At 73.9% G+C, this 48,759-nt stretch carries 49 protein-coding genes, 1 pseudogene and 1 riboswitch; of the genes and pseudogenes, 33 read left to right on the forward strand and 17 right to left on the reverse strand.

From position 1 onward, the window contains the following. The coding region (locus H1A17_RS15855; RefSeq protein WP_228543634.1) for an RsmB/NOP family class I SAM-dependent RNA methyltransferase at positions 1-1,387 on the forward strand (1,387 nt) is incomplete at its 5' end. 163 nt (positions 1,388-1,550) lie between these two features. On the opposite strand, the gene H1A17_RS15860 is transcribed toward H1A17_RS15855, so the two are convergent. Beyond that, positions 1,551-2,441, reverse strand: coding sequence for a septum formation family protein (locus H1A17_RS15860; protein ID WP_194822217.1), 891 nt, complete (start codon positions 2,439-2,441; stop codon positions 1,551-1,553). Between the two features lie 257 nt (positions 2,442-2,698). Between H1A17_RS15860 and rpe the strand changes: the two genes are divergently transcribed. From rpe to ribH, 7 genes are all read left to right on the forward strand, one after another. Next, positions 2,699-3,379 carry a ribulose-phosphate 3-epimerase gene (gene rpe, locus H1A17_RS15865; protein ID WP_194822218.1) on the forward strand — a complete coding sequence of 227 codons (681 nt, stop codon included), beginning with the start codon at positions 2,699-2,701 and terminating at the stop codon, positions 3,377-3,379. 1 nt (position 3,380) lies between these two features. Beyond that, positions 3,381-4,340: a response regulator gene (locus H1A17_RS15870; RefSeq protein ID WP_145918941.1), complete on the forward strand. Its 960-nt coding sequence runs from the start codon at positions 3,381-3,383 to the stop codon at positions 4,338-4,340. 62 nt (positions 4,341-4,402) lie between these two features. Continuing rightward, a riboswitch (FMN riboswitch) is annotated at positions 4,403-4,573 on the forward strand. A 139-nt stretch (positions 4,574-4,712) separates the two neighbouring features. Then, a complete protein-coding gene (ribD, locus tag H1A17_RS15875; protein ID WP_088645202.1) occupies positions 4,713-5,774 on the forward strand; it encodes a bifunctional diaminohydroxyphosphoribosylaminopyrimidine deaminase/5-amino-6-(5-phosphoribosylamino)uracil reductase RibD in 1,062 nt (353 codons plus the stop codon). 1 nt (position 5,775) lies between these two features. Further along, positions 5,776-6,441, forward strand: a complete 666-nt coding sequence (locus H1A17_RS15880) for a riboflavin synthase (RefSeq protein WP_145918943.1) — start codon at positions 5,776-5,778, stop codon at positions 6,439-6,441. Continuing rightward, entirely contained in the window at positions 6,438-7,133 is a 696-nt protein-coding gene (gene pnuC, locus H1A17_RS15885) for a nicotinamide riboside transporter PnuC (RefSeq protein ID WP_145918944.1), read from the forward strand. Before H1A17_RS15880 ends, pnuC begins: the two co-directional genes overlap by 4 nt. Next, positions 7,130-8,407, forward strand: coding sequence for a bifunctional 3,4-dihydroxy-2-butanone-4-phosphate synthase/GTP cyclohydrolase II (locus tag H1A17_RS15890; RefSeq protein ID WP_145918945.1), 1,278 nt, complete (start codon positions 7,130-7,132; stop codon positions 8,405-8,407). The genes pnuC and H1A17_RS15890 overlap by 4 nt, the downstream gene beginning before the upstream one ends. Before the next feature lie 2 nt (positions 8,408-8,409). Further along, positions 8,410-8,910, forward strand: a complete 501-nt coding sequence (gene ribH / locus H1A17_RS15895) for a 6,7-dimethyl-8-ribityllumazine synthase (protein ID WP_145922693.1) — start codon at positions 8,410-8,412, stop codon at positions 8,908-8,910. 97 nt (positions 8,911-9,007) lie between these two features. Here the strand turns inward: ribH and H1A17_RS15900 are convergent, their stop codons facing one another. From H1A17_RS15900 to H1A17_RS15910, 3 genes are read right to left on the reverse strand one after another with little or no spacing between them, the layout of a single operon-like run. Further along, the gene (locus tag H1A17_RS15900; RefSeq protein ID WP_228543635.1) at positions 9,008-9,751 is read right to left on the reverse strand and encodes an amino acid ABC transporter ATP-binding protein; all 744 of its coding nucleotides are present in this window, start codon (positions 9,749-9,751) and stop codon (positions 9,008-9,010) included. Between the two features lie 2 nt (positions 9,752-9,753). Next, the gene (locus tag H1A17_RS15905) at positions 9,754-10,623 is read right to left on the reverse strand and encodes an amino acid ABC transporter permease (RefSeq protein WP_375372817.1); all 870 of its coding nucleotides are present in this window, start codon (positions 10,621-10,623) and stop codon (positions 9,754-9,756) included. Positions 10,624-10,628: 5 nt separating this feature from the next. Then, complete coding sequence (locus tag H1A17_RS15910) at positions 10,629-11,498, reverse strand: transporter substrate-binding domain-containing protein (RefSeq protein WP_194822219.1); 870 nt, start codon at positions 11,496-11,498, stop codon at positions 10,629-10,631. Between the two features lie 220 nt (positions 11,499-11,718). Here H1A17_RS15910 and H1A17_RS15915 point away from each other — a divergent pair, with 220 nt between their 5' ends. From H1A17_RS15915 to pheT, 9 genes are all read left to right on the forward strand, one after another. Then, complete coding sequence (locus tag H1A17_RS15915) at positions 11,719-12,000, forward strand: phosphoribosyl-ATP diphosphatase (protein ID WP_204927713.1); 282 nt, start codon at positions 11,719-11,721, stop codon at positions 11,998-12,000. A 46-nt stretch (positions 12,001-12,046) separates the two neighbouring features. Further along, on the forward strand, positions 12,047-12,892 hold the full coding sequence (gene hisG / locus H1A17_RS15920; RefSeq protein ID WP_145918948.1) for an ATP phosphoribosyltransferase: 846 nt from the start codon (positions 12,047-12,049) through the stop codon (positions 12,890-12,892). A 187-nt stretch (positions 12,893-13,079) separates the two neighbouring features. Continuing rightward, positions 13,080-13,550: a PH domain-containing protein gene (locus H1A17_RS15925; protein WP_194822220.1), complete on the forward strand. Its 471-nt coding sequence runs from the start codon at positions 13,080-13,082 to the stop codon at positions 13,548-13,550. 415 nt (positions 13,551-13,965) lie between these two features. Beyond that, positions 13,966-14,616 carry a translation initiation factor IF-3 gene (gene infC / locus H1A17_RS15930; protein ID WP_194822221.1) on the forward strand — a complete coding sequence of 217 codons (651 nt, stop codon included), beginning with the start codon at positions 13,966-13,968 and terminating at the stop codon, positions 14,614-14,616. Positions 14,617-14,634: 18 nt separating this feature from the next. Beyond that, complete coding sequence (rpmI, locus tag H1A17_RS15935; protein ID WP_026267805.1) at positions 14,635-14,829, forward strand: 50S ribosomal protein L35; 195 nt, start codon at positions 14,635-14,637, stop codon at positions 14,827-14,829. Positions 14,830-14,861: 32 nt separating this feature from the next. Beyond that, a complete protein-coding gene (rplT, locus tag H1A17_RS15940) occupies positions 14,862-15,254 on the forward strand; it encodes a 50S ribosomal protein L20 (protein WP_088645192.1) in 393 nt (130 codons plus the stop codon). A 31-nt stretch (positions 15,255-15,285) separates the two neighbouring features. Then, positions 15,286-16,167, forward strand: a complete 882-nt coding sequence (locus H1A17_RS15945; RefSeq protein WP_194822222.1) for an RNA methyltransferase — start codon at positions 15,286-15,288, stop codon at positions 16,165-16,167. A 171-nt stretch (positions 16,168-16,338) separates the two neighbouring features. Further along, positions 16,339-17,418, forward strand: coding sequence for a phenylalanine--tRNA ligase subunit alpha (gene pheS / locus H1A17_RS15950; protein WP_194822223.1), 1,080 nt, complete (start codon positions 16,339-16,341; stop codon positions 17,416-17,418). A gap of 39 nt (positions 17,419-17,457) precedes the next feature. After that, positions 17,458-20,004 (forward strand): phenylalanine--tRNA ligase subunit beta, encoded by a 2,547-nt coding sequence (pheT, locus tag H1A17_RS15955; protein WP_194822224.1) that lies wholly within the window; start codon positions 17,458-17,460, stop codon positions 20,002-20,004. 54 nt (positions 20,005-20,058) lie between these two features. Here the strand turns inward: pheT and H1A17_RS15960 are convergent, their stop codons facing one another. After that, positions 20,059-20,937 (reverse strand): Crp/Fnr family transcriptional regulator, encoded by an 879-nt coding sequence (locus H1A17_RS15960; RefSeq protein ID WP_228543636.1) that lies wholly within the window; start codon positions 20,935-20,937, stop codon positions 20,059-20,061. Positions 20,938-21,108: 171 nt separating this feature from the next. Here H1A17_RS15960 and H1A17_RS15965 point away from each other — a divergent pair, with 171 nt between their 5' ends. The 3 genes from H1A17_RS15965 (at position 21,109) to H1A17_RS15975 (ending at position 25,024) form a co-directional block, all read left to right on the forward strand. Beyond that, on the forward strand, positions 21,109-21,924 hold the full coding sequence (locus H1A17_RS15965) for a hypothetical protein (RefSeq protein ID WP_145918952.1): 816 nt from the start codon (positions 21,109-21,111) through the stop codon (positions 21,922-21,924). 176 nt (positions 21,925-22,100) lie between these two features. After that, positions 22,101-24,203 (forward strand): hypothetical protein, encoded by a 2,103-nt coding sequence (locus tag H1A17_RS15970; RefSeq protein WP_145918953.1) that lies wholly within the window; start codon positions 22,101-22,103, stop codon positions 24,201-24,203. Then, entirely contained in the window at positions 24,200-25,024 is an 825-nt protein-coding gene (locus H1A17_RS15975; protein ID WP_194822225.1) for a hypothetical protein, read from the forward strand. The genes H1A17_RS15970 and H1A17_RS15975 overlap by 4 nt, the downstream gene beginning before the upstream one ends. 49 nt (positions 25,025-25,073) lie before the next feature. Here the strand turns inward: H1A17_RS15975 and H1A17_RS15980 are convergent, their stop codons facing one another. Further along, on the reverse strand, positions 25,074-26,807 hold the full coding sequence (locus H1A17_RS15980) for a beta-1,3-glucanase family protein (protein ID WP_145918955.1): 1,734 nt from the start codon (positions 26,805-26,807) through the stop codon (positions 25,074-25,076). Positions 26,808-27,025: 218 nt separating this feature from the next. Here H1A17_RS15980 and argC point away from each other — a divergent pair, with 218 nt between their 5' ends. The 7 genes from argC (at position 27,026) to argH (ending at position 34,482) form a co-directional block, all read left to right on the forward strand. Next, positions 27,026-28,027, forward strand: coding sequence for an N-acetyl-gamma-glutamyl-phosphate reductase (gene argC, locus H1A17_RS15985; protein ID WP_194822226.1), 1,002 nt, complete (start codon positions 27,026-27,028; stop codon positions 28,025-28,027). Positions 28,028-28,202: 175 nt separating this feature from the next. Continuing rightward, positions 28,203-29,375: a bifunctional glutamate N-acetyltransferase/amino-acid acetyltransferase ArgJ gene (gene argJ, locus H1A17_RS15990; RefSeq protein ID WP_145918957.1), complete on the forward strand. Its 1,173-nt coding sequence runs from the start codon at positions 28,203-28,205 to the stop codon at positions 29,373-29,375. Then, positions 29,372-30,298: an acetylglutamate kinase gene (gene argB, locus H1A17_RS15995; protein ID WP_145918958.1), complete on the forward strand. Its 927-nt coding sequence runs from the start codon at positions 29,372-29,374 to the stop codon at positions 30,296-30,298. Before argJ ends, argB begins: the two co-directional genes overlap by 4 nt. After that, positions 30,295-31,497, forward strand: coding sequence for an acetylornithine transaminase (locus H1A17_RS16000; protein ID WP_194822227.1), 1,203 nt, complete (start codon positions 30,295-30,297; stop codon positions 31,495-31,497). Before argB ends, H1A17_RS16000 begins: the two co-directional genes overlap by 4 nt. Continuing rightward, complete coding sequence (argF, locus tag H1A17_RS16005) at positions 31,494-32,423, forward strand: ornithine carbamoyltransferase (RefSeq protein ID WP_194822228.1); 930 nt, start codon at positions 31,494-31,496, stop codon at positions 32,421-32,423. Before H1A17_RS16000 ends, argF begins: the two co-directional genes overlap by 4 nt. After that, positions 32,420-32,929 (forward strand): arginine repressor, encoded by a 510-nt coding sequence (locus H1A17_RS16010; protein ID WP_088645179.1) that lies wholly within the window; start codon positions 32,420-32,422, stop codon positions 32,927-32,929. Before argF ends, H1A17_RS16010 begins: the two co-directional genes overlap by 4 nt. Before the next feature lie 89 nt (positions 32,930-33,018). After that, positions 33,019-34,482: an argininosuccinate lyase gene (gene argH, locus H1A17_RS16015; protein WP_145922697.1), complete on the forward strand. Its 1,464-nt coding sequence runs from the start codon at positions 33,019-33,021 to the stop codon at positions 34,480-34,482. A 59-nt stretch (positions 34,483-34,541) separates the two neighbouring features. Here the strand turns inward: argH and H1A17_RS16020 are convergent, their stop codons facing one another. Then, on the reverse strand, positions 34,542-34,892 hold the full coding sequence (locus tag H1A17_RS16020) for an MmcQ/YjbR family DNA-binding protein (protein WP_145918961.1): 351 nt from the start codon (positions 34,890-34,892) through the stop codon (positions 34,542-34,544). Positions 34,893-35,288: 396 nt separating this feature from the next. Beyond that, the gene (locus tag H1A17_RS16025) at positions 35,289-35,696 is read right to left on the reverse strand and encodes a DNA-binding protein (RefSeq protein ID WP_194822229.1); all 408 of its coding nucleotides are present in this window, start codon (positions 35,694-35,696) and stop codon (positions 35,289-35,291) included. 96 nt (positions 35,697-35,792) lie between these two features. Here H1A17_RS16025 and H1A17_RS16030 point away from each other — a divergent pair, with 96 nt between their 5' ends. Then, on the forward strand, positions 35,793-36,398 hold the full coding sequence (locus H1A17_RS16030) for a DNA-3-methyladenine glycosylase (protein WP_145918963.1): 606 nt from the start codon (positions 35,793-35,795) through the stop codon (positions 36,396-36,398). Between the two features lie 24 nt (positions 36,399-36,422). Here H1A17_RS16030 and H1A17_RS16035 read toward each other — a convergent pair whose 3' ends face one another. Then, positions 36,423-36,635: a type II toxin-antitoxin system HicB family antitoxin gene (locus H1A17_RS16035; RefSeq protein ID WP_194822230.1), complete on the reverse strand. Its 213-nt coding sequence runs from the start codon at positions 36,633-36,635 to the stop codon at positions 36,423-36,425. A 180-nt stretch (positions 36,636-36,815) separates the two neighbouring features. Here H1A17_RS16035 and H1A17_RS16040 point away from each other — a divergent pair, with 180 nt between their 5' ends. The 3 genes from H1A17_RS16040 (at position 36,816) to H1A17_RS16050 (ending at position 39,090) form a co-directional block, all read left to right on the forward strand. Beyond that, a complete protein-coding gene (locus H1A17_RS16040) occupies positions 36,816-37,196 on the forward strand; it encodes a hypothetical protein (protein ID WP_194822231.1) in 381 nt (126 codons plus the stop codon). Between the two features lie 128 nt (positions 37,197-37,324). Continuing rightward, entirely contained in the window at positions 37,325-38,470 is a 1,146-nt protein-coding gene (locus H1A17_RS16045; RefSeq protein WP_145918965.1) for an LLM class flavin-dependent oxidoreductase, read from the forward strand. Beyond that, a complete protein-coding gene (locus H1A17_RS16050) occupies positions 38,467-39,090 on the forward strand; it encodes an FMN reductase (protein ID WP_145918966.1) in 624 nt (207 codons plus the stop codon). Before H1A17_RS16045 ends, H1A17_RS16050 begins: the two co-directional genes overlap by 4 nt. Before the next feature lie 3 nt (positions 39,091-39,093). On the opposite strand, the gene H1A17_RS16055 is transcribed toward H1A17_RS16050, so the two are convergent. The 3 genes from H1A17_RS16055 to H1A17_RS16065 all read right to left on the reverse strand — a co-directional run bounded on the left by H1A17_RS16055 (position 39,094) and on the right by H1A17_RS16065 (position 43,764). Then, the gene (locus H1A17_RS16055) at positions 39,094-39,966 is read right to left on the reverse strand and encodes a universal stress protein (RefSeq protein ID WP_194822232.1); all 873 of its coding nucleotides are present in this window, start codon (positions 39,964-39,966) and stop codon (positions 39,094-39,096) included. Positions 39,967-40,094: 128 nt separating this feature from the next. After that, on the reverse strand, positions 40,095-40,979 hold the full coding sequence (locus H1A17_RS16060) for a universal stress protein (protein ID WP_145918968.1): 885 nt from the start codon (positions 40,977-40,979) through the stop codon (positions 40,095-40,097). 49 nt (positions 40,980-41,028) lie between these two features. Next, positions 41,029-43,764: a cation-translocating P-type ATPase gene (locus tag H1A17_RS16065; RefSeq protein WP_375372818.1), complete on the reverse strand. Its 2,736-nt coding sequence runs from the start codon at positions 43,762-43,764 to the stop codon at positions 41,029-41,031. Between the two features lie 224 nt (positions 43,765-43,988). Here H1A17_RS16065 and H1A17_RS16070 point away from each other — a divergent pair, with 224 nt between their 5' ends. Then, entirely contained in the window at positions 43,989-44,459 is a 471-nt protein-coding gene (locus H1A17_RS16070; protein ID WP_145918970.1) for a cyclic nucleotide-binding domain-containing protein, read from the forward strand. Here H1A17_RS16070 and H1A17_RS16075 read toward each other — a convergent pair. Both H1A17_RS16075 and H1A17_RS16080 read right to left on the reverse strand, forming a co-directional pair. Then, entirely contained in the window at positions 44,374-44,745 is a 372-nt protein-coding gene (locus tag H1A17_RS16075) for a hypothetical protein (protein ID WP_228543637.1), read from the reverse strand. The two genes, H1A17_RS16070 and H1A17_RS16075, sit on opposite strands and share 86 nt — an antisense overlap. Then, entirely contained in the window at positions 44,742-44,918 is a 177-nt protein-coding gene (locus H1A17_RS16080; RefSeq protein ID WP_194822233.1) for a hypothetical protein, read from the reverse strand. The genes H1A17_RS16075 and H1A17_RS16080 overlap by 4 nt, the downstream gene beginning before the upstream one ends. Positions 44,919-45,137: 219 nt before the next feature. Between H1A17_RS16080 and H1A17_RS16085 the strand changes: the two genes are divergently transcribed. Beyond that, on the forward strand, positions 45,138-45,362 hold the full coding sequence (locus tag H1A17_RS16085) for an AlpA family transcriptional regulator (RefSeq protein WP_145918971.1): 225 nt from the start codon (positions 45,138-45,140) through the stop codon (positions 45,360-45,362). A gap of 20 nt (positions 45,363-45,382) precedes the next feature. Here the strand turns inward: H1A17_RS16085 and pflA are convergent, their stop codons facing one another. The 3 genes and pseudogenes from pflA to H1A17_RS16100 form a co-directional block, all read right to left on the reverse strand. Continuing rightward, a complete protein-coding gene (pflA, locus tag H1A17_RS16090; RefSeq protein WP_309236783.1) occupies positions 45,383-46,168 on the reverse strand; it encodes a pyruvate formate-lyase-activating protein in 786 nt (261 codons plus the stop codon). Beyond that, complete coding sequence (gene pflB, locus H1A17_RS16095) at positions 46,165-48,408, reverse strand: formate C-acetyltransferase (RefSeq protein ID WP_194822234.1); 2,244 nt, start codon at positions 48,406-48,408, stop codon at positions 46,165-46,167. The genes pflA and pflB overlap by 4 nt, the downstream gene beginning before the upstream one ends. A 142-nt stretch (positions 48,409-48,550) precedes the next feature. After that, positions 48,551-48,759: pseudogene (locus H1A17_RS16100) on the reverse strand (hypothetical protein); the annotation flags it as partial.

A 48,759-nucleotide genomic window follows, 5' to 3' on the forward strand; every position in this document is an offset into this window, starting at 1 on the left:
TACCGGGCGACCCGGCCGACCGGTCCGCCCGGCCGTGGACCTGCCCCGCTACGCCGCCTACCAGGCGGTCGCGGCGGTGCACCGCGACGACGCGTACGCCAATCTGGTGCTGCCGGCGATCCTGCGCGAGCAGGGGCTGGCCGGGCGGGACGCAGCCTTCGCCACCGAGCTGACCTACGGCACCCTGCGGCAGCTCGGCACCCTCGACACGATCCTCACCGCCGCGGCCGGCCGGGACGTCGCGCGGATCGACCCGCCGGTACGCGACGCGTTGCGGCTCGGCGCCTACCAGCTGCTGCACACCCGGGTCCCGGCGCACGCCGCCGTCTCCTCCACGGTCGACCTGGTGCGCACGGTGGGGGAGGGGGCCACCGGCTTCGCCAACGCGGTGCTGCGCGAGGTGGCCGGCCAGGACGTCGACGCGTGGACGGCCAAGCTGGCCCCGACCATGGCCGCCGACCCGATCGGCCACCTGTCCGTGACCTACAGCCACCCGCAGTGGATCGTGCGGGCCTTCGCCGACGCCCTCGGTGGTGACCTGGGCGAGGTGACCCGGCTGCTGATCGAGGACAACGAGCGCCCGCCGGTGCACCTGTGCGCCCGTCCGGGCCGGGTCGACCCGGCCGAGCTGGCCGACAAGGTCGGCGGCGCGCCGGGAGCGTTCTCCCCGTACGCGGTCTACCTGGCCGGTGGCGCGCCGGGTGACCTCCCGGCGCTGGCCGACGGCCGGGCGCACGTGCAGGACGAGGGTTCCCAGCTGGTGGCGAACGCGTTGGCCACGGCCCCGCTGGACGGTCACGACGGTCGCTGGCTGGACCTGTGCGCGGGGCCCGGTGGCAAGGCGGGCCTGCTCGGCGCGCTCGCCGCGCAGCGGGGTGCCCGGCTGACCGCGGTGGAGGTCTCGGAGCACCGGGCCCGGCTGGTCGAGCAGGCCACCTGGGGGCTGCCGGTGACCGTGCTGCACACCGACGGTCGCACGGTCGGGGCCGATCCGAAGCTGCCGGAGGGGCACTTCGACCGGGTGCTGGTCGACGCCCCGTGCACCGGGCTGGGGTCGCTGCGCCGCCGGCCCGAGTCGCGCTGGCGGCGGCAGCCGTCGGACCTGCCGCCGTTGACCCGGTTGCAGCGGGAACTGCTCACCGCCGCGCTGCGGGCGACCCGGCCCGGTGGTCTGGTCGCCTACGTCACCTGTTCCCCGCACACGGTGGAGACGCACGTGACGGTCACCGAGGCCGCCCGCCGCGCCCGGGTACCGGCGGACTTCGTCGACGCCCGGACGGTCCTGCCGCCGGGCATGCCCGGCCTGGGCGACGGCCCCACCGTCCAGCTCTGGCCGCACCGCCACGGCACCGACGCCATGTTCCTGGCCCTCCTCCGCCGCACCTGACCCCACCCGCCCCGCCCCGCCTCGTCCGTCCCGACCGTCCCCGGTGATCAAGAGAATTGCGTCAACGATCCGTCGTCGGATGACGCAAACCTCTTGATCACCGAGGGCGGGCGACGGCGACGGGGTGAGGACGGCGATGGGGGTGGGGACGGGCGGGTCGGGGTCAGATGGCGGGGAGGCCCTTGGGGCCGGCGCCGCGCATCGATCGGGTCAGCTTCCGGTCGTCGCTCCACAGGAAGCAGCGGATGCCCCGGTCGCCCTCCTCCCACTCCCGCTGCGACGGCGGATAGAAGATCGACCCGGCCCGGTACGGCAGTTCGCTGTTGTTGGGCACCTCGGCGAAGCCGGCGATCAACGCCATGCACCGCCGGTGCACCCGCTGGTTGGCTTGGCTGAAATCGGCCCAGCTCAGGTCGCTGCGTTCCAGGTAGACGCCGACGAACTCGGCGCGGTGCGGCTCGGAGCAGAGCACCGGGGCCATGTAGTTGAGATTGTTGCCGATCAGCTTGGGATCGAAGCAGCGGTGGCTGAGCGGATTGTCGCCGATCATCGCCCCGCGCAGGCTGCCGACCCGGTTCACCGGCCGGGTGTTGTCGATGCTGTCGGTCTCGCTGAGATCGCACCGGAACCAGCGGGCGCCGCTGTTCCACGCCGAGTTGGCCGGCAGCGCGATGTTCATCGTCAGCCGGGCCGAGTGCCAGTCGCCACCGAGGACGTCCCGGGCCCGCTGGTCGCACTCGGTGCGGGCGGGGCGCAACGCGGCGGAGCCCGGCTCGGGCCGCTCACCCCGGGTCACCGAGCCGGTGAACGTGCCGACGTGGATGGTCTCGGCCAGGTGGCTGCGTGCGCAGTCCACCGTCTCGTAGGTGCCGGCCTGCACGACCGGGGTGATCCGGGGCAGGCAGGCGTCCGTGGCGGGCACGAACGACTGGGCCACCGGCAGCACCGGCCAGTCGTCGAGCAGGTCGCCGTCGGCGCCGTGCTGCGGCACGCAGCCGCTGAGCGCCACCGTCACCGTGCCGGCCAGCGCCAGCGCCACGAGCAACCGTCGCATCGTCCGCCCTTTCCGGGGATTGACGGCCCGTCGCCGTGCCCCGCCCGGCGTGCCCGCCGCCGGGCGAGCATCATACGTGACCGTCCCTGATGGAGTGTTGCCTCTTGCGGGCCGTTCGGCCAGTCGGCACCGGCTCTTCGTCCCCGACTCCCCGCGAAAGGAGCCGATGGTGCACCACGGGTCACGCCTGGGTCACAGGGCGTCGCTCATGGTGCCGTGCCGTCCGCGGCGGATGGCCGCGTTCGTACACTTGCCCTGTGACCGTACCGCCGTCGATCATCGCGCCCAGCATCCTCGCCGCCGATTTCGCCCGCCTCGCCGATGAAGTCCGCGCCGTCGAGGACGCCGCGGACTGGCTGCACGTCGACGTGATGGACAACCACTTCGTGCCCAACCTGACCATCGGCCTGCCGGTGGTGCAGAGCCTGCGGGCGGTGACCCGGCTCCCGTTCGACGTGCACCTCATGATCACCGACCCGCGGCGGTGGGCCCCCGGTTACGCCGACGCCGGCGCGTACAACGTCACCTTCCACGCCGAGGCGTGCGACGACCCGGTCGCCCTCGCCAAGGATCTCCGCTCGGCCGGGGCCAAGGCCGGGTTGGCCATCGACCGGGACACCCCGATCGAGCCGTACCTCGACCTGCTGCCCAGCTTCGACACCCTGCTGATCATGACGATCAAGGCCGGCTTCGGCGGGCAGCGGTTCATCCCGCAACTACTGGACAAGGTGCGGGCGGCCCGGCGGCACGTCGACAGCGGGCACCTGGAACTGCGCATCGAGGTCGACGGCGGGATCGCCGCCGACACCATCGAGCAGGCCGCGGCGGCCGGCGCGGACGCCTTCGTCGCCGGCACCGCCGTGTACGGGGCGGACGACCCGGCCGAGGCGGTCCGCCGCCTGCGCGGGCTGGCGGAGCGCGCCAACGCCGGGGCCTGAGGTGGAGCCCACCGGCGACCGCCCCGACGTGATCCTGGTCGTCGACGACGACGAGGACATCGCCCGTTTCGTCGAGTTCAACCTGCGGCTGCACGGCTTCGAGGTGCTGCACGCCGGTGACGGCCAGGAGGCGCTCGACATGATCGAGCAGCACAAGCCGGACCTGGCCGTGGTCGACCTGATGATGCCGCGCATCGACGGCCTGGAGCTGACCCGCCGGCTGCGCGCCAACCCGATCACCTCGGCCCTGCCGGTGATCATGTTGACCGCCAAGGGCATGACCGTGGACAAGGTGCACGGGCTCAGCGCCGGCGCCGACGACTACCTGGTCAAGCCGTTCGACACCGCCGAGCTGGTGGCCCGGGTCAGCTCCACGCTGCGCCGCAACAAGGAGTTCCGCGAGGTCTCCCCGCTGACCGGCCTGCCCGGCAACAGCCGGATCCGCCGGGAGATCAGCGACCGGGTCCGCAGCGGCGTCGACTACGCCGTCGGCTACATCGACATCGACCGGTTCAAGAGCGTCAACGACCGGTACGGCTTCGTCCGGGGCGACGAGTTCATCTCCGCGCTGGCCCGCAGCCTGCACCGGGCGGTGGTCGCGATCGGGCTGCCGCCGGCCTTCCTCGGCCACGTCGGCGGCGACGACTTCGTGATCGTCTGCGCCCCCGACCAGATCCGCCCGCTGACCTCCCGGGCCGTGGTCGACTTCGAGAAGACCGCCGACACCCTCTACGACCCGACCGACCGGGAACGCGGCTTCGTCGAGCTGAAGGACCGGCGGGGCAACATCCGCCGGGCCGCCCTGGTCACCCTGTCGATCGGCGTCTCGCTCTCCGACTCCCGTAAGCGCTTCACCGACCCGCTGGCCGCGATCGCCGTGGCCAGTGAGATGAAAACGGTCGCCAAGAGCCAACCGGGGTCATACGTCGCGGTCGACCGGCGACGTGCCGACGGGGTGTGAAGTAGCACGCTGGAGGTGGCGAACCTCCCGGGGTGACGTGTAAGACTTCGCATGTACCCACCACGCGCTGGCGGGGCTCGGTGAAATTCCGAACCGGCGGTGATCCACGCTCGACGTGGTAAGCCCGCGACCCGGACGGCTGTGCCGCCCGGTGGACCTGGTGAGAATCCGGGGCCGACGGTGGGGGAGCGGTCCGTCCGCACCCCCGACAGTCCGGATGGGAGACAGCGCGCGGGCGGGGCGGGCCTGCGCGAGCGCCTCTGCGACCGCGTGGGCCTGCCGGGGGCGGCCCTGCCGTTCCCGGTTCCGCCACCGCCTGCCCGCCTGCTCCCGTACCGCCCGCGCGGGGACCGGCGAGCGAGAGGGCAGGGCATGGGCGGCGTCTCCGTGGACGAGGCGATGCGTCGTGCCATCGAACTGGGCGCGCGGGGCCTCGGTACCACCAGCCCCAACCCGGTCGTCGGCTGCGTGCTGCTCGACGCGGACGGCGTCGTCGTCGGGGAGGGCTTCCACGCCTACACCGGCGGGCCGCACGCCGAGATCGTCGCGCTCGCCCAGGCCGGCGAGCGGGCCCGGGGCGGCACCGCCGTGGTCACCCTGGAACCCTGCGACCACACCGGTCGCACCGGCCCGTGCAGTCACGCGCTGATCCGCGCCGGCATCGCCCGGGTGGTCATCGCCGTACCCGATCCCAACCCGGTCGCCTCGGGCGGCGCCGCCACCCTGCGCGCCGCCGGGGTGCGGGTCGAGTCCGGGGTACGCGCCGACGAGGCCGAGGCCGGCAACGTCGCCTGGCTGACCTCGATGCGGCGCGGTTGGCCGTACCTGATCTGGAAGTACGCCGCGACCCTCGACGGCCGGTCCGCGGCGGCCGACGGCAGCAGCATGTGGATCACCTCCGAGGCCGCCCGGATGGACGTGCACGCGTTGCGCGGCACGGTCGACGCGGTCATCGCCGGGGTCGGCACCGTGCTCGCCGACGATCCCCGGCTGACCGCCCGCAACCTGCGTGACGGCACCCTGGCGATCCGCCAGCCGCTGCGGGTGGTGGTGGACAGTGCGGGGCGTACCCCCGCCGACGCCCGGGTCCGCGACGGCGCCGCCCGTACCTGGATCGCCACCGTCGCCGAGGTCGGCGCCGGCCCGGACGGCCGGGTCGACCTGCCGGCCCTGCTGGCCGAACTGCACCACCGGGGGGTACGCGCCGCGCTGCTGGAGGGCGGCCCCCGGCTGGCCGGGGCGTTCCTCGCCGCCGGCCTGGTCGACCGGGTCGTCGGGTACGTCGCGCCGAAGCTGCTCGGGGCCGGCCCGACCGCGCTCGTCGACGCGGGTGTGACGACCATCGCCGACGCCATCGATCTGGAAATCACCGACGTCACCCGGGTCGGGTCCGACCTGAGGATCACCGCGCTGCCCCGGAAGAGGGAGGCCTGAGATGTTCACCGGCATCGTCGAGGAGTTGGGCGAGGTCGTCCGGATCGCCGACACCGGGGGTGACTCGGCGCTGGTCGCGATCCGCGGCCCGCTGGTCACCTCCGACGCCCGGCACGGCGACTCCATCGCGGTCAACGGGGTCTGTCTGACCGTGGTCGACGTCGACGGCGGGGTGTTCACCGCCGACGTGATGGGCGAGACGCTGCGCCGCTCGGCGCTCGGCGGGCTGCGCCCCGGCGACCCGGTCAACCTGGAGCGGGCCGCCGCGCTGAACAGCCGGCTCGGCGGGCACCTGGTGCAGGGCCATGTCGACGGCGTCGGCGAGGTGCTCTCCCGGGAACCGGCCGCGCAGTGGGAGACGCTGCGGTTCCGGCTGCCCACCGCGCTGGCCCGGTACGTGGTGGAGAAGGGCTCGATCACCGTCGACGGGGTGTCGCTGACGGTGGCGGCGGTCGGCGACGACTGGTTCGCCGTCGGGCTGATCCCCACCACCCTCAAGCTCACCACGCTCGGCGGCCGGGGGGTCGGCGCCCCGGTCAACCTGGAGGTGGACGTGCTGGCCAAGTACGTCGAGCGCCTCCTCGACGCCCGCCTGCCCGCCGGCCCGGTCGGACCCGGCGGCACTGCCCCGGCGCTGCCCGGCGACGCCGTCGGAGGGGCGCGGTGACCGGCCCGGTCGGCTGGCTGCTCGACGCGCAGGTGCACGTCGTCGGTTCCCCGGTGCTGGTCCGGGAGATCGTCGGCAACGCCTTCGGGCTGGTCTCGGCGCTGCTCGGGCTGCGCCGGCTGGTCTGGGCCTGGCCGGTCGGCATGATCGGCAACGGGCTGCTGTTCACCGTCTTCCTCGGCGGGGTGTTCGCCACCCCGCAGGCGCACGACCTCTACGGCCAGGCCGGCCGGCAGGTCTTCTTCTTCGCGGTCAGCGTCTACGGCTGGTGGCGCTGGTCGCGCAACCGCCGCCAGGGCGGGGACGCCCCGGCGGTCAGCCCCCGCTGGGCCACCGGCCGGGAACGGCTCGGTCTGCTGCTGGCCGCCGTGCTCGGCACCGCCCTCGGCTACCCGCTGCTCGCCGCGCTCGGCTCGTGGGGCCCGCTGCCGGACGCCTGGATCCTCACCGGCAGCCTGCTGGCCACCTACGGGATGGCCCGGGGCTGGGTGGACTTCTGGCTGGTCTGGATCGCGGTGGACGCGGTCGGCGTACCGCTGCTGCTGCGTGGCGGCTTCTACCCCTCGGCGGCGATGTACCTCGTCTACGGCGCACTGTGCGGCTGGGGTTTCGCCGCCTGGTGGCGCAGCTCGCGGGCCAGCCGTGCGGCGTCGACACCGATCCCGTCCACCTACTCGGAGGTCGTGGCATGAGCACCCAGGCGGTCACCTTCGCCCGGATCGAGGAGGCGGTGGCGGACATCGCCGCCGGCCGGCCCGTCGTGGTGGTCGACGACGAGGACCGGGAGAACGAGGGCGACCTGATCTTCGCCGCCGAGCTGGCCACCCCGGAGCTGCTCGCCTTCATGGTCCGCTGGACCTCCGGCTACGTCTGCGTCCCGCTGACCGAGGCGGAGTGCGACCGGCTGGACCTGCCGCCGATGCACCACACCAACCAGGACCGGCGCGGCACCGCCTACACGGTGACCGTGGACGCCCGGGAGGGGGTCAGCACCGGCATCTCGGCCGCCGACCGGGCGCACACCATCCGGCTGCTCGCCGACCCCGGCACCGACCCGACGGACCTGGCCCGCCCCGGCCACGTGGTGCCGCTGCGGGCCCGCGCCGGCGGGGTGCTGCGTCGTCCCGGCCACACCGAGGCGGCAGTCGACCTGACCCGGCTGGCCGGGCTGCGTCCCGCCGGGGTGCTCTGCGAGCTGGTCAACGACGACGGCACCATGATGCGCCTGCCGGACCTGGAGAAGTTCTGCGCCGAGCACTCGCTCACCCTGGTCACCATCGCCGATCTGGTGGCGTACCGGCGGCGGCACGAGAAGCAGGTGGAGCAGGTCGCGCAGGCGCGGATGCCCACCCCGTACGGGGTGTTCCGGGCGCTGGGCTACCGGGCCGAACACGACCCGGCCGAGCACGTCGCGCTGGTCTTCGGTGAGCTGGGCGACGGCGAGGACGTGCTGGTCCGGGTGCACTCCGAGTGCCTGACCGGGGACGTCTTCGGGTCGCTGCGCTGCGACTGCGGGCCGCAGTTGCAGGCGTCGCTGGCCCGGGTCGCCCGGGAGGGGCGGGGCGTGGTGCTCTACGTGCGCGGGCACGAGGGGCGCGGCATCGGCCTGCTGCACAAGCTCCAGGCGTACCAGCTCCAGGACCAGGGCCGCGACACCGTGGACGCGAACCTCGACCTGGGGCTGCCGGCCGACGCCCGGGACTACGGCACCGGCGCGCAGATCCTCTACGACCTGGGGGTGCGCTCGATGCGGCTGCTCACCAACAACCCGGCCAAGCGGGCCGGGCTGGAGGGGTACGGGCTGACCGTCACCGGCCGGGAGGGGTTGCCGGTCCGGCCGCACCCGGAGAACGTCCGCTACCTGCGGACCAAGCGGGACCGGATGGGCCACCTGTTGGACGAGCTGGATGAGGTGACCGAGGCCCCGATGGGCCGGCCGGTCCCCGGCGACGAGATCGGAGCATGACGATGGCGGGTTTCGGTGAACCCGGAGTGACCCCGGTGGACGCCGCCGGGCTGACCGTCGGGGTGGTGGCGGCGCGCTGGCACGGCGAGCTGACCGACCACATGCTCGACCGGGCGGTGGCCGCCGCGCAGGCGTGCGGGGCGCGGGTCGTGACGGCCCGGGTGGCCGGCTCGGTGGAGCTGCCGGTGGTGGCGCAGGCGCTGGCCCGGCGCTGCGACGTGGTGGTGGCGCTGGGCGTGGTCGTCCGGGGTGCGACCGCCCACTTCGACTACGTCTGCCGGTCGGTGACCGACGGCCTGACCCGGGTCGCCCTGGACGAGGGCAAGCCGGTGGCGCACGGGGTGCTGACCGTGGAGAACCTCGACCAGGCCCGGGACCGGGCCGGGCTGCCCGGCTCGGCCGAGGACAAGGGCTGGTCGGCGACGGTGGCCGCCCTGGACGCCGCGCTGGCGGTCCGGGCCGTCACCACCGCCAACGGCCACCGGGTCGGCTTCGCCGGCTGACGCCCCGCCGGGGCCGTGCGGTTCGGCCTGGTGTGGCGATGTTGCGGGGTCCGACGGACGCGGACCCCGCAACATCACCCCACTTGAGGGCACGACGCTACAGCCGGCCGGCCTCGATGATCCGCCTGAGGAACTGCCGGGTCCGCGGCTGGGTCGGTTCGCCGAACACCTGCGCGGGCGGCCCGGCCTCGACCACCCGGCCGGCGTCGAGGAAGCAGACCTGGTCGGCGACCTCCCGGGCGAACCCCATCTCGTGGGTGGCCAGCACCATCGTCATCCCGTCGGCCTTGAGGTCCCGGATCATCGCCAGCACCTCCCCGACCAGCTCCGGGTCGAGCGCCGAGGTGACCTCGTCCAGCAGCATCAGCCGGGGCGAGTTGGCCAGCGCCCGGACGATCGCCACCCGCTGCTGCTGGCCGCCGGAGAGCCGGTCCGGGTAGGCGTCCGCCCGGTCGGCCAACCCGACCCGGGCGAGCAGTTCCCGGGCCTGCGCCTCGGCGTCGGCCCGTGCCCGCCGGTGCACCCGGCGCGGCGCGAGGGTGACGTTCTCCAGAACGCTCAGGTGCGGAAACAGGTTGTACGACTGGAAGACCATGCCGATGCGCCGACGGACCCGGTCGGGGTCGACCCGGGGGTCGGAGATCTCCTCGCCGTCGAGCGTGATGGTCCCGTCGTCGAGTTCCTCCAGCAGGTTGACGCAGCGCAGCAGCGTCGATTTGCCCGACCCGGACGCCCCGATCAGGGCGACCACCTGATGCTCGTCGACGCTCAGGTCGAGCCCGTCGAGCACCACCCGGCCGCCGAACTCCTTGCGTACCCCCCGGCAGGTCAGCACGGTCATGCTCAGCCTCCGGACTGGCGTCGGGCCGCGCGCAGCGTCACCCAGTCGGTGACCGCGATCAGCGGGATGGCGAGCAGCACGAACAGCACCCCGGCCACGATGTACGGGGTGTAGTTGAAGGTCTGCGCGGTGGCGATCTGTGCCGCCCGGACGGCGTCGATCGGGCCGGCCAGGGAGACCAGGCCGACGTCCTTCTGCAACGCCACCACGTCGTTGAGCAGCGGCGGCGCGACCCGCCGGACGGCCTGCGGCAGCACCACGTGCCGCATGGTCTGCCGGTAGGTCAGCCCCAGCGAGCGGGCCGCCGCGAGCTGGCTGGGGTGGACCGACTCGATGCCGGCCCGGAACACCTCCGCCAGGTAGCCGCCGTAGGTGAGCACCAGCGCCAGCCCGCCGAGCACCAGCACCGGTGGCATCCCCTGCAACCGCAGGCCGGGCACGCCGAGGGTGAGCACGTACAGCACGATGATCAGCGGCAGGCCGCGGAAGGTGTACGTGTAACCGGTGGCGAGCGCGCGGACCGGGAAGAAGACCGGCCCGCGCAGGGTCCGCAGCAGCGCGATCAGCAGGCCGAGCAGCAGCGCCCCGACGGCACAGCAGACCAGCAGCCGGACGTTGAGCCACAGCCCGACGAGCACCTCCGGCAGGGCGTCGCGGGCGATCTGCGGGTCGAGGAACGACCGGCGGACCCGCTCCCAGCCGGGTGCACCGGTGACCGCGACGACCAGCAGCGTGCCGAGCACCGCCGTGGAGGCGGCGGCGACCAGCACGCTGCGGGTCGTCTGCCGGCGTCGGTACGCGGCCCGCCGCCGCTGCGCCGTCGACGGGAGGTGCGGCCGGTCCACCACCGGGCTGTCGTTGCCTGCTGACACCCGGCTCACTGGAGTTCGGTCGCCCCCGCCACCTGGGCGAGCCACTTCTGCTCCAGCTGCTTGAGCGTGCCGGCCTCGGCGAGTTCACCCACCGTCCGGCTGACGCACAGGGTCAGCGGGGAGTCCTTGTCCAGCAGCAGCCCGAACGCCTCCGGCGCGCCCACCTGCGGCAGTTGACCGACGATGGTGGCGTCGGTGAGTTCCGAACCGGTGATGTAGAACGCGGTCGGCAGGTCGACCACCAGCCCGTCGAGCTGACCGTTCTGCAGGGCCTTCTTGGCGTCGTCGTTGCTGTTGTAGACCTGCGGCTTGACCGAGGGCTTGATCAGGGCGGTGATCGCCTGGTAGCTGGTCGTGCCGACCTGCGCGCCGAGCTTGGCGTTCTTCAGGTCCGCCACCGACTTCTTCCCGGCGATCTTCGACGACTTGAGCGCGATGACCGTCTGCCGCACCAGGTAGTACGGGGCGGAGAAGTCGACCGCCTGCTTGCGTTCCTCGGTGATGGAGAACTGGTTGATGTCGAAGTCGAAGGTCTTCGGGCCGGGGGCGATGGCGGTGTCGAACTTGACCCGGGTCCAGGTGACGTCGGTCCGGGCGTAGCCGAGCTTCTCGGCGACCGCGTACGCGACGGCGGACTCGAAACCCTCGCCGGTGTCGGGCTTGTCGCCCTTGAACCACGGCTCGTACGCGGGTTCGTCGGTGGCGACGGTGAGCTTGCCGGGCGTGCGGGTCTTCAGGCTGTCCTTGGCACAGGACGCCGCGGTGGGGACGGCGTCGGGGGTGGGTGTGGGGTCCTGCGGTGCGCATCCGGCCACGGCGACGAGGAGCACGGCGGCGGTGGCGGCGGCGCGGGTACGTGAGCTGCTGCTGACCATGGCCGCCAGGATAGAGAAGACCACCGATCCCTCGAAGGGTGTCCCATCAGGTAGATGAGAGATCGATGTGTAAACGTGTCCGGCCCGTTGCCGGTGGCCGGTGACCCGCGTCCCGGCCGGCCGGAGCGCCCGGCCTCCCCGGGCCCGTCCCAGCCTGCGGGAACGGGGTGTGGGCGGGGTGACCCGGCCGGACCCCGGAGCACACGGCGTCGGTGGGTGGCTGGAAGAATCCGGTTCCGTGAAGACGTTCGAGGAGTTGTTCGCCGAGCTCCAGGCCAAGGCCGCCGCCGGCACGCCGGGTTCCGGCACGGTCGACGCCCTGGCCAAGGGGGTGCACTTCGTCGGCAAGAAGGTCGTCGAGGAGGCGGCCGAGTCGTGGATGGCCGCCGAGCACGAGGGCCCGGAGCGTACCGCCGAGGAGATCTCCCAGCTGCTGTACCAGGTGCAGGTGCTGATGCTGGCCAGCGGTCTGGAGCTGAAGGACGTCTACCGACATCTGTGAGTGCGCCCGCGTCGTTGATCTGATCCGATCGAAGGAGCACTCCGTCATGCTGCGTGTCGCCGTACCCAACAAGGGGGCCCTGGCCGAGAAGGCCGCCCAGATGCTGCGTGAGGCGGGCTACCGCCAGCGCACCGACCCCAAGGACCTGGTCTGCCCGGACGAGGCCAACGACATCGAGTTCTTCTACCTGCGCCCGAAGGACATCGCCACCTACGTCGGCTCGGGTGACCTCGACGTCGGGATCACCGGCCGGGACCTGCTGATCGACTCCGGCGCGCCCGCCGAGGAGGTGGTCGACCTGGCGTTCGGCCGGGCCACCTTCCGCTTCGCCGCCCGTCCCGAGGACGTCGGCGACGTACAGGAGCTGGGCGGGCACCGGATCGCCACCGCGTACCCGGGGCTGGTCGAGCGGTACCTCGCCGAGTTGGGCGTCAAGGCCGACGTGATCCGGCTCGACGGCGCGGTGGAGAACGCCATCCGGCTCGGGGTCGCCGACGTCGTCGCCGACGTGGTGGAGACCGGCGCGACGCTGCGCCAGGCCGGGCTGGTCGTCTTCGGCGACCCGCTGCTGCGCTCCTCGGCGGTGCTGGTCCGCCGGGCCGGCGCGCCGGCCCACCCGCAGGCGGAGCAGTTGCTGCGTCGCCTGCACGGGGTGCTGGTGGCCCGCCGGTACGTGATGCTCGCCTACGACGTGCCGGCCGGCCTGCTCGACCGGGCCAGCGGCCTGACCCCGGGCATCGAGTCGCCGACGGTCTCCCCGCTGCACCGGGAGGGCTGGGTCGCGGTGCAGGCGATGGTGCTCCGCGACGACGTCCACCGGATCATGGACGAGCTGTACGAGTTGGGTGCCCGCGCGATCCTGGTCACCAACATCCACGCCTGCCGGCTCTGACCCCGGCGGCGCGACACGCCGCGCCGTCCGTCGCGTCCGTCGTGCCCTCGTGCTCGACCGCACCGGGGCCGGTACGGCGGCATCGCCTCTCGCGGACACCGCTGTACCGGCCCCATCACCCCGACCCGACCCACCCCCGGCGGGTGGCGGCGCGACGTCTGCCGGGGCCGGGTGGCAGACTGGACCGGTGAGCGACACCGCGTTGATCCGTCTCAGGCCGCGTCGTATCCGGGTCGTCTGCTGGGCCTCGGCGATCGCCCTGCTGGTGGTCTTCAGCCTGGTCGCCACCTCGTTGACCGGGGCGACCGGCGAGGGCTACGGCACCTTCCAGCGCGGCGACCAGTTCGCCATGATCGGCCTCGGCGTGTTCGGCGCGCTCGGCATCCTGCTGTTCACCCGGCCCCGGGTCGAGGCGGACGCCCGGGGGGTCCGGGTGCGCAACATCCTCGGCTCGTACGAGCTGCCCTGGGAGGTGGTCCGGGGGGTGCGCTTCGACCGGGGCGCACCGTGGGCCAGCCTGGAGCTGCACGACGACGACCTGCTGCCGATGGTGGCGCTCCAGGCCGCCGACAAGGAGATCGCGGTCGACGGGGTCCGTGCGCTGCGCCGGCTGCACCAGGCCCACCTGGCCGGTCTCGGCGGCACCCCGGCCCGCTGACCGTCCCGGCCGGGGCACCGCCTCCGCCGGTTCCGCTGACCGCCCCGTCCCCTCCGCCGGCCCGCTGTCGGGGTTCTCGTACCGTGCTGACCTGCGGGCCCGGTTTGGGGGATGGTCGCGCCGGGGTGTAGTGTTGCCACGTCGACCAGACTGCCCCCGCCTGCGGCGTGTGGGTGGTCCCGAAGCGGAGCGCCTGCTCCCACCCGAGTCGCCCCCGAGGTGGCCGGGTCCGGTCACCGGTTCCGGGTCCGTCCCGGTGCCGGATGCGCGATCATGTGATCGTGCCGACCGGTCGAGCGGGCCCTGGCATGCGCCGGGGCCTTCTGCTTTCCGGGTCGCCCCCACCCGGGGGCCACGCGGGGTCGGCCACGCAGCAGACTCGACTCGAGGAGGCCCCATCAGCGTCGAACCACGCGTGAACGAGCAGATCCGGGCACGTGAGGTCCGACTGGTCGGCCCTGAGGGTGAGCAGGTGGGCATCGTCCCGCTGGAGCGCGCCCTGCAGCTGGCCGCGGACGTCGACCTGGACCTGGTCGAGGTTGCGCCGATGGCGCGCCCGCCGGTGTGCAAGCTCATGGACTTCGGCAAGTTCAAGTACGAGAGCGCACTCAAGGCGCGCGAAGCGCGGCGTAACCAGCAGCAGACCGTCATCAAGGAGATGAAGCTCCGGCCGAAGATCGACCCGCACGACTACGAGACCAAGAAGGGTCACGTGGTGCGGTTCCTCAAGGCCGGCGACAAGGTCAAGGTGACGATCATGTTCCGCGGTCGCGAGCAGAGCCGCCCGGAGCTGGGTTACCGGCTCCTGCGCCGGCTCGAGTCCGAGATCACGGACCTGGGATACGTCGAGGCCGCTCCGAAGCAGGACGGCCGTAACATGATCATGGTTCTCGCTCCGCACCGGGCCGTCAAGGCATCCGCGGTCGCCGCCACGGCGTCCCGTGGTGGCCCCCGGGACCGGGCCGCGGAGGAATCGGCCGCCCCGGCAGGTGGCGCGACCCCGGCGGCCGGCGAGACCGCAGCAGCCGGCGAGGCCGGCCCGACCGCTGACCCCAGCGGCCAGTAACAGGGAGAGACGTTCCACATGCCGAAGATGAAGAGCCACACGGGTATGGGCAAGCGGGTCAAGGTGACGGGCAAGGGCAAGATCGTGGCCCAGCAGGCCGGCCTTCGCCACAACCTGGAGAAGAAGCCCTCCACCCAGACCCGGCGGCTGACCGGCACGGTCGAGCTGGCCAAGGCTGACGTCAAGCGAATCAAGAAGCTGCTCGGCCGCTGACGCGCGCCACCTTTACCGAATAAGGAGTTGAGATGGCACGCGTCAAGCGGGCTGTGAACGCCCAGAAGAAGCGTCGTACCCTGCTGGAGACCGCGAGCGGCTACCGCGGTCAGCGCTCCCGGCTGTACCGCAAGGCCAAGGAGCAGGTGCTGCACTCGATGCAGTACGCCTACCGGGACCGTCGCGACCGCAAGGGCGACTTCCGGCAGCTCTGGATCCAGCGCATCAACGCTGGCGCCCGGGCCAACGGCATGACCTACAACCGGCTCATCCAGGGCCTGCGCCTGGCCGGCATCGAGGTCGACCGCAAGATCCTGGCCGACCTGGCCGTCCACGACGCCGCGGCGTTCGCCGCGATCGTCGAGCTGGCCCGCGCCGCCGTGGCGGCCGAGGGCACCGGCGGCGCCGCGGCCCAGGCCGCCTGACCCACCCCGGCAGCAGATCGAGGCGTCTCCCATGCAGTCACCACCGCGCGGGAGACGCCTCGACGCCGTCACCGGGCCGTTCACCCCACGTACGCCCAGGGTGGTCGCCGCCCGCCGGCTGCACCGCCGGCGCGACCGCGACGCCACCGGCCGGTTCCTGGCCGAGGGGCCGCAGGCCGTCCGCGAGGCCCTCGACCGCGCCGGCACGGTGCTGGAGCTGTTCGGCACCCCGGCCGCACTCGACCGGCACGCCGACCTGGCGGCCGGTGCCGCCCGCGCCGACCTGCCCGTCTCCGAGGTCACCGACGAGGCCCTGGCCGCGCTCACCGAAACCGTCACCCCGCAGGGCGTGGTCGCCGTCTGCCGGCACCTCGACGTGCCGCTGGACGCCGCCCTGGCGCGCGCCCCCCGGCTGGTCGCGGTGCTCGCCGGCATCCGTGACCCGGGCAACGCCGGCACCGTGCTGCGCACCGCCGATGCGGCCGGCGCGGGCGCGGTGGTCTTCGCCGGTGACACCGTCGACCCGTACAACGGCAAGTGCGTGCGGGCCTCGGCCGGCAGCCTGTTCCACGTCGACGTGGTCCGCGCCGGCGACCCCGGGGGCGTCGTCGACGCGCTGCGCGCCGCCGGGCTCACCGTCCTCGCCACCACCGGGTACGGCGACAGCGACCTCGACGACCTCGCCGACCAGGGCCGGCTCGCCGCCCCCACCGGCTGGCTGTTCGGTGCCGAGGCGCACGGCCTGCCCGGGGAGCTGACCGCCGCCGCCGACGCCCGGGTCCGGGTGCCGCTGCACGGGCGGGCCGAGAGCCTGAACCTGGCTGCGGCCGCCGCCGTCTGCCTGTACGCTTCAGCCCGAGCACTGCGCCGGCCTCGGTCGGGCGCACACCCAGCAGGGGAGTCGGTCACGTGAGGAACGCGCCACGGCGTTCGTTTAGCCAGCCCGCCGGTGTCGGCGGGCGGTGGGCCTGACCTACCCTCCGCGCGTAACTCCCACCGGCGGGCTGCGGCACCGCCGCGCGTCCGTAGACTCGCCTAGCCGCCCGGAAGGGCCGGCGCCGCCGTGAGGGAGTGCCCGTACGCCATGAGTTACCGCAACGATCCGTACGACCCGAAGCAGGTCGCCCTGCTCGACCCGGCCGCCCTGGCCGGGGCCGTGGCCGACGCCGGGCAGGCGTTCGCCGCCGCCGCCGACCCCGACGCGCTGACCGCGCTGCGCCCCGCGCACCTGGGCGACCGGTCCCCGGTGTCGCTGGCCCGCCGGGAGATCGGCGCGCTGCCGCCGGCCGCGAAGGCCGACGCCGGCAAGCGGGTCAACGAGGCCCGTCGGGCGATCGAGTCCGCGTACGCGGCCCGCGCCGAGGTGCTCGACCGGGAGCAGGCCGCCCGGGTGCTGGTCGAGGAGCGGGTCGACGTGACCCTGCCGTACGACCGGCGGCCCCGGGGGGCGCGGCACCCGCTGTCGACCCTGATGGAGCAGATCAGCGACCTGTTCGTCGGGATGGGCTACGAGGTGGCCGAGGGCCCCGAGGTCGAGCTGGAGTGGACCAACTTCGACGCGTTGAACATCCCCGCCGACCATCCGGCGCGCGGGCTGATGGACACCTTCCACATCGCACCGCCGCCCGGCGCGGACTCCTCCGGCCTGGTGCTGCGCACCCACACCTCGCCGGTGCAGGCGCGCACCATGCTCACCCGCAAGCCCCCCATCTACGTGGTGGTGCCCGGCCGGGTCTACCGCACCGACGAGTTGGACGCCACCCACGCGCCGGTCTTCCACCAGGTCGAGGGCCTGGTGGTGGACCGGGGCATCACCATGGCGCACCTGCGCGGCACCCTCGACCACTTCGCCCGCGCCATGTTCGGCGAGGGGGCGAAGACCCGCTGGCGTCCGCACTACTTCCCGTTCACCGAGCCGTCGGGGGAGTTCGACGTCTGGTTCCCCGAGCACCGCGACGGCCCGCGCTGGGTCGAGTGGGGCGGCTGCGGCATGGTCAACCCGAGGGTGCTGCGCGCCTGCGGTATCGACCCCGAGGTCTACTCCGGGTTCGCGTTCGGCATGGGCATCGACCGGACGGTGATGTTCCGGCACGGGGTCAGCGACATGCGGGACATGGCCGAGGGCGACGTGCGGTTCACCCGCGCGTTCGGGGCCGGGGCGTAGGCGATGCGGGTACGAGTCACGGAGACGGTGGTCTGAGTCATGCGAGTTTCTGTCAGTTGGCTGCGGGAGTACGTCGACCTCCCCGTCGACCTGCCCACCGAGGACCTGGAACAGGCCCTGGTGGACCTCGGTATCGAGGTCGAGTCCGTGGTGGACCTGCGCCGTACGGTCACCGGTCCGCTGGTCGTCGGTGAGGTCCGCGAGATCGAGGAGTTGACCGGCTTCAAGAAGCCGATCCGGCACTGCCTGGTCGACGTCGGCACCGCCAACGGCACCGGCGAACTCCAGCAGATCGTCTGCGGGGCGCGGAACTTCGCCCCCGGCGACCGGGTCGTGGTGATCCTGCCCGGCGGGGTGCTGCCCGGCGACTTCACCATCGGCGCGCGCAAGACGTACGGCCGGATGTCGGCCGGCATGATCTGCTCGGCGATGGAGCTGGGCCTCGGCGACGACCATTCCGGCATCATCGTGCTGCCGCCGGACACCCCGGCCCGGCCCGGCGACGACGCCCGCCCCGTGGTGGGCCTCGACGACGTCGTGGTCGAGCTGGAGATCACCCCCGACCGGGGGTACGCGCTGAGCGTGCGCGGCATCGCCCGCGAGCTGGCGTACGCCCTCGGGGTGGCCTTCCGCGACCCGGGCCGGGTGCCCGCGCCGGCCGGGACGGCGGAGCCGGCATACCCGGTGCAGGTGCGCGACACCGTCGGCTGCGACCGGTTCACCGCCCGGATGGTCCGGGGGGTCGACCCGACGGCGGCCACCCCCGGCTGGATGCGGCAGCGGCTGACCGTGGCCGGCGTCCGCAGCATCTCGCTGGCGGTCGACGTCACCAACTACGTGATGCTCGAACTGGGCCAGCCGATGCACGCCTTCGACGCCGACCGGCTCGCCGGCCCGCTGGTGGTGCGCCGGGCCGAGGCGGGCGAGAAGGTGACCACCCTGGACGGTGTGGTCCGCTCGCTCACCGCCGAGGACATGGTGATCTGCGACGACACCGGCCCGGTCTCGCTGGCCGCGGTGATGGGCGGTGAGACCAGCGAGGTGGTCGGCGGCACCACGAACGTGCTGCTGGAGGCCGCCCACTGGGACCCGGTGATGGTCGGCCGTACGGCCCGCCGGCACAAGCTGTTCAGCGAGGCGGCCAAGCGGTGGGAGCGGGGCGTCGACCCGGCGCTGCCGCTGGTGGCCCTCCAGCGTGCCGTCGAGCTGCTCACCGCCCACGGCGGGGGCGAGGCCGGCGCGGAGATCCTCGACCTCGATTACGTCCGGCCGATGCGGCAGGTCGTCCTCCCGGTCGACCTGCCGTCGCGTCGGGTGGGGGTGGACTACTCCCCGCAGCGGGTGGTCGACCTGCTGGAGCAGGTGGGTTGCACGGTGATCCGGGGCACCGACCGGTTGGCCGAGGACGCGGGCACGGTCGCGACGACGGCCGGCGGCGGCGACGTGCTCACCGTCACCCCGCCGACCTGGCGGCCCGACCTCACCGACCCGGCCGACCTGGTGGAGGAGGTGGTCCGCCTCGACGGGTACGACCGGGTGCCGTCGGTGCTGCCCACCGCGCCCCCCGGCCGGGGCCTGACCTGGCAGCAGCGTCGCCGTCGGGCGGTGGCCCGCTCGCTCGCCGAGCGCGGCTACGTCGAGGTGCTGGCGCTGCCGTTCGTCGCCCCGGAGCTGGCCGACCAGCTCGGGCTGCCCGCCGACGACCCGCGCCGGCCGGCGGTACGGCTGGCCAACCCGCTGTCCGAGGAGGAGCCGCTGCTGCGGACCACCCTGCTCGGCCCGCTGCTGGGCATCCTCAAGCGCAACCTGGGCCGGGGTCACCGTGACCTGGCGCTCTACGAGATCGGCGCGGTGTTCCACCCGCGTCCCGGGGTCGGCGCGCCGCCGGCCATGGGGGTGGACCGCCGTCCCACCGACGCCGAGTTCGCCGCCGCCGACGCGGTGGTGCCCGCCCAGCCCCGGCACGTCGCGGTGGTGCTCACCGGGGACATCGAGCCGGCCGGCTGGTGGGGTGCCGGCCGCGCCGCCGGCTGGGCCGACGCGGTGGAGGCCGGCCGGGCCGTGCTGGCCGCCGCCGACCTGCCGGCCGAGCGGATCGAGGTGCGGGCCGCCGAGCGGGCACCCTGGCACCCGGGACGCTGCGCCGCGCTGCTGGTCGACGGGGAGGTGGTCGGTCACGCCGGTGAGCTGCACCCGGCGGTGCTGGCCGCGTTGGAACTGCCCCGCCGGACCAGCGCCATGGAACTCGACCTGGACGCCCTGCCGGCGGCCCCGGTGGTGTCCGCGCCGACCGTGTCCGGGTTCCCCCCGGCGCTGATCGACGTGGCGCTGGTGCTGGACGACACGGTGCCGGCCGCCGACGTCCGGGCCGCGCTGGTCGAGGGCGCCGGTGAACTGCTGGAGCACGTCCGGCTCTTCGACGTGTACGCGTCGGAGTCGCTCGGCGCGGGCCGGCGGTCGCTGGCGTACAAGCTCACCTTCCGCGCGCCGGACCGGACGTTGACCGTGGAGGAGGCGGTGGCCGCGCGGGACGCCGCCGTGGCCGTCGCCGCCCAGCGGTTCGGGGCGACCCTGCGCGGCGCCTGAGGTGTGACAGCTGGCGACGGCCCCGATCCGGTCACCGGGTCGGGGCCGTCGCCGTCACGCGTCGTCCTCGATCTTTCCGCAGTCGCGCAGGGCGGCCAGGTCGCGCACCGTGATCCGCCGGTAGTCGGTCTCCACCAGCCCGTCGGCGCGCAGTTCCCGCAGCGCCTTCTGGATGGAGGTCTCGGCCGCGCCGCAGATGGTGGCGAGTTCCGGTTGGGTCAACCGGACGTCGATGACGACCGCGTCGCGGTCCTGCCGGCCGTGCGAGCGGCACAGCTCGGCCACCACCCGGGCCACCCGGATCTTCACCGGGTAGGACGAGAAGTCGATCCGGCGACGGTTGGACCAGCGCAGCCGGTCGGAGACCATGGCGGCCAGTTCGAGGGCGGCGTCCGGATGGTCGCGCAGGAAGGTCTTGAACTGCTCGGGCTGGATGACGCTGTACCGGGTGGGGCCGCAGGTGGTCACCGTCGCCGACCGGGGACGGTCGTTGAGCGCCGACATCTCACCCACCAGGTCACCGCCGACCCGCAACGCCAGCAGTGCGGTCCGCCCGTCGGGCAGGGACGCGGTGACCTTCGTCAGGCCGTCCTCCAGCAGCACCAGGTGCGCCTCGTGGTGGCCCTCGTGGATGAGGATCTGCCCGGCGGGCACCTGCCGGCGGACGCCGGTGGCCAGCAACGCGTCCCGTACCGGGCGGTCGAGCCGTTGCAGGAAGGTCCCGTACGGCCAGTCGCCGTCGGTGGGGACGTGGGGTTGCCGCATCAGCACCGGCATCCTCCTCAGCAGACGAGAGGTGCCGAAGCGTATCCGGGTCGACACGGCTCGCACCGCCCCGCTGCGGGCCGCGAGGGTCTCGACGACCACCAGGGCCAGGATCACGGGCGGGGAGAGCCCGAGCGCCAGGAGCAGTTCGGTCAGGTTCGTCCACATGCTTCCAGCAGAACCGACCCGGCTTAGCACGACATCTGTCCACGATGGGATGACCGGATGCCGACAGTCCCGGCGATGCCGTATTTCTAGGGGGTCTGCGCCCGGCGGGGCGGTTTCCATGGGCACGGTGGTGCCCGCTCGCCGAGCGGGCTGACGACGAAGGGTGTACCGATGCGACATCCCGAACGGCGTCTGCTGATCTCTGTGGACATGGAACGGTACAGCCGGCGCAGCAATCTTCAGCAGTACGAGGCACAGCAGAACTTCCACACGCTCCTGCACGCGGCGGCGACCGAGGTGGGTCTGGACCGGGTCACCTGGACCACCCAGCAGGCCGGCGACGGCGAGCTGGCGATCCTGCCCCGCGACGTGCCGGAGTCCCGGGTCGTCGGCCGGTTCGTGCCGGAGCTGAACCGGCGGCTGCGGGCGTTCAACAGCAGCCGGACCGCGCCCGCGCAGATCCGGCTGCGGGTGGCCGTACACCAGGGCCTGGTGCACCTGGACGGCGCGAACGGCTTCCCCGGCCACGCCGTCGTGCACGTCTGCCGGCTCTGCGACGCCAAGCCGGTGCGCCAGGCGCTGGCCGCGTTCCCCGACGCGGGCGTCGCGCTGGTGGTCTCGACGGAGATGTACCGCGACGTGGTCTGCGAGTACCCGGAGGAGATGCGGCCGGAACGGTTCCGCCGGATCGAGGTCGAGCACCCGGAGAAGGAGTTCCGCGAGCCGGCCTGGCTCTACGTGGTCGACGAGGACATGTCGTCGTGGCCGTCGCCGCAGGAGCCGCCGTCGCCCCCCGGGGGACCGCCGGCCGGGCCGGGCACCGGGGCGGGCGCGGCCCGGCCGGACACCGGAGCCGGCACGGCCGGCCCCGGCATCCGCACCGGCGACATCCGGGTACGCGGGCAGAACGCGATCGGCCCCAACGCCACGGCCATCGGGTCGGTCGGACGCGACGTCGTGTTCGGCGGCGAGGGCGGCGGCCGGTGACCGGGGCGTCGGATCCGTGGGAACCGCCGGACCCGGACAGCGTGGGACAGCCACGTCCGGTCGACACCGCGTCGGGCCTTCCCCGCGACGAGGAACGGTGGTCTGACGAGAACGCGGCCGAGTGGTCCGCAGCGGCGGACGCGTCCCCGGCGGGGCCTCACCCCGAGGACGAGCCGGTGGACGAGCCGGAGGAGGCACCGGACCCGGCGGCCGTCCTGGCCCGCCTCACCGCGTTGCTCGGGGTCCCGTCGAGCATCGGGGTCGGAGACGTACGGGTCCGGGGCCAGAACGCGACCGGCCCGGGGGCCACGGCGATCGGCACCGTGAACATCACCACGGCGACCGTGGGCACGGGCGGCCGGACCTGGTCCGAGACGCTCAGCGGCAGCTGGGTACGGCAACTGGCCGACGGCTACGCTCCCGCACCGAGCGACCAGCGGCTCGACCGGCAGCTCAAGTTGCGGCACCTGGTCTGCCTCAGCGGTGCCGACGGCACGGGCCGACACACCGCCGCCTGCCTGGCCTCGGCCCGCCGGTACGGCTACGACCGGGTCGGGGTGCTCGACGCGGAGCACCTGTCGGACCTGTTGGGTGCCGACGCGCCGGTACGGCCCGGCCACGGCTACACGCTGGCACTCGGCGACGAGGCGGTCCGGGAACTGGACGGCATGACCCTGGTGGGCCTGGCGGCCAGGCTGGAGACCACCGGGAGCAGCCTGGTGCTGGTCGGTGACTTCGAGCGCCGGGAACAGGAGTTCGCCGGGCATCTGGTGCCCCACCGCCCGGCGGCCCCGGTGGACGTGTTCCGGGCCCAACTCCGCCGGCTGTTGCGCGGGCAGTGCGTCGGCTGGTGCGTCGACGGCTGCACCGGCGACTGCGTCGACGTGTACGTCGAGGAGGAGTGCGTCCCGCATCCGCTGCTCGCGGCCCACCTGGCCGGTGGTCCGCGCGCCGGTGAGGTCGTCCGGCTGGCGGAACTGATCGCCCAGGCGCCGCCGCGCGGCGGCGACCTGACCGAGCGGCTGGAACGGCTGCTTCCCCGGCAGTTGCGGGAACGCGCCACGCGGGTGCTCGCCGTCGAGGGCGACGGCGTCGAGGGGGCGTCCCGGTGGGACGTCGACCAGCGGCGGGCGTTCCGGTTGTCGTGCGCGGTGCTGGCCGGGCAGTCCGTGGTCGAGGTCCAGGCGGCGGCCGGACGGCTGCTCGTCGGACCGGTGCCGGGCGACGACGGTGCGGCGGCCCCGGCACCTGTGGGGTTCCTGGGCGGGGTGGTGGACCTGCTGCTGGGCCCGGTGCTGCGGCAGGCCGTCGTCCTGGTCGACGACGACCGGCTCCACGGCGGGCGGCGGATCGAGTTCTCGCCCGGCAACGACCAGCTGCGGACCAGCCTGCTGGAGGTCGCATGGTCGGACTGGTGGCTGCCGGAGCATCTGCTCGGGTGGCTCGCCACCCTGGTACGGACGGGCAATCCGGGTGTCCGGGAGGCTGCCGCCGGAGCGGTCGGCTGGTCGGCCCGGCACGGGGTGCGGGTCGCGCTGGAGACGGTCGACCAGCTGGCCCGGGAGCGCCGGGCCGGCGTCCGGCAGGCCGCCGCCATCGCGTTGGTCGCCATGGCGATGCAACCGGAGCTGCGGCAACGCGTACGCACGGAGCTGGACCGGTGGGCGTCGAGCGGACCGGCCCACCTGCGGGACACGGTGGCCCGTGCCTACGCGTTGGGGCTCGCCCGGCTCTGGCCGGACACCGCCCTGCTGCATCTGCGTCAGATCGCCCAGGCGCGGATGCAGCGGTGGCACCACTCGGTGGTGCGGGGCCTGATCGAGGTGCACACCGCGGGTCACCAGGCGACCGTGCTGCCGGCCCTCGCGGAGTGGACCCGGGCGGAGGACCCGGAGGTGTGGCTGCACGCCGGGCGGGCGTTGCGCCAGCTCGCCGACCGGTGGGCACCCGCACCCCGGGAGCACTGGCCGGAACTGCTCGATCTGGCCCGGGTCGGGACCGTGTCGATGACCGATCTGGCGGACTGCTGGGCCAACGCGCTCAGCCTGCCCGCGACCGCCTACCGCTCGTGGCGCACGCTCGGGTTCTGGCTGAACCGGGCCGACGGTCACCCCGAGGTCGCCGCCCACTGCCTGGAGTTGCTCGCTCTGGTGGTGGCGGGCCGGGCACCCCTGCGGCACCGACTGGACCATCAGCTGCGCCACGTCTGGAGACCCCTGATGCCCCGCAACTCCCTGCTCGACGGCGTACGCCGACTCACCGACGAGGACCACGGATGAACGTGTACTCCAGCACCACCGCCGGCACCCAGGTGCCGGTGCCGCAGCGACGCCACTGGTGGCAGAGTCTGTTCGGCACGCCGGCGCCTCCCGTGCCGACGCCGCCGCCACTGCCGGCGCCGGCACCGGTCACGGTGTCGTTTCGGCAGGACGTCCCGCACCCGTTGCTGGTGCCGGCGAAGGGGGACGCCTTCGACTTCCGGGTACACCCCGTCTATATCTGGACCGGCCGGCGGATGACGTTCGAGGAGCTGAAGTACCGCGCCGAGCGGTACCTCGACTGGGCCGGTGGGATCGTCCGGGAGCGGATCGTCGACGTGTCACGGGAGTTCGAGCCGCATCGCTCGCACGAACTGGAGCGGGTGCTCAACGACCGGCTCGCCGGGCAGCGGTGGCCGGCGAACGAGTCGTTGCCGCAGTTCACCGCCCACGTCCGGGTCAGCCCCGACGAGCGGGTACGCGACCGGCTGCGGCCGTACTGGGAGGAACGGATCAGGCTGGAGTGCGAGCACGAGTTGCAGAAGATCCGGGCCCGGCACGTCGATGATCTGACCCGCCGGTGGTGCGCGGTGCTCCAGGCGTTGGAGGCCGATCCGGTGACGATGCACGCGGCCCGGCTGACCGGGGAGCAGTTCGCCGAGGTGTTCCGCCGTTACGTCGACGAGCGCCGGGCGACGGTGCCGGAACTGGTGACCCTGCTCCGGGAGGCGGTCCGGGGCCACCACGACCTCAACCTGGGCCCGTCGGAGTACACCGAGGCATGGGACGTCGCGTTGCGGACGTACGAGCGCGAACACGGGCTCGTTCAGCGGACCGGCTGAGCGGGGGCGTCTTCCGGAGGCGGCCCGGCCTCCGGAAGACGCCGCACGGTCAGCCGGTGAAGGGCAGTACGACGCGGGAGGCGTCGCCGACGCCGAGGGTGGTCGGGGTGCCGCCGATGGCGTTCCAGACCTGCACGGTCACCGTCCCGCCGCGCAGGTTGCCGAGGGTGCCGGTGGCCGAGCGCAGCCCCTGGGTCTGCCGGTAGCGCTCGACGCCGGGCACCGGGTCGGTGGCGAAGTAGGCGTACGTCTCGACCCGGTCGGCGGTGCCGTCGCCGGTGAGGTCGTACGACACCCGGGCCTGGACGCCGTCGCCGACGGCGGTGCCGGCGTCGACGGCCAGGTCGAAGGTGGTGGCTGCGCCGGTCCAGGTGCCGGTGAGCCCACGGGCGGTGAAGACCCGGGCGTTGGTGGGGGTGCCGTCGTGGTTGCCGTTCGCCGCCGCCAGGGTGACCGTGCCGGTGGGTCCGGTGGTGCCGGCCAGGGTGCCGTCGGCCTGGAGGTGGCGGGTCGCGTTCCACGGCTGGCCGGGGGGTGGGGTCGGGCTGGCGGTGGGCGTCGGGGTGGCCGTGGGCGTCGGGGTGGTGCTACCGGTGAACGGGGTGAGGGTGAGGCCGGCGGCGCGCGGGTCGCCGTCGTGCACCAGGGACTCCTGGGCGAGCACGTCGTCGAAGGCGAAGCCGTACGCCCGGCCGTCGACCATGTGCTGGTGGATGATCCGCGAGTAGTGGTTGGTCAGCGTGCCCCGGTAGAAGTCGGCCGGGCCGCCGCCGGGCTGCGTGGTGATGGTGTCGAGGGTGGTGCGGTGCAGGGCGGCGCAGAGCGTCCGGGCGATCGGCCCGACCACCTGGTCGTTGGGGGCGGCGAGGGTCCCGTCGCAGTCCCACACGTCGGAGCTGGTGGGCCTGGTGAAGGTGGCGACCTGCCGGCCGGACGGGTCGGTGAACGTCATCGTGGTGCCGGCGGTACGCCCGAGGTAGCGCATGTCGGGCCGGTCGGTGAACGGGGTCACGGTCAGCGTCCGGGTGGCGTAGGAGCGCCAGGCCGCGTCGATGTACGGGTCGAGGTAGCCGGAGGCGAACCGGCCGGCGTCGACGGCCTTGCCGGGGGAGAGCACCCGCAGCACCGTGCCGTCGGACCGGGTCTGCACGGTGTCCGCCCAGCCGGGCTGGGCGCGGACGGCGTCGATGACGGCCTGCCGGCCGCCGCTGACGAGTTGGCCGGCCCGCCGGGTGGTGCCGCTCGCGCCGGTGACGCTGACCGCGTGCGGGACGGCGAACATGTCGACCTGGGTGCTGTTGAGCCAGAGCCCGGCGTCGTTGTAGGTGAACTCGGACCAGTCGAACAGGATGTCGCGGTTGGGGTCGCCGGCCGCCCAGGGGGCCGGCTGGACCAGGCCGTCCGGGGTCAGTGAGAAGCGCAGCTTCTGGCCGAAGGAGAAGTAGACCCGCCCGGAGAGGCCACGGGGGACCCGCAGGGTGACGGAGCCGCCGTTGGCGGGCCCGGCGATCGAGACGTCGGGGGCGGGGGTGGGCGGCTGACCGCCGGCCGGCCAGGGGGTGAAGACGCCCCCGGCGGTCACGTAGCCGAGCCGGCCGGAGGCGAGGTCGACGCCGAGGAGGTAGAGGTGGACGGCCTCCGCCCGGCCGGTGCTGTTGGTGACCGTCAGCGGGAGGGGGGACGGTCCGACGGCGCGGGTGGGCGCGGTGGTGAGGCCGAGGGTGGTGGCGCCGGCGATCGCGATCGCGGCGAGGGCGGTGGCCCAGCTTCTCGGGGTACGCAAGGACGGCTCCTTCGGCCGGGGCCGCAAGCGGCAGGCGGGTGGTATGTGGCTGATAGGCGGCTAGAGAGCGCTCTCTCAGCATGGCCAATGTCCTCATGGCTGTCAATGCGTGTGAGTGGTCCAGGTCACTTCTTCATGTCCATGCAGTAGGCTGTATTAACTTGCACAGAAGGTCGGTGGGTCGCTAGCCTTCTCTGCATAGTCATGCGGAGGTTGGAATGGGTATCCGAGTTGCGGTCGCCGGAGCGAGCGGCTACGCCGGGGGCGAGCTGCTGCGCCTGATCGCCGGTCACCCCGAGTTCGACCTGGTCGCCGCCACCGCGCACCGCCAGGCCGGTGCGCCGGTCACCGCCGTACACCCGCAGCTCGTGGGGTTGGACCTGACGTTCGCGGCGACCGACCCGACGACGCTCGCCGACGCGGACCTGGTCTTCCTGGCGCTGCCGCACGGCGAGTCGGCGGCGCTCGCCGCCGAGCTGCCGGAGTCGGTGCGGGTGGTCGACCTCGGTGCCGACCACCGGCTGCGCGACGCCGACGCCTGGTCCCGCTACTACGGCGGCCCGCACGCCGGGGCCTGGACGTACGGCCTGCCGGAGCTGCCCGGCCAGCGGGCGGCGATCGCCGGGGCGACCCGGGTCGCCAACACCGGCTGTTACGCCGTCGCCATCACCCTGGCCCTCGCGCCGCTGATCGCCGCCGGTGCGGTCGCGCCGGCCGACGTGGTCGTGGTGGCCGCCTCCGGCACCTCCGGGGCCGGCCGGGCCGCCAAGGCGCACCTGCTCGGCAGTGAGGTGATGGGGGACCTGTCGCCCTACAAGGTCGGTGCCCACCAGCACGTTCCGGAGATCAAGCAGGCGACCGGCGCGACCGGGCTGTCGCTGACCCCGGTGCTGGCCCCGATGCCGCGCGGCATCCTCGCCACCGTCACCGCCGTGCCCACCGGCGACGTCGACCCGCGGGCGGTGCTGGCCGACGCGTACGCCGACGCGCCGTTCGTGCACCTGCTGCCCGAGGGGGCGTGGCCGCACACCGCCGCGACCGCCGGGGCGAACTCGTGCCACCTCCAGGCCACCGTCGACGTCGACTCCGGTCGGGTGATCGTGGTCAGCGCCATCGACAACCTCGGCAAGGGTGCCGCCGGCCAGGCGGTGCAGAACGCCAACCTGATGCTCGGCCTGCCCGAGACCACCGGCCTGCCCCTCTTTGGAGTTGCACCGTGAGCGCGAGGAGCGCAGCGCAGCGGAGCCCCGCAGTCGCGAACAGAAGGTCAACACCCGTGAGCGCGAGGAACGCAGCGCAGCGGAGTCCCGCAGTCGTGAACGTAAGGTCGGCATCGGTGAGCGCGAGGAGCGCAGCGCAGCGGAGTCCCGCAGTCGTGAACGAAAGGCTTGCCCCATGAGTGTCACCGCCCCTCGGGGCTTCCGTGCGGCCGGTGTCGCGGCCGGCTTGAAGAGCGGCGGGGCCACCGACGTCGCCCTGGTCGTCAACGACGGTCCGGACGCCGGGGTGGCCGGCGTCTTCACCACCAACCGGGTCAAGGCCGCGCCGGTGCGCTGGACGCAGCAGGTCGTCCGGGGCGGCGTGGTCCGCGCGGTGGTGCTGAACTCCGGTGGCGCGAACGCCTGCACCGGCCCGGCCGGTTTCCAGGACACCCACGCCACCGCCGAGCACACCGCCGCCGCGCTCACCGCGTCCAGCCCCCGGCTGCGGCTGGGTGCCGGTGACGTGGCGGTCTGCTCGACCGGGCTGATCGGTGAGCGGCTGCCGATGGACCGGCTGCTGCCCGGGGTGCGTACCGCGATCCGGGCGTTGGCCCGCGACGGCGGTCCGGCCGCCGCCGAGGCGATCATGACCACGGACACCCGGCCGAAGACCACCGTCGCCCCGGGCGCCGGGTGGAGCGTGGGCGGGATGGCCAAGGGGGCCGGCATGCTCGCCCCCGGCATGGCCACCATGCTGTGCGTGCTGACCACCGACGCGGTGGCCGGGCCGGAGCTGCTGGACGTGGCGTTGCGGGCCGCCACCCGGGTCACCTTCGACCGGGTCGACTCCGACGGCTGCATGTCCACCAACGACACGGTGCTGCTGCTGTCCAGCGGGGCGTCCGGGGTGGAACCCGACGAGGCGGAGTTGACCGCCGCGGTCACCGCGGCCTGTCACGACCTGGCCCAGCAGTTGGTGGCCGACGCCGAGGGGGCGACCAAGCAGGTCGCCATCGAGGTGGTCGGTGCCGCCGACGAGGACGACGCGGTCGAGGTGGGCCGCTCGGTGGCCCGGAACAACCTGGTCAAGACGGCGTTGTTCGGCAACGACCCGAACTGGGGGCGCATCCTGGCGGCGGTCGGCACCACGGCCGCCGCGTTCGACCCGGACGCGGTGGACGTGGCGGTCAACGGGATCTGGGTGTGCCGTGGCGGTGCCGCCGCCGAGGACCGGGCCAAGGTCGACCTGACCGGGCGGGACGTCACCATCCGCATCGACCTGCACGCCGGCGCGGCGGCGGCCACGATCTGGACCAACGACCTGTCGCACGCGTACGTGCACGAGAACTCGGCGTACTCGACATGAGCCTGTCCGCGGATCTCACCCGGGCCCAGGCGAAGGCCGAGACGCTGATCGAGGCGCTGCCCTGGCTGGCCCGGTTCTCCGGGGCCACCGTGGTGGTCAAGTACGGCGGCAACGCGATGGTCGACCCGGCCCTGCAACGGGCCTTCGCCGCCGACATGGTCTTCCTGCGCTACGCCGGCCTCAAGCCGGTCGTGGTGCACGGCGGCGGCCCGCAGATCTCGGCGATGCTGGGTCGGCTCGGCATCGCCAGCGAGTTCAAGGGTGGCCTGCGGGTCACCACGCCGGAGGCGATGGACGTCGTCCGGATGGTGCTGGTGGGTCAGGTCGGCCGGGAACTGGTCGGGTTGATCAACGCGCACGGTCCGTTCGCCGTGGGCCTGTCCGGCGAGGACGCCGGCCTGTTCACCGCCGTGCGGCGGCCCGCCTGGGTCGACGGCGAGGCGGTCGACGTGGGTCAGGTGGGCGACGTGGAGTCGGTGGACGTCTCGGCGGTGACCGACCTGATCGCGGCCGGCCGGATTCCGGTCATCTCGACGGTCGCGCCGGACGCCGACGGGGTGCTGCACAACCTCAACGCCGACACCGCCGCCGCCGCGCTGGCGATCGCCCTGGAAGCCCGCAAGCTGGTCGTTCTCACCGACGTCGCGGGCCTGTACGCCGACTGGCCGGACACCGCCAGCCTGGTCAGCGAGATCGGCACCGAGGCGTTGGCGAAGCTGTTGCCGTCCCTGGAGGCGGGGATGGTGCCCAAGATGGAGGCCTGCCTGCGGGCGGTGCGCGGGGGAGTGCCCGCCGCGCACGTCGTCGACGGCCGGGTCGCCCACTCCACGCTGCTGGAGGTCTTCACCTCGGAGGGGTTCGGCACGATGGTCGTCGACACCCCGACCGGGTCCACCAACCAGGAAGGCACGGTCGGTTCATGAGCACGCTGGTGGAACGCTGGCGGCAGTCCATGATGGACAACTACGGCACCCCGCCGCTGGCCTTGGCCTCCGGTTCGGGCGCGGTCGTCGTCGACGAGGCCGGCCGGGAGTACGTCGACCTGCTCGGCGGCATCGCGGTCAACTCCCTCGGGCACGCCCACCCCGCCGTGGTGGCCGCCGTCTCCAAGCAGGTCGCCACCCTCGGCCACGTCTCCAACCTGTTCGTCGCCGAACCTCCGGTGGCGTTGGCGGAGCTGCTGCTGGCGCTGGCCGGCCGGCCGGGCCGGGTGTTCTTCGCGAACTCCGGCGCGGAGGTCAACGAGGCCGCGTTCAAGCTGTCCCGGCTCACCGGCCGGTCGCACGTCGTCGCCACCGTCGGCGGTTTCCACGGCCGCACCATGGGTGCGCTCGCGTTGACCGGCCAGCCGGCGAAGGCCGACCCGTTCCGCCCGCTGCCCGGCGACGTCGACCACGTCCCGTACGGCGACGTGGCGGCGCTGGCGGCGGCCGTCACCGACGCGACGGCGATGGTGATCCTGGAGCCGGTGCAGGGCGAGAACGGGGTGGTCGTCCCGCCGCCCGGGTACCTGGCCGAGGCGCGGCGGATCACCGCCCGGCACGGGGCCCTGCTGGTGCTCGACGAGGTGCAGACCGGGATCGGGCGCACCGGGTACTGGTTCGCCCACCAGGGCGAGGGGGTCGAGCCGGACGTCGTCACCCTGGCCAAGGGTCTCGGCGGCGGGTTGCCGATCGGCGCCTGCCTGGCCTTCGGCCGGGCCGCCGAGCTGCTGCGCGCCGGTTCGCACGGCACCACCTTCGGCGGCAACCCGGTGAGCTGCGCCGCCGCCCTCGCGGTGGTCTCCACGATCGCCAGCGAGGGGCTGCTCGACCACGTCAAGCGCACCGGTGAACGGCTGCGCCGGGGCGTCGAGGCGCTGGGCCACCCGCTCGTCACCGAGGTACGCGGGGCCGGGCTGCTGCTCGGCGTCGTCCTCGCCGCGCCGGTCGCCGGCCCGGTGGCCGACGCGCTGCGGTCGGCGGGGTTCCTGGTCAACCCGGTCCAGCCGGGGGTGATCCGGCTCGCCCCGCCGCTGGTCCTCACCGCCGAGCAGGTCGACGCGTTCCTGGCCGCCCTCCCCGCCGCCCTCGACGCCGCCGCCCCCAACTCCACCCCGACCCCGACGGAGACCCGCACATGATCCGGCACCTGCTGGCCGACGACGATCTCACCCCGGCCGAACAGTCGGCCGTGCTCGACCTGGCCGCCCGGATGAAGGCCGACCGGTTCGGGTTCACCCCGCTGGCCGGGCCGCGTTCGGTGGCGGTGCTGTTCGACAAGCAGAGCCTGCGGACCCGGATCTCCTTCGACGCCGGCATCGCCGAACTCGGTGGTCATCCGCTCGTGGTGGACACCCAGGTCACCCACTTCGGGCGGGGCGAGACGCTGGCCGACGCCGGCCGGGTGCTGTCCCGCTACGTCGCCGCCATCGTGCTGCGTACCCACGGCGACGACCGGATCGCCGAGGTGGCGGCGCACGCAGGCGTCCCGGTGATCAACGCGCTGACCGACGGCTACCACCCGTGCCAGCTCCTGGCCGACCTGCTCACCGTCCGCGAGCACTGCGGCGGCACCGCCGGGCGGACCCTGGCGTACGTGGGGGACGCGGCGAACAACCTGGCCCACTCGTACCTGCTGGCCGGGGCGACCGCCGGGATGCACGTGCGGGTCGCCGGGCCGGCCGGGTTCCAGCCCGATCCGGGGGTGCTGGACCGGGCCGGGAAGATCGCCGCCGGCACCGGCGGGTCGGTGCGGGCGCTGGTCGACCCGGTGGAGGCGGTCCGGGATGCCGACGTGGTCGCCACCGACACCTGGACCTCGATGGGGCAGGAGGACGACGGGCTGGACCGGATCACCCCGTTCCTGCCGTACCAGGTGAACACCGCGCTGCTCGGGCACGCCCGGCCGGACGTGAAGGTGCTGCACTGCCTGCCCGCGCACCGGGACGAGGAGATCACCAGCGAGGTGCTCGACGGCCCGCACAGCGTGGTCTTCGACCAGGCGGAGAATCGGCTGCACGCCCAGAAGGCGCTGCTGACCTTTCTCCTGGAGGCATCCTCATCATGACCGCCCCGACCCGCGCCGCCCGGCACGCCCGCATCGTCGAGTTGATCCGGGCCAGGGCGATCCGTTCCCAGACCGAGCTGGCCGACCTGCTGGCCGCCGACGGGGTGCAGGTCACCCAGGCCACCCTCTCCCGGGACCTGGAGGAGTTGGGTGCGGTGAAGGCCCGGGGCGGCGACGGGCGGGCCGGTTACCTGATCCCCGAGGACGGCCACCGGCCGCTGCGCGACGCCGAGGCGGCCCCCGCCCGGCTGATCCGGCTGCTGCGGGAACTGCTCAACGGGGTCGACTCCAGCGGCAACATCGCGGTGCTGCGTACCCCGCCGGGCGCGGCCCACTACCTGGCCAGCGCGGTGGACCGGGCGGGCCTGACCGAGGTGGTCGGCACCATCGCCGGTGACGACACCATCCTGGTGGTGGCCCGCGAGGCGGACGGCGGGGCCGCGCTGGGCGAGAAGCTCGCCGGGTGGGCCCGCCGCGACGACGGCGGCGAGACGAACACCCCGTGACCGACCGGGTCGCGGGTTCACGGACGACGGACGGACCGGCGTCGGGGGCGTACCCCACCGTCGGGGAGCGAAAGGTGAGCACTGCCAGAATGAGCGGCGTGGACGACAAGAGCCTGACCGAGAACAGCGCCGCGACGAACCGGACGAGTCTGTGGGGTGGCCGGTTCGCCGGTGGTCCCGCCGAGGCCCTGGCGCGGCTGTCGGTGAGCGTCCAGTTCGACTGGCGTCTCGCCCCGTACGACATCGCGGGTTCCCGGGCGCACGCCCGGGTGCTGGCCGGCGCGGGGCTGCTCGACCCCGACGAGCTGGGGAGGATCCTGGCGGCGTTGGACGACCTGGAGGCGGCCTGCGCGTCCGGGCAGTTCCGTCCGACGATCGACGACGAGGACGTGCACACCGCGCTGGAGCGGGGCCTGCTGGAACGGCTGGGCAGCCTCGGCGGCAAGCTGCGCGCCGGCCGCTCCCGCAACGACCAGGTCGCCACCGACCTGCGGCTCTACCTGCGGGACCACGCCCGGGGGGTGGCCGCCCGGCTGGTCGAGCTGGCCGAGGCCCTGGTGGAGCAGGCGGAACGGCACGTCGACACGGCGGCGCCGGGGATGACCCACCTCCAGCACGCCCAGCCGGTCACCTTCGGGCACTGGCTGCTGGCCCACGTCCAGCCGCTGCTGCGGGACCTGGAGCGGCTGCGCGACTGGGACCATCGTACGGCGGTCAGCCCGCTCGGCGCGGGGGCGCTGGCCGGGTCGGGCCTGCCGCTGGACCCGGTGGCGGTCTCGAAGGAGCTGGGTTTCCGGACGTCGTTCGCCAACTCGATGGACGCGGTCGCCGACCGGGACTTCGTCGCCGAGTTCCTCTTCGTCACCGCGCTGGTCGGGGTGCACCTGTCCCGTCTCGGCGAGGAGGTGGTGCTCTGGACGTCGCACGAGTTCGGCTGGGTGGAGCTGGACGACGCGTTCGCCACCGGTTCGTCGATCATGCCGCAGAAGAAGAACGCGGACATCGCCGAGCTGGCCCGGGGCAAGTCCGGCCGGCTGGTCGGCGGGCTGATGAGCGTGTTGACGATGCTCAAGGGCCTGCCGATGACCTACGACCGGGACATGCAGGAGGACAAGGAGCCCGCGTTCGACGCGGTCGACACCCTGGAGCTGCTGCTGCCGGCGCTGGCCGGGATGATCTCCACGATGACGGTACGGGTGGACCGCCTCGTCGCCGCCGCGCCGGTGGGCTTCTCGCTCGCCACCGAGGTCGCCGACTGGCTGGTCCGGCGCAACGTGCCGTTCCGCGACGCGCACGAGATCACCGGCAAGCTGGTGGCGCTCTGCGTCGCCCGGGACTGCGCGCTCGACGACGTGTCCGACGCTGACCTGGCGGCGGTCAGCGAGCACCTCGACCCGTCGGTGCGCGACGTGCTGTCGGTCCGGTCGGCGCTGGCCGCCCGGATCACCCCCGGCTCCACCGGTCCCGGCCCGGTCGCCGACCAGCTCGCCGCCGCGTCCGACCAGCTCACCGGCTGGCGGGAGTGGGCCGCCGAGCGGGTCGTCCCCCGCTGAGCTGACCCGCGCCGGTCGTCCGTCGTCCCGTGGTCCGGGGCGCGGGCGGCCGGGCGCGGTCAGGCGGGGCGTTCGCGGCGGGGCAGCTTCGCCACCACCGCCTCGTACGAGCCGTCGACCGCCTCGACCAGTTCGTCGTCGGGGATGGTGCCGCCCAGGTCGAGCGCGTTCCAGCCGGAGCGGCCGACGTACGGCATCGGCCGGGCGTCGGCGGGGAACCGGTGCAGCCACTCGTCGGCGACCTCGCGGCTCGGGCCGCACTTCACCCCGACCCGGTCGGTGCCGTCGGGTGCGCCGAGGAACGCGAAGATCCGGCTGCCCACCTTCACCACCTCGTCGCCCTCCCAGGGCCGGTCCAGCCAGGCCCCCGGCTTGCCGAGGCAGTACGCCAACATGTCCTCGCGGGTCATGGTGTCCTCCCGGTGCGGTGGTGGTCGGCCCAGTCTCCCCGAACCGGCCCCCTCCGGCTGGTCGGCCGACCTGGCAGTTGTCGCCGCATCGCCGGTGGCGGAGGAAAGGCGATCACGGTAGGTGATCAGGGCTCCGTGGCCACGGTGAGTGACCTCTGTTCCTCGGGCACCCTCATGCCTTCGCTTCCTTTGCTCTGCTGCCCTTTCCGCACCATCCGCTTGAGCTGCGAATTTCGCTGGCGCTGAGGCGACAGCTAGAAGCAGCAGCCGTTACTCCGGGTGTCTGTCGCGTCGAGGTCAGCAGAGCAAAGCGTCGCAGGGGGAGAGGTGGCGGCGATCAGCGAACTACTTTGAGTAGTGGGGTGGGGGTGGCGGCCGTCGTCGTCGTGTCGGCGGTCAGGCGGTCCGGGTGGCCAGGCGTTCGTAGCGCTGCCGGGCGGCCTGCGCGCTGCCCAGGCCGAGGCCGTGGCCGATCGCCTGCCAGGTCAGCCCCCGGGCCCGTGCCGTGGTCAGCAGGCCCGCCTCCAGCACGTCGAGTTCGGCCCGCAGGTGCGGCAGCAGGGTCAGCGCGGCCATCAGGTCGGCGTCGTCGACGGGTTCCTCGCCGGTGTCCGGCACGACCCCGCCGGCGGCGAGCGCGGTGACCACGCAGACCGCTTCCCACGGGTCGGCGAGGTGCGGGTTGGTGTGCCGGCGGCGTCGGGCGTCGGTGTCGGCGTGCCGCTCGCTGAGCCGGTGCAGTGCGGCGTAGGTCCGTTCGGCCCGGGCGCGGCTCGCGTCGGGTGCGGTGAAGGCGTCACTCATCACCCCATCGCAACCCATAAACGGAACGTTGTCAACGAAACGTTCAACGACTCCCGTCGGTTTGCCGATCTTCGTCGGGTGGCGTTACCTGGACCGGTGGACTACCCGTGGCTGCACGCCCCCGCCGCCGAGGTCGCCGCGACGGCGCGCACCCTGCTCGGCTGGGAACTCGCCGCCGGCGGCGTCCGGATCAGGCTGACCGAGGTGGAGGCGTACGCGGGCACCGGCGAGGACCCGGCGTCGCACGCCCATCGCGGGCCGACGCCCCGGACCAGGGTGATGTTCGGCCCGGCCGGGCACGCCTACACGTACTTCGTGTTCGGCATGCACTGGTGTCTCAACATCGTCTGCGGCCGCGACGGGGAGGCGGCGGCCGTCCTGCTGCGCGCCGGTGAGGTGGTCGACGGGGCGCCGGCCGCCCGCGCCCGACGGGGTGACGTCGCCGACCGCGACCTGGCCCGGGGGCCGGCCCGGCTGGCAGTCGCGCTCGGCGTCACCGCCTCGGCGAACGGCACCTGCGTGCTCGACGGGAGCGGCCCCCTGCTGCTGAGCCCGCCGACCCGCCCGGTCGCCGGCACGGAGGTCTCCGCCGGCCCCCGGGTCGGGGTGGCCGCCGCCCACGACGTGCCCTGGCGGTTCTGGATCACCGGCGACCCGACGGTCAGCCCCTACCGCCGGCACGTACCCCGACGCCGCACCTGACCGGCAGATCGGCCAGCGCCGGACTCACGCGGCTTTGCCGACCTGGAAGGAGGTGACCAGAGGGGTCGCCTCGATGGTGGGCTGCGCGACCTCCTCAGGGTACGCCTCGACGGCCTCCCGTAGGTTGACCAGTGCCTCGTCGACCGACTCGCCCTGGCTCGCCACGTCCAGTTCCAGGCAGCGGGCGACATACCAGTCGTCTTCCTGATGGACGGCGGCCGTGAACGTTCTCACCATCTCCACCCTCCCAGAACGCCGGACCGTGCTCACCCTACGAGCCCGGCGGACATCTCCGTGCGTCGCCGACCCGCTGACGGCGTGCCGCAGTTCTTCCGTCGTCGCAACAAGGCGGGGGCGCCCGGTCCTGGCGAAATTGGTTAGCATTCGCGCGCAGTCATGACCCTGGAGGTGGCCCGGATGGACTCACACGAGGCCGGAGTACTGGTCGGTCGGCTGGCCTGCGTGGTCATTCCGCTGCTGGTGATGCTGGTGCTGGCTGCGGTGGTCGTGGTGGCGGTGCAGGTGGCCCGCCGCCGGCCGACCCCACCCGGGCCGCCCCCGGTCCCGGCCCGGCCCCCGTCCGGCCCGGCCGGGTATGGAACGAGCGGCCCGGCCGGGTACGGCCCGCCCGCCGCGCCGTCGCACCCCACGCCACCCGCCGACCCGTCGCCGACCGGCGGCCCGTCCGATGCCGCGCCGCCGGCCACCGGTTCCGCCGGCGACGCTCCGGCGGGCCCCGCCGGTCCGCCGCCCGGCGCATCGGACCAGGCCGGCCCGGGTACGCCGCAGCAGGGGTAGTGGCCGGCGGGGTGACCGGGGCCACCCCGCGAATGGTCGCCGCCGGAATAGTTGACTCAGCAACTATGTTGTGCGCGACGTCCGGGTACCACGAACGGTCCCGGCATCTCAGACGCGAGGAGCTGGTCATGCAGTTCGGAGTCTTCACCGTCGGCGATGTCACGGTCGACCCGACCACCGGACGGGAGCCGACCGAGCACGAGCGGATCAAGGCGATGGTGGCGATCGCGCTCAAGGCCGAGGAGGTCGGTCTCGACGTCTTCGCCACCGGCGAGCACCACAACCGCCCGTTCGTCCCCTCCTCGCCGACCACCATGCTCGGGCACATCGCGGCCCGTACCGAGCGGCTGCTGCTGTCCACCTCGACCACGCTGATCACCACCAACGACCCGGTGAAGATCGCCGAGGACTACGCCATGCTCCAGCACCTGGCCGACGGCCGGGTGGACCTGATGATGGGGCGCGGCAACACCGGGCCGGTCTACCCGTGGTTCGGGCAGGACATCCGCAACGGCATCCGGCTCGCCGTCGAGAACTACGAGCTGCTGCACCGGCTGTGGCGCGAGGACGTGGTCGACTGGCAGGGCAAGTTCCGTACCCCGTTGCAGTCGTTCACGTCGACCCCGCGCCCGCTCGACGGCGTGCCGCCGTTCGTCTGGCACGGCTCGATCCGCAGCCCCGAGATCGCCGAGCAGGCCGCGTACTACGGTGACGGCTTCTTCGCCAACCACATCTTCTGGCCCAAGGAGCACACCCAGCGGATGGTCGGCCTCTACCGGCAGCGCTTCGCCCACTACGGCCACGGCTCGCCCGAGCAGGCCATCGTCGGGCTCGGCGGCCAGGTGTTCATGCGGCGCAACTCGCAGGACGCGGTACGCGAGTTCCGGCCGTACTTCGACAACGCGCCGGTCTACGGGCACGGGCCGTCGCTGGAGGAGTTCACCCGGGAAACCCCGCTGACCGTGGGCAGCCCGCAGCAGGTCATCGACCGTACCCTCGGTTTCCGCGAGTACGTCGGCGACTACCAGCGGCAGCTGTTCCTGCTCGACCACGCGGGGCTGCCCCTGAAGACGGTGCTGGAGCAGCTCGACCTGCTCGGCGAGGAGGTCGTACCCGTGCTGCGCAAGGAGTTCGACGCGCTGCGCCCGGCGCACGTGCCGGTCGCGCCCACCCACGCCTCGCTGGTCGCCGCCCGTGACGCCGCCGACCGGGCGGCCACCGGGGCGGCCGACGCGGGTGACCTGGCCGGGGCCGGGGCGGAGGGCCGGCGATGACCCGCCGCACCCTGGCCGTGGTGTCGGCGGGGCTGAGCCAACCGTCGTCCACCCGGCTGCTCGCCGACCAGCTCGCCGCGGCCGCCCGCGACGAGCTGGTCGGGCGCGGCGACGAGGTGGAGCTGCGGGTGGTGGAGCTGCGCGACCACGCCCACGACGTGGTGAACAACCTGCTCACCGGCTTTCCGTCGACCGAGCTGCGGGCCGCCCTCGACGCGGTCACCGGTGCCGACGGCATCGTCGCCGTCACGCCGATCTTCAACGCGTCGTACAACGGGCTGTTCAAGTCCTTCTTCGACGTGGTGGACGCCCAGGCGCTGGTCGACCGGCCGGTGCTGATCGGCGCGACCGGCGGCACCGCCCGGCACTCCCTCGCCCTGGAGCACGCCGTCCGGCCGATGTTCGGCTACCTACGGGCGGTGGTGCTGCCGACGTCGGTCTTCGCCGCGCCGGAGGACTGGTCCGGCGGCACCGCCGAGGGGGCGCTGCGGTCCCGCATCCAGCGCGCCGGCCGGGAGCTGGCCGACCAGGTCGACCGCCGGCCGGCGGCTGCCGGACCGGCCGACCCGTTCGCCCTCACCACCGACTTCGCGCAGCTCCTCGGCGGTCGGGAGGACTGAGCCTCACCGGTACGGGTGGGCCACCAGCACCGGGCAGTGGGCGTGCTGCACCACCGCCTGGCTGACCGAACCCAGCAGCAGGCCGGTGAAACCACCCCGCCCCCGGGTGCCGACGGCCAGCACCGACGCCGTCGCACCCGCCTCGATCAGGCCCTGCGCCACCCCGGCCGCCCGGACCGGATGTTCCCGCAGCACCACGTCCGGGTGGCCGGCGCGCACGGCGGCGGACGCCTCGGCGAGCAGCCGCACCGCGGACGCCCGGTAGCTGGCCTCGGCCTGCTCGTCGTCGGCCCCGTCCCGCTCCTGCGGGGTGGGGCCGACGTGCACCAGCACCAGCGGGACTCCCCGCCGGACGGCCTCGGCGGCGGCCTGGTCGGCGGCCACCCCGGCGGCCGGCGAGCCGTCCACGCCCACCAGCACCGGCCCGTCGACCTCGCCGGGCGGCGGCGTCTGCGGGGGCACCACCAGCACCGGGCAGTGGGCGTGCGCGGCGACCTGCGCGCCGACCGAGCCGAGCAGCAGCCCGGTGAACCCGCCCAGGCCCCGGCTGCCTACCACCACCAGGTCGGCCCGGCGGGACTCCTCGACCAGCGTCGCGCCCGCCCCACCGGCGACCTGCCGCGCCTGCACGGTCAGCCCCGACCACCGGTCGGCCAGCTCGGCGGCGGTCCGCTCCAACATCTGCTGCGCCTCCTGCGACGGCGCGGGCACCCCCAGGTCGTACGGGTTCAGCGGGACGCCGTACCCGAGCGGGTGCAGGTAGCCGTGCACCAGGTGCAGGGGCACGCCGCGCAGCACCGCCGCGTGGGCGGCCTGCTCTGCGGCGGCCAGGCTGGCCGGCGATCCGTCCACCCCCACCACTACCGGTCGGTTCATCAGCCCTCCCAGGGTCGGTCCAGCCCGTGTTGCCGGTTCTGCCCTCGTCGCCGGTCCAGCCCATTGTCGACGTGCCGGCCCGCCCGCGCCGGCAGGTGACCCGACCGGGCGCGCCGCCGCCCCGACGGTCAGGCCCCCCGGCGTCGGACGATCACCAGCGGGCCGTGCCCGTGGTGCAGCACCGCGTGGCTGACCGAACCGAGCAGCACCCCGCCCAGGGCACTGCGGCCGTGCGCGCCGACGACGGTGAGCTGGGCCGACGCCGACTCCTCGACCAGCACCCGGGCCGCCGCGCCGGGCACCAGCCGCCGGGTCACCGGCACGTCCGGATAGCGTTCCGACCAGCCGGCCAGCGCCTCGGCGAGCACCCGTTCCTCCTCGGCGGCGAGCGCCTCCACGTCGTAGACCAGTGGTAGCACGTCACCCGGGCCGACCGGTGCCGGGGTCAGCCAGGCGTGCACGGCCAGCAGGCCGGTGTCGCGCTGCGCCGCCGCGGCGAAGGCGAACCCGAGCGCCTCGGTGGACAGCGCCGACCCGTCCACCCCGACCAGCACCGGGCCGTCCGCCCGAGGCTCACCCCGGACCACCAGCACCGGGCAGTCGGCGCGGGCCGAGACCTGCACCGCCACCGAGCCGATCAGCAGCCCGGCGAAGCCGCCCAGCCCCCGGGTGCCGAGCACCACCAGCGCCGCGTCGCGGGCCTCGCGCAGCAGCACCGGGGTCGGCGCGCCGTCGGAGAGGTACCCGGTGACGGTCAGCTCCGGAGCGATCTTGCCGGCTTCGGCGACCGCCTCGGTGACGATCCGTTCGGCCTCGTTGCGCAGCCCGCCGTCGGGCGGTCCGCCGGGTGCGGGGCCGAGCGGGGTGCCGAAGAGTGGCCAGATGAACGCGTGCACCACCCGCAGCGGGCGGTTGCGGGCGACGGCCTCCCGGGCGGCCACCCCGACCGCGTCCAACGCCGATCGGGAACCGTCCACACCCACCACGACGGGGGCACCGGCTCTGTTGGTCATCACGTCCTCCTTCGTCCCTCTCCAGCCTGGTCGGGCCCGGCCCGCCCGGTCAGGGGCGTCCGGCCCCGCCGGTGGGCCCTTGGTCCCGCACCGGACGTTCCCGGCCCGGCCCGTCGACCGCCGGGTCGGTGACCGCGACCCGGGTGGGATCGGTGACGGCGGCCCTCGGGACGTCGGTCACCGCGTCGGCGTCGGCGTCGGTGACCGCCCCGGCCGGCCGCCGGGGTTCGGGCGGGGCCGGGGTGACGGCGGCGGGGCGGCGGCGGGCCAGCCGCAGCACCAGGCCGGGCAGGGCGCTGACCGCCAGGCAGGCCAGCAGGACGGTGAGGCCGAGGGGTTCGGTGCCGAGCAGCATCCGCAGTGGTGGCAGCAGCACCCCGCCGACCTGGAGCAGCGCCGATGCGGCCACGGCGACGAGCAGCCCCGGGTTGGCCCGCCCCGCCCCGGCCGGCCGGGGTGCCCGGACGGCGAGCGCCACCCCGAGCTGGGCCAGGCCCAGCACCACGAACACCACCGACTGCCAGGGCAGCCCGGCGTGGGCGGCGGCCACCCCGGCGGCCAGCACCACCGCCGCGATCAGCGCCCCGGTCACCAGCACGTCGCGGCCCAGCCCGGCCCCGAGCACCGACTCGCGCGGCGAGCGGGGTGCCCGGCGCAGGGTGCCCGGCTCGGCGGGTTCCGCGCCGAGCGCCACCCCCGGCAGCCCGTGGGTGAGCAGGTTGACCCAGAGGATCTGCGCCGGCAGCAGCGGTACGGGCAGCCCGAACAGCGGGCCCAGCAGCATCACCACGATCTCGGCCACCCCGCCGGAGAGGGCGTAGCGCAGGAACCGGCGGATGTTGTCGTAGATCCGCCGGCCCTCGCCGATCGCGACGGTGACGGTGGCCAGGTCGTCGTCGACCAGCACCAGGTCGGCGGCCTGTCGGGCGACCTCGGTGCCGCCACCCATCGCCACCCCGATGTCGGCGCGACGCAGCGCCGGGGCGTCGTTGACCCCGTCCCCGGTCATCGCCACCACGTGCCCCCGGGCCTGGAGGCCGGCGATGATGTCCAGCTTCTGTTCCGGCTGGGTGCGGGCGAACACCCGGGCGTGGGGCCCGGCCTGCGTGGCGTCGTCGGTGTCGCCCCGCACCACCGGGTCGCCGGGCTGCCACAGGCCGAGCCGGCCACCGATCGCGGCGGCGGTCGCCGGATGGTCGCCGGTGACCAGCAGCAGCCGTACCCCGGCGGTGTCGAGGCCGGCGGCGATCCCGGCGGCCCCGGCCCGCAGCGGGTCGCCGACGGCGACCAGTCCCACCGGGCGCAACCCGACCGGCGCCGCCAGGTCGGGTGCCGTGTCGACAAGCGCGGACGCCACCGCGAGCACCCGCAGCCCCTCGGCGGCCAACTCGCGGGCGGCGGTGGTCAACGCGTCGATCTCTTCGGCGGTGGCGTCCAGCAGGGGCGTGGTCAGCACGTTCTCCGGTGCCCCCTTGCAGACCACCAGGCGCTGGCCGCCGCAGGACCGGTGCACGGTGACCATCCGGCGGGTGGCCTGCGCGAACGGGTGCTCGGCCACCCGGGGCCAGGCGCCCCGGGTGGCCGTCGGCTCCAGCCCGCACCGGCCGGCGAAGGCGACCAGGGCGGCCTCCAGCGGGTCACCGACCGCGCCCCAGTCGGGCCGGTCGTCCTGCGGCGGCGACAGCGTCGCGTCGTTGCAGAGCAGCCCGGCGCGGGCCAGCCGGCGCAGGTCCTCCGGCACGGCCACCGGTACGCCGTCGCGGCCCACCCGCCCGTGCGGGGCGTAGCCGACCCCGTCGACGTCGTACCGGGTGCCGTCGGGGGTGACCGCGGTCCGTACCGCCATCCGGCCCTCGGTGAGGGTGCCGGTCTTGTCGGAGGCGATCACCGTCACCGAGCCGAGGGTCTCCACCGCGTGCAGCCGGCGCGGAATGGCCCGTGCCCCGGCCATCCGGCGTGCGCCCAGCGCCAGTGCCAGGGTCACCACCGCCGGCAGCGATTCCGGTACGGCCGCCACCACCAGGCTCACCGCCGTCACCGCCATCTCCACCACCGGCCGGCCCCCGGCGACGCCGATGGCGAAGACCAGCCCGGACAGGGCCACCACGACCAGCCCGAGGACCCGCCCGAGCACGGACAGCCGGCGCTGCAACGGCGTCGGGGCCGGACGGGTGCCGGCGACCAACGCACTGATCCTGCCCAGCGCGGAGGCCGCGCCGGTGCGGAGCACGGTGCCGGCGGCCCGCCCGGTGGTCACCACCGTGCCGGCCCGCGCCTCCTCGCCGTCCTGGCGTTCCACCGGCACCGACTCGCCGGTCAGCGCCGACTCGTCGACCTGGAACCGGTTCGCCTCGACCAGCCGCAGGTCCGCCGGGACGACGTCACCGGCCTCCACCCGGACCAGGTCGTCGCGGACCAGGTCGGCGGCCGGCAGCACCACGTCCCGGCCGTCGCGTACCACCCGGGCGGTGGGGGCGGAGAGCTGGTCCAGGGCGGCGATGGCCCGGTCGGCGCGGACCTCCTGCACCACCCCGATGACGGTGTTCACCGCCACCACCAGCACGATCACCGCCGTGTCCGGCCAGTCGCCGAGCAGGGTGGTGACCACCGCGGCGGCCAGCAGCAGGGCGACGAGCGGATCGGTGAGCTGGCGCAGCACCCGGCCGACGAGCCACCGCCGGGCCGGCGCGGCGACGGTGTTCGGGCCGTCCGCGCGTAGCCGCGCCGTCGCCTCGGCGGTGGACAGGCCGGTGGTCACCGGCTCCGCGTCGCGGGTGTCGTCCACCAGCACCGACCCTGCACCGGATGTCGCCACCGGTGACCTCCCCGTCTCGTCGCGGCGCGTCCCGGGCACGCCGTCAAGGTCCAGCGTCGCGCCGTGCCGGCCGGGCGGGCAGAGGCGATCCGCCGCAGGTCACGGGACCAAAGGCCCTGCCGCGTCGGGGCCGGCCCGAGCGACAGTGGAAGCCAGGACGACCGACGAGGAGTTTCCGGACGAAGGGTGCCCCGATGACCCCCCTGGAGATGCTCACCGAGCACCCCTTCCTCGCCGGGCTGCCGCCGCAGTGGCTGCCCCGGCTGACCGGGTACGCCCGACCGGTGGTCTGGCACCCCGGCCACCGGCTGTTCCGCGCCGGTCAGCCGGCGGAACGGTTCTGGCTGGTCCGGGGCGGCGAGGTGGCGTTGGACTTCCCGGTTCCCGCGCGTGGGGACGTGGGCATCGAGTCGATCGGGCCGGGTGGGGTGCTGGGCTGGTCGTGGCTGTTCCCGCCGTACCGCTGGCAGTTCGGCGCGGTGGCCGTCCGACGGACCCCCACGGTGGAGTTCACCGCCGCCGGGGTGCGCCGGCTGATGGAGTCCGACGACGCCCTCGGCCGGCAGCTCACCACCCGGTTCATGAGCGTGGTGGTGGACCGGCTCCAGGCGTCCCGGGGCCGGCTGCTCGACCTGTACGGCTACCCGACCTCGGCGGCGAGCTGACCCGCGCCCGGGTCGACACCCCCGGCGGCGTCGGCCCGGACCGCCGCGCCGGCGTCGGGGCGGTGCGGGGGATGGCGACCAGTCCGGCCGGCTGGACGAAGACCGTCCGGCGGGCCACCGCCTCGTCCCGGGCGTCGAGCCGGTAGCCGTCGAGCCAGATCCAGCCGTCGTAGGTGGGCCGGTCGAGCACCCGGATCATCCGGAACCGGACCGGCCTGACGAACTGGACGCTGGCCGCCCGGGTCAGCAGGAGCAGGTCGCCCGCCTTCGGCAGGGGTGCGGTCATGGCCGACCGAACACGCTGCGGTACCGACGCCACGCCCTGATCCGGGTGCGGGCGGCCTCCACCACCGGGCAGAAGCCGGTGCCGGTGCACTTGTCGCACCGCGCCGTGCGGTGGTGGTCCAGGCAGCGCCAGGCCGACGCGATCAGGTACGGCAGCTCGCGGTGTCCACACATTCCGCCTCCCGGGGGTGTCGGGTCGTCGCGGCACCCCGCCCCGCCGAGCCCTGCTCCACCAGGGCGGAGGCACCGCGTCACCGATTCCACACCCTCAGTAATGCACCTGTCAACTAGGGCAGGCCCCGTAGGGCGTGCTGAAAAGCCTGCTGCCCTATAGGGCGTCCCGTGTAAGGCAGGCCCTGAAGGGTAGGACTCACTGTGCATACCTTCGGGGTCATGGGCGAGGAAGAAGTTCCGGGGCCGCTCGTCGGAGCCGCTGAGATCCAGCAGATGCTGGGCGTGAGCAGGTCCCGATTCCGGCAGCTCATCCTGCTGCCCAAGTTCCCCGCGCCGTTCCAGAAGCTGATCGGCGGCTCGGTGTGGCTGCGGTCCGACGTCGAGGCGTACATCCGGGAGCACCGCCGCCCCAGGCCGTCAGCGGACGACGACGAGCAAGGCTGACGAGGCGTTCCGGCGACGGGTCAGGTGACGGTCAGGCCACGGGCGGCGAACTGGCCCCGGACCCGGGCCACCAGCTCCGGGGTGGGCGGGGCGGTCTGCGCGAGCGGGAAGGTGAGCCCCAACTCGGCGTACTTGTGCGCACCGAGCCGGTGGAACGGCAGCACCTCGACCCGCTGCACGGTGCCCAGCCCGGCGGCGAAGTCGGCGATCCCGGCCACGTTCTCCTCGGCGTCGGTGAGGCCCGGCACCAGCACGAACCGTACCCAGATCGGGGTGCCCCGGTCGGCGAGCCGGCGGCCGAAGCGCAGCGTCGGGGTGACCGACCCGGTGCGGGTGACCCGCCGGTACGTCGCCGGGTCCCACGACTTGACGTCCAGCAGCACCAGGTCGGTGGCGTCGAGCAGGGCGTCGTCGGCGCGGACGCCGAGGAAGCCGGAGGTGTCCAGCGCGGTGTGCAGGCCCAGGTCGTGGCAGCGGCGCAGCACCTCACCGGTGAACCGGGGCTGCATCAGCGGCTCACCACCGCTGAGCGTCACCCCGCCCCCGGCCACCGCGATGAACCGCCGGTACGGCTCGATCTCCGCCATCAGGTCGTCGACCGTGCGGTGCCGGCCGCTGCGCCGGTACCAGGTGTCCGGGCTGTGGCAGTAGCGGCAGCGCAGCGGGCAGCCGGCGAGGAAGGCCACGAACCGGGTCCCCGGCCCGTCCACCCCCACCGACACGTCCCACGAGTGCACCGCCCCGGTCGGCACGCCGTCGCCCCGCCGGGTGGCGGTGGCGACGGCGTCCTGCGGCCGGACGTTCACAGCGACCCGTGGAAGGTCCGGGACACCACGTCCTCCTGCTGCTCCCGGGTGAGCCGGACGAAGTTCACCGCGTACCCCGAGACCCGGACGGTCAGTTGCGGGTAGCGCTCCGGGTGCGCCATCGCGTCGACCAGGGTGGCCCGGTCCAGCACGTTGACGTTGAGGTGGAACCCGCCGGCGTCGGTGTAGCCGTCCAGCACCCCGGCCAGGTTGTCGATCCGTTCGTCGCGGGTGTGGCCCAACCCGTCCGGGGTCACCGTCGAGGTCAGCGAGATGCCGTCCCGGGCGGCGTCGTACGGCAGCTTCGCCACCGACAGCGCGGCGGCCACCAGGCCGTGGGTGTCCCGGCCGTTCATCGGGTTCGCGCCCGGGGCGAACGGCTCACCGGCCCGCCGGCCGTCCGGGGTGTTGCCGGTGTGCTTGCCGTACACCACGTTCGAGGTGATGGTCAGCACCGACATGGTCAGCTCCGCGTCGCGGTAGGTGCGCTGCCGGCGCAGCTTCGCGGCGAACGTCTCGGTCAGCCACACCGCGATGGCGTCGGCCCGCTCGTCGTTGTTGCCGTACGTCGGCGGTTCCCCCTCGACCAGGTAGTCGATCGCCAGGCCGGTGTCGTCGCGCAGCACCTTCACCCTGCCGTAGCGGATCGCGGCGAGGCTGTCCACCGCCACCGACAGCCCGGCGATGCCGGTGGCCATGAACCGGCGCACCGGGTGGTCGTGCAGGGCCATCTCCAGCCGCTCGTAGGCGTACCGGTCGTGCTGGTGGTGGATCACGTTCAACGCGTCCACGTACGTCTCGGCCAGCCAGTCCAGGGTGCGTTCGTACGCGGCCAGCACCTCGGCGTAGTCGAGGGTCTCGCCGCCGACCGGTGGGGTGGCCGGGGCGACCTGCTCGCCGGTGATCTCGTCGCGCCCCCCGTTGATCGCGTACAGCAGGGCCTTGGCGACGTTGGCCCGCGCCCCGAAGAACTGCATGTCCCGGCCCACCCGCATCGCCGACACGCAGCAGGCGATCGCGGTGTCGTCGTCGTACGCCGGCCGGATCAGGTCGTCGTTCTCGTACTGGATGGCGCTGGTGTCCAGCGACACCTGGGCGCAGAACCGCTTGAACCCGACCGGCAGCCGGGGCGACCAGAGCACCGTCAGGTTCGGCTCCGGGGCGGGACCCAGGTTGTAGAGGGTCTGGAGGTAACGGAAGCTGGTCCGGGTGACCAGCGGCCGACCGCCGACGTCCATCCCGCCGAGGGCCTCGGTGACCCAGGTCGGGTCGCCCGAGAAGAGCTGGTCGTACTCGGGGGTGCGCAGGAACCGGACGATCCGCAGCTTGATCACGAAGTCGTCGACCAGCTCCTGCGCGTCCATCTCGGTCAGCCGTCCCTCGGCCAGGTCCCGCCGCAGGTAGACGTCGACGAACCCGGCGGTACGCCCCAGCGACATCGCCGCGCCGTTCTGCTCCTTGGTGGCGGCCAGGTAGGCGAAGTAGAGCCACTGGATCGCCTCCCGGCCGGTGGTGGCCGGCCCGGCGATGTCGTAGCCGTAGCCCGCCGCCATCTGCGCCAGCTCGCCGAGGGCCCGGATCTGCTCGGCCAGCTCCTCCCGGTCCCGGATCACCTCGTCGGTCGACGGCCGGTCGTCCAGCGCCGCCTTCAGCGCCTTCCGCTCGGCGACCAGCCGGTCCACCCCGTACAGCGCCACCCGCCGGTAGTCGCCGATGATCCGCCCCCGCCCGTACGCGTCGGGCAGCCCGGTGATGATGTGCGAGCGGCGCGCGGCGAGCACGTCGGACGGGTACGCGTCGAAGACCGCGTCGTTGTGCGTCCTGCGGTACGTGGTGAAGATCCGGTGCACCTGCGGGTCGGCGGCGAAGCCGTACGCCTTCAGCGCGGTCTCCACCATCCGCAGCCCACCGGCCGGCATGATGGCCCGGCGCAGCGGCGCGTCGGTCTGCAACCCGACGATCAGCTCCCGCTCCCGGTCGATGTACCCGGGGGCGTGCGCGGTGATGGTGGACGGGGTGGCGGCGTCGATGTCGTACACGCCCCGGCGGCGCTCGTCGACGAACATCGCCCGCAGCGTGCCCCAGACCTCCAGGGTGCGGCAGGTGGGCCCGGTGAGGAACGACGCGTCCCCGGTGTAGGGCTCGTGGTTGTCCCGGACGAAGGCGGCCACGTCGACGGTGTCGCGCCAGGCGTCGCCGGTGAAGCCGCGCCACGGGTCGAGATGTGCGGTGCCGGTCATGATCGGTCCTTCCGCGCTGGTCGGGTCCGGCGGCCTGGGTCGCCGGGGTGTTGCGCCTGCACCATCAGCCTCGCCGGGCCGGGCCGTCCCGGGCAGAGGCGCAGGACCACCCCCGCCCGGGACCAAAGACCCCCGCAGCCGGTCAGCGCCGCACGACGAGCCGCTGGGCGCGCAGCAGCCGCGCCCACCACGGCCGGGGCGTCGCCGGGCGCAGCGCGGGCACCCGGGCACCGCGCAGGCTGACCCAGCCACCGGGCCCCATGGTGACCGTGCCGATCGCCGGTGGCCGACGCCGCGCCACCACCGCCACGCCTGCGGTGAGCAGGGCGTCGGCGGCGGCACCGGCTGCGG

The organism is Micromonospora sp. S-DT3-3-22, from assembly GCF_015354745.1.
In the GTDB taxonomy this organism is placed as follows: Bacteria; Actinomycetota; Actinomycetes; order Mycobacteriales; family Micromonosporaceae; genus Micromonospora; species Micromonospora wenchangensis.

Bases quoted from the DNA above. Each gene is read 5' to 3' on its own strand.
- H1A17_RS15860 (WP_194822217.1), bottom strand. From the start codon at position 2,441: ATGCGACGGTTGCTCGTGGCGCTGGCGCTGGCCGGCACGGTGACGGTG.
- ribD (WP_088645202.1), top strand. From the start codon at position 4,713: ATGGGCGGCGTCTCCGTGGACGAGGCGATGCGTCGTGCCATCGAACTG.
- H1A17_RS15880 (WP_145918943.1), top strand. From the start codon at position 5,776: ATGTTCACCGGCATCGTCGAGGAGTTGGGCGAGGTCGTCCGGATCGCC.
- H1A17_RS15890 (WP_145918945.1), top strand. From the start codon at position 7,130: ATGAGCACCCAGGCGGTCACCTTCGCCCGGATCGAGGAGGCGGTGGCG.
- ribH (WP_145922693.1), top strand. From the start codon at position 8,410: ATGGCGGGTTTCGGTGAACCCGGAGTGACCCCGGTGGACGCCGCCGGG.
- H1A17_RS15900 (WP_228543635.1), bottom strand. From the start codon at position 9,751: ATGACCGTGCTGACCTGCCGGGGGGTACGCAAGGAGTTCGGCGGCCGG.
- H1A17_RS15910 (WP_194822219.1), bottom strand. From the start codon at position 11,498: ATGGTCAGCAGCAGCTCACGTACCCGCGCCGCCGCCACCGCCGCCGTG.
- hisG (WP_145918948.1), top strand. From the start codon at position 12,047: ATGCTGCGTGTCGCCGTACCCAACAAGGGGGCCCTGGCCGAGAAGGCC.
- rpmI (WP_026267805.1), top strand. From the start codon at position 14,635: ATGCCGAAGATGAAGAGCCACACGGGTATGGGCAAGCGGGTCAAGGTG.
- rplT (WP_088645192.1), top strand. From the start codon at position 14,862: ATGGCACGCGTCAAGCGGGCTGTGAACGCCCAGAAGAAGCGTCGTACC.
- H1A17_RS15945 (WP_194822222.1), top strand. From the start codon at position 15,286: ATGCAGTCACCACCGCGCGGGAGACGCCTCGACGCCGTCACCGGGCCG.
- pheS (WP_194822223.1), top strand. From the start codon at position 16,339: ATGAGTTACCGCAACGATCCGTACGACCCGAAGCAGGTCGCCCTGCTC.
- pheT (WP_194822224.1), top strand. From the start codon at position 17,458: ATGCGAGTTTCTGTCAGTTGGCTGCGGGAGTACGTCGACCTCCCCGTC.
- H1A17_RS15960 (WP_228543636.1), bottom strand. From the start codon at position 20,937: ATGTGGACGAACCTGACCGAACTGCTCCTGGCGCTCGGGCTCTCCCCG.
- H1A17_RS15965 (WP_145918952.1), top strand. From the start codon at position 21,109: ATGCGACATCCCGAACGGCGTCTGCTGATCTCTGTGGACATGGAACGG.
- H1A17_RS15975 (WP_194822225.1), top strand. From the start codon at position 24,200: ATGAACGTGTACTCCAGCACCACCGCCGGCACCCAGGTGCCGGTGCCG.
- argC (WP_194822226.1), top strand. From the start codon at position 27,026: ATGGGTATCCGAGTTGCGGTCGCCGGAGCGAGCGGCTACGCCGGGGGC.
- argJ (WP_145918957.1), top strand. From the start codon at position 28,203: ATGAGTGTCACCGCCCCTCGGGGCTTCCGTGCGGCCGGTGTCGCGGCC.
- argB (WP_145918958.1), top strand. From the start codon at position 29,372: ATGAGCCTGTCCGCGGATCTCACCCGGGCCCAGGCGAAGGCCGAGACG.
- H1A17_RS16000 (WP_194822227.1), top strand. From the start codon at position 30,295: ATGAGCACGCTGGTGGAACGCTGGCGGCAGTCCATGATGGACAACTAC.
- argF (WP_194822228.1), top strand. From the start codon at position 31,494: ATGATCCGGCACCTGCTGGCCGACGACGATCTCACCCCGGCCGAACAG.
- H1A17_RS16010 (WP_088645179.1), top strand. From the start codon at position 32,420: ATGACCGCCCCGACCCGCGCCGCCCGGCACGCCCGCATCGTCGAGTTG.
- argH (WP_145922697.1), top strand. From the start codon at position 33,019: ATGAGCGGCGTGGACGACAAGAGCCTGACCGAGAACAGCGCCGCGACG.
- H1A17_RS16020 (WP_145918961.1), bottom strand. From the start codon at position 34,892: ATGACCCGCGAGGACATGTTGGCGTACTGCCTCGGCAAGCCGGGGGCC.
- H1A17_RS16025 (WP_194822229.1), bottom strand. From the start codon at position 35,696: ATGAGTGACGCCTTCACCGCACCCGACGCGAGCCGCGCCCGGGCCGAA.
- H1A17_RS16035 (WP_194822230.1), bottom strand. From the start codon at position 36,635: ATGGTGAGAACGTTCACGGCCGCCGTCCATCAGGAAGACGACTGGTAT.
- H1A17_RS16040 (WP_194822231.1), top strand. From the start codon at position 36,816: ATGGACTCACACGAGGCCGGAGTACTGGTCGGTCGGCTGGCCTGCGTG.
- H1A17_RS16045 (WP_145918965.1), top strand. From the start codon at position 37,325: ATGCAGTTCGGAGTCTTCACCGTCGGCGATGTCACGGTCGACCCGACC.
- H1A17_RS16050 (WP_145918966.1), top strand. From the start codon at position 38,467: ATGACCCGCCGCACCCTGGCCGTGGTGTCGGCGGGGCTGAGCCAACCG.
- H1A17_RS16055 (WP_194822232.1), bottom strand. From the start codon at position 39,966: ATGAACCGACCGGTAGTGGTGGGGGTGGACGGATCGCCGGCCAGCCTG.
- H1A17_RS16060 (WP_145918968.1), bottom strand. From the start codon at position 40,979: ATGACCAACAGAGCCGGTGCCCCCGTCGTGGTGGGTGTGGACGGTTCC.
- H1A17_RS16070 (WP_145918970.1), top strand. From the start codon at position 43,989: ATGACCCCCCTGGAGATGCTCACCGAGCACCCCTTCCTCGCCGGGCTG.
- H1A17_RS16075 (WP_228543637.1), bottom strand. From the start codon at position 44,745: ATGACCGCACCCCTGCCGAAGGCGGGCGACCTGCTCCTGCTGACCCGG.
- H1A17_RS16080 (WP_194822233.1), bottom strand. From the start codon at position 44,918: ATGTGTGGACACCGCGAGCTGCCGTACCTGATCGCGTCGGCCTGGCGC.
- H1A17_RS16085 (WP_145918971.1), top strand. From the start codon at position 45,138: ATGGGCGAGGAAGAAGTTCCGGGGCCGCTCGTCGGAGCCGCTGAGATC.
- pflB (WP_194822234.1), bottom strand. From the start codon at position 48,408: ATGACCGGCACCGCACATCTCGACCCGTGGCGCGGCTTCACCGGCGAC.